Here is a 41,261-nt window from a genome sequence, read left to right as displayed (position 1 = left end):
GAAAATGATAGGCGACCGTGTTGTCGTCGATCTCGGAGATGCCGCCTTCCTGCGCGCGAATACAACCCGCGAAATAGCGGAAATGATCGACGGCGAGCGGCAGATCCGCAGCCATCGTTTCGCGCAGCGGCTTGCCGTTGTCGATCGTCTCGGCGACGGCGAGCAGCTTGAGATTCTTTTCCATCCGGTCGGCCGCTGCGAGCAGCAGATTCGCCCGCTCGGTCACGGACGTCTTGCCCCATTTGCGGCGTGCCGCATGGGCCGCGTCGATGGCGAGATCGATATCGGCACCGCGCGAGCGGGGCACGCTACAGAACGGCTGCCCGTTGATGGGCGACAGGTTCTCGAAATAGTCGCCGTCGAGCGGCGCCACCCATTTGCCGCCGATGTAATTTTCGTACTGCTTACGGTACGGATATTCGATATCAATGCCCAGTTGCTTCAAATCAAACGGGTTCATCGTGTGTCTCCTGCTCAATATAGGTGAGGTTGAAAGCGTGCTGAGGTGCTGATGGCACGCCACGCTATCTGCAAATCCCATGCCATTCGGAGATGGGGGTGCCGGCGCCCATTTACGCCATCGAATCCGGGCGCATGCGCATACGGTTGTTGCAATGCGGATCACTCGGTGTCACAGACTGCGATTCTGTTGCAGATCGGAACAAGGTGACCGATCTGCTGCCGTGCCCAGTTCAGCGCGGACGCGGTAGCGGATTTCGTCAAGACGGAGCCTGTGAGGTGCTTACTGGGCAAGGGTGCTCAACTGTTCGAGAATCCCGGGATTCTCGAGCGTTGAGGTATCTTGCGAAACAGCTTCACCTTTTGCGATCGAGCGCAGCAGCCGGCGCATGATCTTGCCCGAGCGTGTCTTCGGCAGGTTGTCGCCGAAACGAATCTCCTTGGGCTTGGCGATCGGCCCGATTTCCTTGCCGACCCAGTCGCGCAGTTCCCTGGCTATCCGCGCGGCCTCGTCGCCGACCGGGCACGCATGCTTGAGCATGACGAACGCAACCACGGCTTCGCCCGTCGTATCGTCAGGCCGCCCGACGACGGCGGCTTCGGCTACCAGTTCGTGAGCGACCAGTGCCGATTCGATCTCCATCGTGCCGAGCCGGTGGCCCGACACGTTCAGCACGTCGTCGATGCGCCCCATGATCGTGAAGTACGCACTGTCCTTGTCGCGCACCGCACCGTCGCCGGCCAGGTACAGCCTGCCGCCGAGTTCCTGCGGGAAATAGCTGGTACGGAAGCGTTCCGGATCGTCCCAGATCGTGCGCGCCATCGCCGGCCATGGCCGCTTGATGACCAGGATGCCGCCCTGCCCGTTCTCGACGTCCTGCCCCGTCTCGTCGACCACCGCGGCCAGAATGCCGGGCAGCGGCAGCGTGCACGACCCCGGTACGGCGGGAATCGCGCCGGGCAGCGGCGCGATCATGTGCCCGCCCGTCTCGGTCTGCCACCAGGTGTCGATGACTGGGCAGCGCTCGCCGCCGACATGCTTGCGGTACCACATCCACGCTTGCGGATTGATCGGCTCGCCAACGGTGCCGAGAATGCGCAGACTCGACAGATCGTAGCGGTCCGGATGGACCTCCGCGTTGGATTCGGCGGCCTTGATCAACGAGCGAATCGCGGTCGGCGCGGTATAGAACACGCTCACCCGATGGTCGGCAATCATCTTCCAGAAGCGGCCCGCGTCCGGATAAGTTGGCACGCCCTCGAACACCACCTGAGTCGCGCCAATCGCCAGTGGTCCGTAGGTGATATAGCTATGCCCTGTGACCCAGCCGATATCGGCTGTACACCAGAAGACATCCGACGGCTTCCAGTCGAAAGTCCACTTCATGGTTTGCGCGGCCCATAGCAGATAGCCGCCCGTGCTGTGCTGCACGCCCTTGGGCTTGCCGGTCGACCCCGACGTATAGAGGATGAACAGCGGATGCTCCGCACTGACCCATTCAGGCATGCAGTCAGACGCTTGCGTTTCAGCGATCTCGTGCATCCACCGATCGCGACCCGGATGCCAGTCGACCTTGCCGCCGGTGCGACGGTAGACGATCACGTCCGTGACCGCCTCGCAACCGCCCATGGCCAGAGCCTCGTCGGCGATCGACTTGAGCGGTAGCGCCCTGCCGCCGCGCATCTGTTCGTCGGCCGTAATCAGCGCACAGGCGCCGATGTCCACGAGACGCTCGTTCAGCGATTTCGACGAAAAACCGCCGAACACCACCGAATGCGTCGCACCGATACGTGCGCAGGCCTGCATCGCGACCACGCCCTCGATCGACATCGGCATATAGATCACGACGCGGTCGCCACGCTCAATGCCGAGTTTGCGCAGCGCATTCGCGAAACGGCCGACGCGTTGCAGCAGATCAGCATAGCTCACGTGCGTCACCTTGCCGTCGTCCGCCTCGAAGATGATCGCGGTACGTTCTCCATGCCCGGCTTCGACATGGCGATCGAGGCAGTTGTACGACGCGTTGAGTTCACCGTCGGCGAACCACGTGTAGAACGGCGCATTCGATTCGTCGAGCACCTTGGCGAATGGCGTGTGCCAAGTCAGATTCTCGCGTGCGAGACGTGCCCAGAAACCCTCGTAGTCGCGGTGCGCTTCAGCCACGAGTGCCTGATAACCGGACATGCCCGACACCGCAGCCGCAGCGGCCATGGATTCGGGCGGAGGAAATGTACGTTGTTCGTGCAGAACCGATTCGATCGCTGACATGGGTATCTCCATGATGAAGTGATGTATGCATCGACTTCATCTGCAATACACATGCCAGCTTGGCACTCCCTATTATTGGCCCGGTTTTCCGAGCGAACCTACGCACCTGTATGCCAACGCAACAGCGGCTGTTGACTTCTGCAACACTGCTTGCAATGCCGTTGGCACTCACAGCTTGCCGTAACTGTGCAAGCCGGACAGGAACATGTTGACGCCGAGAAATGCAAAGGTCGTGACCAGCAAGCCGGTCAACGCCCACCAGGCCGCCGCCGCGCCGCGCAGCCCGCGCACCAGCCGCAGATGCAACCAGGCTGCATAGTTTAGCCACACGATCAACGCCCAGCTCTCCTTCGGATCCCAGCTCCAGTAGCCACCCCATGCCTCGGCTGCCCACATTGCGCCGAGAACCGTTGCGATCGTGAAGAACGCAAAGCCCACCGCGATCGACTTGTACATCAGATCGTCGAGCACCTCGAAGTCCGGCAGGCGCCCGGCCAGAATGCCGTGCTCCTTGCACAGATAAGCCACAGCAACCATCGCCGACAACGCGAAGCTGCCGTAGCCGATAAAGTTTGCAGGCACGTGGATTTTCATCCACCAACTCTGCAGCGCTGGCACCAGCGGCTCGATCTGCTGCGCGTCGCGCGCTGCGCTATACCACGTCAGAAAACCGACTGCGGCGGTGATGATCAACAGGACGAAAGCGCCGAGTGCACGCGTTTCATAGTGGCGCTCGTAATAGAGATACAACAGTGCCGTGATCAGGCAAAACAGCACGAAAACCTCATAGAGGTTCGATACGGGAATATGGCCGATGTCGGCACCCATCAGCCAGGACTCATACCAGCGCACCATCAGGCCCACAAAACCCATCAACGCTGCAGCCCAGGTCATCCATGTACCGATCGCGCCTCCGGTATCACTGCGCGACAGCAGCCCGATCCAGTAAAACAGTGTGGCCAGCGCGAATAGCGCGCTCATCCACAGGATCGCCGACTGGCTCGACAGGCAATACTTGAGCAGGAAAACCGAATCGGCACGCGCGAGATCGCCGTGATAGACCGAAATTGCCGCCACGGACAGCGTCGCGATCAGCATCATCAGCAGGCGCCCCTGCTTCCAGCGCCACCCCAGCACAATCGATGCAGATGTCGCGCCAACCAGCACGGTTTCGTCGTAATAGTCCATGCGCGCCTGATAGCTCACGAGCGCATAGCCGGCACCGGTCGCGAAAGCCAGCGCGAACAACCAGTCGAGCGGCGAAAGGCGACGCCAGAACGGGCGGACATCAAGCCATGGAGCCGGCACCGCTGCAGTGGGTTGCTGCGCCGTGGATGCGGAGGATTGCGAAATCTGTGTGAGGTTCATGGTCGACGCCCTGGAGTGTGACTGTCACCCGATGGAACATAGGCTGCTAACTGTTCCCGATAGAATCGGTACGCGGGACAAACGCAATAATTGCGCCAGCTAGCCAGCGACCCTTTATTCTCCTGATGTTTAGTTACGCTGATTGTTCCGCCGATGCGACAACGCCATGACGATACCCAGCCATGACACGCCGACCCATCTGACCCAGGCGACCCCGACGAATGCGCCGGAAAGCATCAGCAGCCAGCCCGGCAGGATCGCGCATGCAGCGGCGTATTGGTGCGCACGCCGGGCCTCGCGCCACGTCAGCGACAGCACGACGATCGTCGCGCACAGAGTTGCAGTAAACCAGAGCGGGTTGTATCGCGTGGCCGCGAACCAGCTCGCGCCGAATAATCCCGCGTAGGTCGTCCAGCAGATCGCGCACTTCGGCGCCACGATCTGCAGTGCGAAAACCGTCAACCCAAGCCCGCGCGATACGACACGGGGCGCTGCGAGGCATTTGCCCATCGCGCCAGAACGGCACGCGCATCGAGTGTCATGGCCGCGCATGGGATAACCGGGCGATATTGAACATCGCGGCATCGTGCGGGCCGCCAGCGCGCAGCAGACGCGCCGAATTGGCGGTGACCGACAGCGAGCTTGCAACCATCAGCGCAGCGGCCATGGTGGGAGAGACATACCCCGTCAGCGCAAGCGGAATCGCCAGCAGGTTGTACGCGGCTGCGGCCACCAGGTTCTGTTTCATGGTGCGCGCGGTATGTCGTGCGATCAGCAGTGCCTGATCGAGCCGCGCAATCCCGGCGCCCGTGAGGACGATCGCAGCCGATGCCACAGACGATGCGGTAGCGCCCTCCACCGCCACGCCGAGATCGGCCGCGGCCAGCGCCGGTGCGTCGTTCAACCCATCGCCGACGAACATCACGCAGGCCCCTTTCGCCTGGGCAGCCAGAATGCGGCGCACCTTGTCTTCGGGCGATTGTTCGGCGTAGACATCGGCTTCCGGGATACGCACCTTGCGTGCAATGTCCTGGGCCACACCGACGGCGTCGCCGCTCAACATCGCGAGGGCGAGGCCCGACGCGCGCAGGCGCGTAACGGTATCCCTGACACCGTCTCTCGGCGTATCGGCAAACGCCAATGCACCCAGCCAGCGATCCCCGCGCGCCACGTGTGCCAGCGTATGCTGCACGGACTCGAACGGCACTGTGATGCCATTTCCGGCTAACCAGGCGGCCTGTCCCACACGCAGGCAAACGCCATTCGCGCCAAGCCACTCGACGCCGGCCCCGGGCACCGCCCGCGAGGTGCCGACGGTGCGGTCGAGCGCCTCGAGTCGCTCTGCCGGAACCAGCGAGCGAATCGAATTCGCCAGCGGATGCTCGCTGCCGCGTTCGGCCAGCGCCGCCGCTTCGATCAGCGCATCGCGCTCGATACCCGGTGCCAGGCGCAGGCTTACGAGCTTCGGCCGGCCCTCGGTCAGCGTCCCGGTCTTGTCGAGGTAAATCTGCGAGACCTGGCCCGCCTTTTCAAGCGCTTCGACGTCGCGAAAGAGGATGCCTTCGCGCGCAGCGCGCCCGGCCCCCGCCAACAATGCCAGCGGCACCGCCATGCCGAGGGCGCACGGGCACGTGATCACCAGTATCGCCACCGCACGCTCGAGCGCCATCGGCCACGCCATGCCGCGGTACAGATCCCATGCGCAGGCATCCACGGCGAGCAGGCAAATCGCGGGCACCAGATGGCGCGTGAAACGTTCGGCAAACGTCTGCGAGGCGGTCTTGCGGGCCAGCATGCGACGCACTTCGCGCGCGATCCGGTCGACCCGACGCGCCCCCCACGCACCCTGCACCCGCACGATCAGTTCGCCATCGCCGTTGAGCGTCCCCGCTTCCACCGCGTCGCCGCATCCGGCTTTCACGGGCCGTGTCTCGCCGGTCAGCAGCGAACGATCGAGCAGCGACGCGCCATGCATGACGATGCCGTCGAGTGGAACACGCTCGCCCGGCCGGATCCGGATGGTGCTACCCGGCGCGACCCGCTTGGCGAGCATTATGGCCTCCGATCCATCGGCATTGACGACGCAAACCTGCTCGGGCGGCAGATCGAGCAGGGCTCGCACGGCATCTGCTGAACGGGCTCGCACCGATATTTCGATCAACCGCCCTGCGAGCAGGAAGGTCACGATGGTGGCCGCCGAGTCGAAGTAGACCACAGGATCGCGCTGCGCGAGGCGCCAAAGCGACAAGACGAAGGATCCCAGCGCGCCGAGCGACACCAGCAGGTCCATGCCCGGCGCGCCGGCGCGCAGGGTACGCCAGCCCGCGCGAAGGAACGGCAGCGCACACCAGCCGATGATGGGCAGACACGTCACGCCCGCAAACAGCGCGAGGTCATATTGCGCAGCCCGCGACAGCGTGCCGTCGGGAGACAGATAGCGCGTCCATTGCGCGACCATCACCCACATGTCGAAGAACACTGCCACGGCCAGACGCAAGCCCAGATCCCGCTGGATCCGCGCAAAGTGCGCACGGCGGTCGTGGCCGGCGCCCTCGGCAGCGCACGAATAACCGATCTTTTCGACGGCCGCGACAATCGAATCGAGCGTAGTCGCATGCGGATCCCACTGCAGTTGGGCCGACTCGGAGGCGAAACTGACGGTGGCATCGAGCACGCCGCACTGACGCTTCATCACGCGCTCCACGGCGTTGGCACAACTCGTGCACCACATGCCGCGCACGTCGAGCGTGATGCTGTCGAGGGTCGATGCTGCGCTCATGGACATAGCACTATTGCGCCGGCTTCAACTCGGCATCGCCCTTCCACGGCGTGGAGCGATTGCCGAGGCGATCACGTTCGGCCTTGACGAGCGACGTGTCGAACTCAGGCGCATGATTGCCGAAACTTGAGCGCACATAGTTGCCGACCGCAGCCATTTCCGCGTCCGACAACGTCGCCCCAAACGTCGGCATCGTGCCGTTGAAGTTCTCCCCCTTGACCGACAGCGCGCCCTCGATACCGAGCAGCAGGATATCGGCAAGTTTGTGCGCGTCGCCATTCACCCACTCCGATCCCGCCAACGGCGGGAACATGCCCGGCAGACCACTGCCCGTTGCCTGGTGGCACGCGGCACATCGGCTCGCAAAAATCTGCGCACCGTCTGGCCCCGGCGCTACAGCCGCACGAGATTGCGCCACCGTGCTGACCCCGCCGCCCTGCGCGGGCAAATACATTTCCAGCCAGAAATAACTGGCGCCCCACACAGTCAGCGACAGGACCGTGATCCAGAAGAGCCAGGGAACGGGATTGGTATGCTCCTCAGGCTCCGCGTGCTCGTGCATGTCAATCGAGGGGTCGTGTTGGGGACGGCGGTTCATTGCAAGGCTCCAGCTTCGGAAGCGGAAATCAGATACGTGTGATTGAGCGAAATCAGGTAGGCCGCCAGGTCGAGCGCCTCCTGGGTGGCGACGATCTGGCCATGCGCCGGCGCATACTGCGGCGGCAGGCTGACCACCTTTTCGCCAGGCGCGGCCTGTGCGACATGCCGGAACAAAAACGGATACGACGGCATCACGCTGCCAGGCGACACTGCTCGCGGCTGATACAGGTGTGTGAGCTGCCAATCGACGCTCGGCTGGCGCGCGCCGACATTGAACAGATCGGGCCCGGTCCGCGCCACGCCCAACTGATGCGGATCGTCATAGGCGTAGTCCGCCGGCACCGAGGGCCGGCCCCACCCGCGCAGCCCATCCGGACCGAAGCTGTCTGCGCGCGGCTGCTGTGTATGGCAGTAGACGCAACCCATCGAAATATAGGTGCCGCGGCCGCGCAACTGGGCCACCGTGTACGGGGCAAGTGCCTCCGGTGCCTTCACGGCCCTGAGTTCCCGGTAGGGCAAGGCCACCAGCAGCAGTGTGGCAAGCGCAAGCGTGATCAGCGCGCCGATGAAAATGGTCAGCAGCCGGTTCATGCCTGTACCCCCAGCGCGCCCGCTCGCTCGATACCAGCGTGACCGGTCCCGTGCGCACGGCGCCCGAATACCATCGCCAGGAAATGACCGGCGAAGATCACATGACCAAGCGTCATCAGCGCGCCACCGACCGTGCGCGCCAACATCCAGGGTTCGAGCAGCGTCACCGACTCGATGAACGGGCGCGAGGCATCGAGCAATGCGATGCCCTGCAACACCCCGCCGATCGTCAATGCGACAAAATAGATCGCGAAGCCGACGCAGACGAGCCAGAAGTGTGCCGCGATCAGGCGTGGGTACGGCCACATACGTTCGAGAACGCGCGGCATGATGAAATAGATCGAACCGAACATGATCATGGAAAAGAAGCCATAGACCCCGAGGTGCGCATGCGCGACCTTGTACTGCGTGAAATGGACCAGCCGGTTGAAAAATGGCACGGCCTCGAGCGAACCTTGCAGGGACACCAGCGTATAGAGCATCGTGCCAAGCACCACGAAGCGCAGCGTCGGCGAATGGCGCAGCGCGGCGAAGCGCCCTACCATCGTCATATGCTGGTTCACGCCGACGGCCAGCACCGGCACGACCATCATCACGCTCTGCACCACCGACACGCTGACGAGCCAGCCTGGCACCGGGCCGCCGATGAGGTGATGGACGCCGGCCTGACTGTAGAACATGGCGAGCGCCCAGAAACCGACGAGCGACAGGCTGTACGAATAGATCGGACGCCCAAGCACCTTGGCGATGAAGTAGTAGGCCGAAGCCAGGCCGATCGGTGTGAGCCAGAGGCCGAGTACGTTGTGGGCATACCACCAGTTGACGATCGCCTGCTCGACGCCGGAATGGACGTGCGGAACCTTGGCGACCACATACAGGATCGGGAACCACAGCAGCGCCGCACTCGCATACCAGACCGACACGTACAGGTGATCGACGGTGCGCCGGCGCAGCGTGCATAACAACGGCACCGCGCAGAGCGCGCCGCCTGCTGCAAACAGGATGCCGATCTGCCAGGGAATCTCGAGCCATTGCTGACCATCGGTCCAGCCGCACAGGATCGCCGAGACGCCAACCGCCACCGCGCCATTCCAGACCAGTGCGCCGAGCGTCGCGAAGCGCGCGCCAACCAGCTCGGTGCAGAGCAAGCGCGGCAGCATCCACAGCACCACGCCGAGACCGGCCATCGAAGCCCAGCCATACGCGACCATGTTCAGGTGGGCCGTGCGAATGCGGCCGAATGTGAGCCAGGCGCTCTGCGCGAGGAAGTCGGGTGAGGTCAGCTTCTGTGAGGCGATCAGGCCGGCCAGCGAACCCAGTACGAGCCAGACGATCGAAGAGCTCAGAAAAGCGAAGGCTGGCGTGCGACTCGAACGGTCCTGCTTCAGACGCGCTTCACACGCATCTGGCCCGAGGGCGTGAAGCGCGCTGCCGTCGTGGGACCCGTGCTCCGCCGCACGCTCGACGGCCTGCAATGCCGCGAGCTGCTGCGCAGGAGCAGCGGGATCCTCGACGACACCGACCTCGTCCGCGGCAAAGATCACCTCTGCCGCTGCGGGGCCGGCGCGCATGAGCCCCTTCGTCTGCGCCCAGATAAACAGGAACAGGCCGAGCACAGAGATCAGGAATGAAAGCGCCAGAAGTGCGCCGATGGTTAGTGTCATGCTGCGAATGCCGGGGGTTAGGGACGGGAAGCGCCGGACGAGCCGGCACCATGCGCGCTCAGGCGCGCTTTGCGTAGACGTCAGTGCCGTGGCCCGGAAATGAGCGGGGTCGTCGACGCGCTCGCAATCGCCGCGCTCATAGACGTCTTGCCGCTGTCGTAGCCGTTGACATAAAGCAGATAAGCCATCAGGTCGGCGTATTCGCCATCCTTCATCTGGCCAGGCTTATCCGCCGGCATATTGCTGGCCATGTACTGGTAAATGCCGCCGACCGTAATGTGCGATTTCGCAGCGGGTGCAAAGGCCGGGCCGCTCAGCGCGGGGGCGACGTTGCCCTCGAGTTTGTCGCCGTGGCACTTGGCACAGGAGTCGGCATAGAGCGCCTTGCCGTGCGCGACCTGCTCACTGTCGAACGACGGCACACCATTGCCCGCAGTACTGTCCGACACCTTGATAACGCCGCTCTGCGCCGACGCGCAAAGCGGCAGCGATGCCAGGCCAACGGCCAGAGAAGCAGCCATGTAAAGAGAAATCAGTCGAGTATTCATGATGCGTTCAGATTGAAGTCAAGCGCCGCGCTCTGCCCCTGACAGGGCGCGGCGCGGACAGGAATCAGTCGTGGTTCAGGGCGAACACATAGAGCGTGCCGCCGCGCGGAACATCCTTAGCGACGTCGGCCATCGGGCCACCCCAGATCGGGTTGGCGCCGCCGTAGCCGGCCAGAACTGCCACGTATTCCTGACCATCCACCTCAAAGACCGAGGGCTGCGCGATGATGCCGCTTGCCAGTTGCGGGCTGGTCCAGAGCACCTTGCCGGTTGCGGTGTCGAACGCATAAAGGTGACCGTCGAGCGAACCGCTGAACGCCAGACCGCCTGACGTGGTGGCCACGCCGCCATTCCAGGGCATCTTGGTCCAGTGACTCCAGAGCTTTTTGCCGGTGTTCACATCAATCGCCTGGAGTTCACCGTACCCCTCGCTACCCGGCTCCGGCTTGATCTCGAAGCCTTCGCCGAGATACGGCAGGCCTTCCATGTAGCTCACCGACTTGCCCGACAGGCTCATACAGGCGTGCAGGGTCGGCACCACGGCGATATGACGGCTGGGGTCATACGACACCGACCACCAGTTCTTGCCACCCAGGAAGCTCGGACAGGTCTCGATGGTGGTACCAGCCTTCGGGTACTTGCTCGCGTCGGCGATCGGCTGGCCGTCCTTCGTGTAACCCGTGACGGATTCCGTCTTGACGAACGCCTTGGCATAGATCAGCTTGCCGGTCGTGCGATCAATCGCGTGGAAGAAGCCATTGCGGTCGGCGTGCACGATCGCGTCGTAGTTCTTGCCGTGGTAGGTGAGCTTGGCCAGGATCGGCGTATTCACGCCGTCGTAGTCCCACGTGTCGTTGCGCGTGAACTGGTAGTGCCACTTGATCGAGCCATTCGACGGGTTGAGCGCGAGCAACGAATCGGAGTACAGATTGTCGCCCGGACGCAGCGCAGCCAGCCACGGGCCGGGATTGCCCACACCCCAGTACAGGGTGTTCGACGAAACATCGTAGGTACCGGTCAACCAGGCTGCGCCGCCACCGTGATCCTGCATGCCGTCGGGCCACGTTTCACTGCCCTTGTCACCCTTTCCCGGGATGGTGTAGCGCTTCCACTGGATCGAACCATCCTCGGGATTCAACGCCGCGATATAGCCACGAATGCCGTATTCGCCACCCGACGTGCCGACCACGATGGAACCGTTCAGCGCGAGAGGCGCGAGCGAGAACGCATAACCGAGACCCGGATCGAACATCTGCTTCTGCCAGACCAGATTGCCGGTCTGCGCGTCGATGGCCGCCACTTCGCCGCTCAGCATCGCTACATAGACGTTTTTCCCATACAGCGCAACGCCACGGTTGATCACGTCGCAACAGGCCGTCTTGAATGATTCCGGCCCGAGCTTCGGCTCGAACTTCCAGAGCTGTTCGCCGGTCTTTGCGTTGAAAGCGTAAACGTTGTCCTTCGGCGTGCTGACGAAAAGATAGTCGCCGTTAACTATCGGGGTGGCTTCGAATCCCTGCTTCAGGTCGTCCGGAAATTTGTAAGCCCATGCTTGCTTCAGGTTCGCCACATTCGACGTATTGATCTGCGTAAGGGGCGAATGCGATTGGCCGTTATAGGTGCGGTAATAGGTCAACCAGCCCGGGTCGCTCTGCGCGTTCGCCAATCGGTCGAAAGTGACCACTGGATAATCGGCGGCCGCGTAGGCCATGCCGCCACTGAGCATCAAGGCTGCGGCCAGCCCAAGCCCCCGTGAGGTCATTCGGAATGCCGAAACTGCACGTTCTCTCATCATTGTCTCCATCTGTATTTGCGCGCACCGTTCGAAAGAAAAAAGAAGCAAGGACACACAGATGCCCGGATGGGCCGCGGTCCAGCGCCATCGCTATACGCAAACTCCATGCCATCGCGCAGAAGTCCATGCTGGATAGCGGCTTCCGCGATTTTTACGACGTCATGGAGCGGTCGGGCGCGTGCCGCAGTTGTCACGGTATGTGTTGCATTTCGTTGCAACCGGGCAACGGAGGTGTCACCAAACGGTACGGGTCCAGGCGGCGTCCATTGTTCTCCCGACGCGCTCCCTAGCGCTACGCACTATTATTTTTCTATAGGAATACGAAATTATCTTCTGAGCCGTATCGAAACGACGTAAAGGGGAATCCAGCGGCCACGGCCAGCGTGGTGAAGCACATTACCGACGCACTCGTCACTATGGAGATTTCGAAATTGAGTTTTACAAGACAATTCGAATGGACGAATCGTTTATAAACCCTTTTTCGCTGCATAATCTCAGAGGCGTGGCACACCGTGGGAAGCTCCGCTATTCAAGCGGCCCAGAACGTGCCGGGATTACTGCGCAAGTGCCCGATTCACTAACCAACCCGCAGAGCCCGCGGCTTACATGGAGCAAGCGCGGCGGGCACCAGGGCCTGTTCACATTCATAACGGGCTTGCGAACGTACCTTGCCGGCTGCAGTGCAAGGAGCAAGGAGCGCCGTTGTTTTGGCGTTGCCAGACAAGCGACGCGCGACGCCGCAATGCGGCCGGCAAGGTGCGTTCCCCAATTAACGAATTCCATTCCAGGGGCTGGCCGCCAGAAGGGCCCGTTATGAATGTGAACAGGCCCTTATCCCTGGCGTGATCCGCCGGGGCTTTTTCAGCATAAAGAGGGTATGCAGGTCAATGCCAGAGCGCGTCGATTTCCTTTTTTTATCATTATGGACGTACCGTGCGAGCCGTCGCTCATTCGCACAATAGCGGTGCGCTGCTTTAATCACAAATTGAAGCGTCGGCGGCCTCTTCGCAGAGAACCGTAGAACCGTCACTCTGGCGTGGCATCTGCTGGTTACGCGAAGAAACTTCATGGAAGTGAAATGCGCGCGGTGGTGCGGAAGCAATTAAACGCGGGTCAAAGTGTGAAGCTGCGAGATCGACAAATGCGCGGACCTTGCCTGGCAAGAGTTCGCGCCCTTGATAGACCAACTGTATGGCTACCGCATCATTCTCGATACGGTACTCGCCCAGCACCCTGGTTAGCGTTCCGATCCGCACGTCGTTCGCGATCGTGAATTCAGGCAAGAGTGCTATGCCCGCGCCCGCCAGCGCAATCTGCCTCTGCAGCAGTGCGCTATTGACCGAAAAGCATGCGTCGATGTGCACGCCGTGATTCGCTCCGCGCTCGTCGATCCACCGAAATGTCTTCCCACGAGCCGCATGCGTAATGATGCGATGCTCAGCGAGGTCTGCCGGCCGCTGCGGCATCTGCGTACTCATCAGGTACGCCGGAGACGCAACGGCGACCAGTGGCGACTTTATGAGTGTGCGCGACACCAGGGAGATGGAAGTGATCATTCTGTCCGCCACAATACCGACGTCGAAACCTCCGCCGAGTAGATCGACTTCTGATTCGGTTAGCGAAATGTGCAGCGAAACATCGGCATGGCGCTCCTGAAAATCGGCAAACAGCGCACCAAGTTCTGGTGACATGAGGCTGCCGAGCACGACAACATGCAGATCGCCCGAAATTCGACTCGATTGCACCATTGCGCCTGACTCGATTCTTTCAAGATCGGATAGAAGCGCACGGCATCCATCGGCATAGCGCGAGCCCACATCCGTCAACGCGATCCTGCGTGTGGAACGTTGCAGAAGCCGCACGCCGAGGTGTGATTCCAGCTCGCTGACATGGCGCGTCACTCGTGCGGGAGAGAGATGCAATTGCTCGGCTGCCCGCGCAAACCCGTTAACATCGACGACCTTCAGAAAGGTTCGCATTGCTGAGATAAGATGGTTCACAACGATACTCAAATCTGATTGATAAGCGGGACACACATTCTGAATGCACGTATCGCGTTGGTCTGCCCGCACAATCGACCAGGTTTGCGAGTCTTCCAGAAGATAGCGACGGAAGGTTTTCCCCATCCGTTTCCTTTAGGGGCTACGTTATCCCGCGCATCGAAACGATTAACTTCGAGGTCCAGAACTCCTAAACCGCGATATGAATCGAAGACAAGCGTCTATTCTTCATGACCGACGGTCGAATCATGAGGCAAACCAACAATCGTGTCCAAGCAGAATTTTGGATTTTTTCCATAAGGAAAAACGATTACACGCTTCTTTGGGGCGAAAGTCAGCGCTGGGACGAACGCTGGCAACGGCGCGCAGAACTGGGCTGATACAAGCGGACAACGCCTGCGGCGGGCCAGCATGGATGAGGACGCGCTCGCGCTCCATGGCACTGCTCGAGCTGGCACCCTGCGGCAATACACCGCGGCGCCGAGCCTTTTCTATCACGTCGTGATATAACTATTGGCGAGGCCATGATCCCAGGTTTTGTCGACGGCGGAGCCAGAGTTGTGCGTGACACAAGAACCTTCGAAATTTTCCGCTACGATCCAGACAGGGATGCTACCCCGTACATGCAAACGTACGAGGTAGAGGTGACTCCGAATGACAGGATGTTGCTTGATGTGCTTATCCGCCTGAAAGCACAGGACGAGACGCTCAGCTTCCGGCGCTCGTGCCGCGAGGGCGTGTGCGGCTCGGATGCGATGAACATCAATCGCAAGAATGGGCTCGCCTGCATCACCAACCTCAACGACATCCCCCGCCACACGGTCCTGCGGCCGCTGCCCGGGCTGCCAGTCGTCCGCGACCTGATCGTGGACATGACTGCGTTCTTCAAGCAGTACCACTCGATCAAGCCCTACCTGATCAACGATACGCCCCCACCCGAGCGGGAAAGGCGCCAGACGCCCGAGGAACGCGATCAACTCGACGGTCTCTACGAGTGCATTTTGTGCTCTTGCTGCTCTAGCGCGTGCCCCTCGTACTGGTGGAACCCGGATAAATATGTCGGACCTGCCGGCCTCCTGCAGGCCTATCGCTTTCTGGTTGATTCCCGCGATGAAGCCACGGGCGAGCGGCTTGACAATCTTGACGATCCGTACCGCCTCTTCCGTTGCCGGACGATACTGAACTGCACGGACGTCTGTCCCAAAGGCCTGAATCCGGCCAGAGCAATAGGCGAGATCCGCACCATGCTTGCGCGCCGGACAATTTGAGTGCTGCAAAACCACATAGCGAGGCTGTTATGGCGATGCCACGGGCGACACAGGCGAACTGTTCGACGTTCGCCCCCTCGGTGATGCACTGCAAGTGTCGAAATCTGTCACCCTCATGCGCTCGGAGCACTACGAGCGCTTTGTGCAATTGCACCGCGTGATCGCGACCGAAGCGGATTGCGGATGCCCGGAGGACGACGCGGATTCAAGAAGCGCGTTTCGATGCCTGCCGACGTTCTGACAAACGAGCCTCAGGCACGCAGCCCGTATGCCTGCTGGTGCGGTTGCCCCCGGAAGGGAGCAGGGGCAACGTCCGTCGCCAGCTCTCGCAAACCGTCAATATCAAGAATCCTGAGATCCTTGCCACACGCGTAAATCAACTGACGCCGCTGCAATTTCGTTACTGTCCGGCTGACTGTTTCGAGCTTCAGTCCGAGGTAGCAGCCGATTTCCTCGCGTGTCATCTTCAGCGTAAATACAGCAGCGGAGTAGCCGCGCGCCTGCCAGCGCCGCGACAGGTCGGCGAAAAAGAAGGCCACCCGCTGCTCCGCTGTCATGGTGCCGAGCAGCATCATGAGGGTGGACTCACGCACGATCTCGGCACCCAGCATCCGGTGCACATGGTGCTGAATTGCGCTCACTTCCCGGCACAGCACTTCGAGCAAATCGAACGGCATCACGCACACGGAGCTATCTTCCAGCGCGACCGCCTCGCAGCTATGCCTGCCATTGGCAATGCCATCGATGCCAAGTGTGTCTCCAATGATGCCAAAACCCGTGACCTGCTCGCGCCCTTCGCGATGCATGACCACGGTCTTGAACGACCCCGTGCGGATCGCATAGATGCTCCGGAACGCGTCGCCGGGTCGGTACAACGCGTGGCCGCGATGAACGGTGCGCACGCACTGGACGGCATCGTTGATCCGCTCACGGGTCGCGGTGTCAATGCGGCTATGGGTGCACAGTCCCGCCATTGCGCAGGTTTTGCAGCCGAAATTCATCATCCGCGCCCCCTGGTCGCCCGGCTGCGCAGGCAACGCGCGAAAAGGAACAGAAGTGGCGCTTCTCCCGGTAACGGTTGTGGTCAACATGCTTCCCTCTGCTCATGAATATCCAACTGAACGGATGCCCGGCTTTGGCCGACATTTCAATCCGGGGCCTTCACCGTAAAGTCGATCACGATGTTGCCCGGCTCGCGGGCAACATATCCGATGTCCACGCGTGGCCCGAAGTGCTGCTCGATCTGTGCGAGAAGCGGCAGCGGGTCATGGTCGTTGACAAAACGCATCACCTCGCCGGGCTCCAGTGCATTGAGCGCGCCGAAAATGGCCGCGTGACGGAAACGCCTGGCAACGCCGCGTGCGTCGAAGGCGTGCGGTTCGGAAAAAATCGGAAGGACGTCTGCTGGATTTTGCATGGCCGTTGCTCCTGAAAAGGCGGTTGGTTGTGGCCGTCACTGCGGCGTAATGGTGCTAGTGGTGCTAATGGTGCGACGGGCCACCATGGCCGCGCTTAGCCTCGCCAGTTGCTGTCGATCGAGGCATGCTTGAGCAAACGGGAAAATCTCACGTTCCTCAAGAGCGATGTGGCTGCGGTAAGCGCCGACAAAATCGGCCACCTGGACCGGTTCGAGCAGCCTTGTTCTCCCTTCGGCAATGTCGGCGAGTACCGTGCGCAAATGCGCCCACGACGTCTCCAGCACCCGATGCTCGTCAAGCAGGGAGGCAATTCGTTCACCCACTGGCGAGTGCAGGCGCTCACTGGCCTCGATCAACAGCGGAAAGAGATCCTGTTCCTCGTCGGCATGATGATGTGGCCCTGCGATGTCGAAATAACGCATGATGTTTCGGGCTGCCTGCTGCGCCTGCACGTCCGCGCCGTGCGAAGGCAAGTGTGCCGCAAGTTTCCCAAGCGTCGTGCATTGCGCAGCGATGCGTTCATGACACGCCTTCAGCATTTCAACGGGTTCGTCGAAAGAAGGTGCGGGTTTGATCAATAAGCTGTCGGACTTCATTTTGTGCTCGCATCCCGGCATGGCGAGCACACCGAACAGCGCGCCGCCGAGATAAATGGCTGGAAGCCGAGTCTCAGGACGGGCAACTCCAATGCCGGTGGCTCGAAAGAAAAACGATGCGGGAGAGGTGTTTTCATGACATGACTCCTGCCCGGTGCCTCGTGCCGCCGTGCGATCGCGACACCGCCACCGGTACCCGTTCGCGATCACCGGCCACGCCCAGAACAGAAGCCGCAACGGTGGGCGCAGCAATGGCCTCCCGCAACGTCATGGTGTCAAGTTCATGGAGAAAGGCATCGACCGCCCTGTACAACCTGCGCCTGAGATTGCAGGCGGGAAAAATCGCGCAGTCGTGCGCGACGCTCATGTCGTGGCAACGCACGACGGAGAAGTCCTTCTCGGCGACACGCACGATTTCTCCCACCGAAATCTCCCCGGGCGCGCGCGCCAGGCGGGCGCCACCGGCCCGGCCACGCGCCGTCTCGATGAGGCCGACCTGACTGAGTTCGTGGATTATTTTCGTCAGGTGATTACGCGAAATCCCGTAAGCCCCCGCAATCTCGTCGATCGTCGCGACGCCACCATCCGGATACTTCAGAGCAAGGTACATCATCACCCGGAGCGTGTAATCGGTGTAGACGGTGAGATGCATGGCAACTCCTTGCCTGAGGCGCTCTGGCTGGACCCGGTTGCGGGGCCGCTCAACGTGGACCAGCATTTAACATGCATTAAAAATACATCATTTATTCCGGATTCGCAATGGCGCCTGCAAATTTGGCTCGCCTGGCCAATCAACTTTGGTATCCGAAGAATCTCCAGCACAAGTCCGTGTCGCTTCATACCACCCGCTTCATGCCACCGACGGGCAGCGTTTCTCTTGGTGCGACCAATTGACCTGGATTAAATGCGCGGGTTTCGCCACGTGCTAAAACATGTACTGTAAATGCATTTTATCGGTCTGGCAGATGTGGTGCCGGACCGACTCCTCGACGGCCTCGAAAGGAGCATGTCATGTGTTTGACGACCCAGTCAGCCGTGCGGCGCTGCATCACCCTGGGCAGGCTACCCCGTCCCGGCCCGTAAGGGTGTTCACAACCGGTATTCACGACCGGGACTGACAACCGCTTCGCCTCCGCGAAGACACCTCATTCGTCGTGAGCTGGCACCGTCCTTCGTCGGCTCGATGAACGCAACTTTCCGCAGGTTGGAAAACAACCATGAATACAAAAACGCTCTCAGCGGGCAATAGTTGTCCGCAGGACCGCACCAGCCGGGTGCTGATCTGGATCCTTCTCGTTGTCACCGCGCTCTGCTGGGCAGGCATGGTGGTAGCCACGCGTGCCACCTATGAGCAGGCGGCGCCGTTACCGCAGCAGTTCGTCGCGGCGGATGGTGCCGTGGTGATGAGTTATGCCGACATCGTCGCCGGCAAGTCGGGTTTCCAGAAAGCCGACCTGATGGACTACGGCAGTCTGTACGGCATGGGTTCCTACTTTGGCGAGGACTTTACTGCCGAGTACCTTGTCCAGCTGGCGAAGGAAGTCCAGAACAACCTGGCGTTATCGCGCTACGGCAAATCATTCGATATCCTAACGTCCGATCAGCAGGCAGGCATCACACGTGCCATGCAGACGCAACTCCAGGGCATCGATCTGAGCCAGCAACATGTCGTGCTGCCCGGCGAGGTGGCACATGCGATCAAGACCCTGCAACAACGCATCAGCACGGCGCTGCTCAGTGACAATTTCGCGCAAGGGTACACGGGAGCGCGTGCGCTCGACACCTCCAGCGCGGCACAGACGGCGAATTTCCTGCTCTATTCTTCGCTCACGACCGTTGCACGGCGCCCCGGCAAGGACTACTCGTGGACCGTCAACTGGCCGGCCGAGCCACTGGTCGGCAATGCCCCCACCGCCGCGACCTTCGAATGGACCTGGGCGTCCTTCGTGCTGATTTTTTTCGCCATCGGCGCAATCCTGATGATCTTCCGCCTCTGGATCGAGCCGAAGGCCGGTAACGAAACGTTCGAGCCGGTGCTGCGGGGCTTCACGGAGCCCACGCCCAGTCAGCGCGCGCTGTGGAAGTATTTCCTCGTGGTGGCTGGCGTCCTGCTGGTGCAGATTCTCGCGGGTTCGATCATGGCGCACTACTACACCGATCGATCAAGCTTCTATGGCATCCAGGTCGACAGGTGGTTGCCGTTTGCAGCGTTGCGCAGTGTGCACCTGCAGGCGCCGATTGTCTGGATCGGCGTGAGCTGGATCGGTGCCGGCCTCTTCCTGGCGCCGCTGATCGGCAAGCGTGAGCCGGCAGGACAGCGGACCCTGGTCAACGTGATTTTCTGGGTACTGGTGGTGATCGTGGCGGGCGCCCTGCTCGGCGACTATCTCGGAGTAATGGGCCTGATCCGCGCGCACTGGTTCTGGTTCGGCAACCAGGGACTGTCTTACCTCGAGCTCGGCCGCTTCTGGCAAATCCTCTTCTTCGTCGGTTTGATCGTCTGGTGCCTGGTGTTGCTGCGCGCATTCTGGCCGACGCTCAGGACGCTGTTCAGGCAAAGTGGCGGGTCGCTCTACGGCCTGTTCCGGATCGAGCACCTGCTGTGGGTCAGCACGCTGAGCGTTACGGTGCTCTATGTGTTCGGCATGATTCCGCTCGGCACACCCAATCCGTCGTTTTCGATTACCGACTTCTGGCGCTGGTGGGTGGTGCACCTCTGGGTGGAACTGGCCTTCGAGTTGTTCACGGCAGCGGTGACCGGCTACTTCCTGATGGCGCTGGGGCTCGTGTCACGGCAGATGGTCGAACGTGCCGTGTTGTTCGAGTGGATCCTGATTCTGATCGGTGGGGTACTGGGCACGGGCCATCATATGTACTGGGCGGGAGAACCCGGACTCTGGGTGGGCGTGGGCAGCATGTTCTCGTTCATCGAGGTCCTGCCGCTCTTCCTGCTGGTGCTGGAAGCCATCGAGCAGCAGCGTCACATCCGGCATGAAAGCGAGTTTCCGTACCGGCTTGCCTATCTTTACATCCTCGGCTCGGCATTCTGGAACTTCGTGGGCGCAGGGGTGTTCGGCGGCGGCACGCTCAACGCGCCACTGGTCAATTACTACGAGCACGGCACCTTCCTCACGCTGAATCATGCACATACGTCGCTCTTTGGAGCTTTCGGCCTGCTCGCAATCGGCCTGCTCTACATGGTGCTGCGCTATCTCAACGGCAATCGCCCCTGGAGCGACCGGTGCGGGGTGTGGGCATTCTGGCTCTACAACGCCGGTCTTGTGATGTGGATCGTGATGAACTTCTACCCGGTAGGCTGGCCGCAGTTGCTCGCCGTCTACACGCACGGCTATGCCTATGCTCGAAGTCTCGCCTTCTACAACACCACTATCTTCTGGCAGTGGATGCGCATGCCGGGCGACATCGTGTTCGCCGCAGGCGCCCTCTTGATGGCCTGGGACTTCATGACCAAGCTCCTCGCCCAGCACAGGGCAGCCCGCGCCGTCGAGCCGTCGTCTACCGTCACGCCTGCGAGGCCGTTATGAGCGTCACATTGACCGCCCGCCATGATGAGTGACACCGCTCGTGGGTTGCTTCACTGGCCTGCGCCTTGATGTTTGTTGCTCGTCCCATTGTGTTTGTCGTTTCGTTCTGGAGTACGAACATGTCTACCATGGCAATCCCCGCCGCCGTGATCGTCGTCGACGTTGGCACTGCTGATCCACTCGAGCGCCACTCCATGGTGTTCGACACGTTTGCGGGACTGGCCCCCGGTCAGGCGCTCGAACTCGTGTCGGACCACAACCCCGAACCGTTGCTCGAAGAGTTTGTTGCCGAGCTGCCGGACAGGTTCTGGTGGCGCGGCGAAAAGGACGCCATGAACCTGTGGCACGTGCTGATTGGCAAGCCGGAGACGGCGGTCGACTGACTGAAAGGCGCCCCGCCCTTCGCGCGCGAACCTTGCCTTCAGGCTGCTCACGCGCGAAGCCCGGAACGCGCCATGCGGCGTTTTGACACTCCAGTTCGAAGCCGCAACGTCCGCTAAGCCGTCACGATTGACCGCGTACCGACCCTGGCCGCCCCGCCGCACAGCGGTCGCGCACGCACGCATGAAGGTCCACCGCCTCAGGTTCGAGCATGATTCATACGAGCAGCTACGCCATCCCCATCTCCCGTCTGATCACGCGCCCCATGCTGACGTGCGCTCCAAGGACCACGGTTCGCGAGGTCGCACAGCGAATTTTTGCCGAACGCTGCAGCTACGTCGTCGTGATGGAAGATGGGGCTGCCATCGGCATCTGGACCGAACAGGACGCGTTAGCCTTGAGCGGCGATGCCGAAGAACTCGCTCGCCCGATCAGCGTTGTCATGAGCGCGCCGCTGCTCACGCTGGACGCCAGCACATCGCTCGGCGAAGCGGCCGTCCGCTTCAAGCAGTCGGGCATCCGCCATTTCGGCGTAGTCCGCGATGGCGCATGCATCGGCGTTCTGACGCAGACCGACGTGGTCGTCAACCAGGGCGCCGAGTTCTTCCTGCGCCTGAAGCCGATCGAAGCGATTCACGTGCGGCCGCTTGTCGTCGTACCGGCGCATCGACCCTTGCGCAACGCAATCGCACTCATGCGGGCTCGCCGGCTCGATGCGATCGTCGTGGAATACGGTTGCGGCGAGCATGGCATCCTGACCGAACGCGACGTAGTCCGGCTGATTGCCAACGCGGCGCTGAGCGGCGCAGCCGGTGATCACGCAAGCCGCCCGCTGCAAACGCTCCCTGCCACCCACAGCCTGTATGCCGCGCAGCACCATATGGTGCGTCAGCATATCCGCCATATCGGCGTGCGCGACGCCAGCGGTTTGCTCGCCGGCCTGCTGAGTTTCGCGGACATCCTGCAGAACATCGAAGGCGAGTACGTGAGCGAACTGCAAGGCGCGCTACGCGAGCGCGACGAGGCGCTCGGCCGGGCGCGGTTCAGTCTGCGCATGGCCGAGCGCGTGTTCGAGTCTGCGCTCGAAGGCATCATGGTCACTGACCGCAACGCAAAAATCGAGCGCGTGAACCAGGCGTTCACGCGCCTCACCGGCTACACCGAAGAGGATGTCGTCGGGCGCGATCCGAGTCTGTTGAATTCGGGCCACCAGAGCGCCGCTTTCTACGAGAACCTGTGGCACGCTCTCGAGGCCCACGGTCACTGGCAAGGGGAAATATGGAACCGCCGCAAGAGCGGCGAGCTGTATCTCGAATATTTGACCATCACGAGCATTCGCGACGACGAAGGCGACATCTCGCACTACGCCGGCATCTTTTCCGATATCACGCAGCGCCGCCAGACCGAGGAGCGCCTGCGCTACCTCGCGACGCACGACGTACTGACCGGCCTCGCGAACCGCGTGCTGTTCGAAGAGCGGCTCGAACGGGCAATCATCCACGCGCAACCCAGCGAGCGCAAGTTCGCCGTCATGTACCTGGACCTCGACCGGTTCAAGCTGGTCAACGACACATTGGGCCACAACACAGGCGACGCAGTACTCAAGGTGGTTGCCACGCGGCTGCGCGAGCGGCTGCGCGCAAGCGACACTGTCGCGCGGCTAGGCGGCGACGAATTCGCACTTTTGCTGGAGGACTTCAACGACATCCGCGACGTGGGCCGTCTTGCGCGTTCGATCCTCGATTCCGTGGGCGACGCGATCCACGTGGACGGCCGCGAGGTCTTCACGACGCCGAGCATCGGGATCAGCATCTACCCGGACGACGGCACGGAGGCCGCGCAATTGATGATGCGCGCAGACCAGGCGATGTACGGCGCGAAGCACCGGGGCCGCAATGCATTTCAGTTTTTCGAAAGCGGCATGACGTCGTCGGCAATGGCGCAACTAGAGATATTGGGCGAGTTGCATCGCGCGCTGGAGCAGGACGAATTCTGCCTGTTTTACCAGCCCCAGTACGATCTCGCGACGGGCTGCATCGTCGGTATCGAAGCCTTGCTGCGCTGGCGTCATCCGCAGCGCGGGATCGTGTCGCCAGGCGAATTCATTTCCGTCGCCGAGCAGTCCTCCCTGATCGTGCCGCTCGGTCGCTGGGTGCTGCGCGAGGCCTGCCGGCAGGCGCGCGCCTGGCTCGATGCCGGCCTCGAGTTCGGGCGCATCGCGGTCAATCTCTCGGCACGTCAGTGCGTCACCGACACGTTTCTGAGCGATCTGAGCACGATTCTCAGCGAGACCGCGCTGCCGGCGGAACGGCTCCAGCTCGAACTGCTCGAAAGCATGGCAATGAATACCCGCGACGAAATCGGCTCGCTGCTGCGGGAACTGGTGGCGCGCAAAGTCGGCCTCGCCATCGACGACTTCGGCACGGGATACTCGTCCCTCGCCTATCTGCGGGACCTACCCGTCGATACATTGAAGATCGACCGCTCGTTTCTGGCTAGCAGCGACGCACACCGGTCGGATCGCGCGATCATACGCGCGGCCGTTGCGATGGGCCGCGCGCTCGGGCTCAACGTGGTCATGGAAGGCGTCGAGACGCCTGAGCAGTTGGACTTCCTCAGGCAAGTGGGTTGCCATCAAGCGCAAGGCTATCTCCTTGCACGGCCGCAACCGGCGGAGCTGCTGAGCGCATACCTGGCGCGCGGTTACCCCGCATCCTTCGCCCTTCCCTGAGCGCGACCTGACGGTCGCCCAAGTCAGGATGCGGTGCTCGCGACGTCGCTCAATGCGAATACATAGTACTTTCGCACCCGCTCCACGACTTCCCACGTCCCCTTGAATCCCGGTTCAATGACAAAGACATCCCCAGCAGAAAGATGAATGGGATCTCCTCCCTCGGGCGTCAGGACGCAACGCCCCTCGAGAAAGTGGCAGTACTCCCAATCGCTGTACTCGACGCTCCAGAGTCCGGGGGACGATTCCCAGATGCCCATAAGCATCTTTTTATCGGGCGACTCATACCCGTTCAAGGTGACGGTATGGAGATTGCCGCTGAGTGGACTTCCCGGCCACGGCGCGTCAATGACGACTTCCGCATTAGCGTTGCGATGCAGAAAAATGTGCTTGGATTGACTCATAAGTACTCCAGTTTAAAAGTTTGCTCGGTAAGCGCGACGCTCAAAACGCGGATCGAGTCGACTCCAGCGAATCCGAACGTGGAGTCACGCCCCTACGGGTGAGGTTTTTGAACGCTGCTTGCGCATGGAAACGCGGGCCGCTTTTGCGGCGCCGGGCGCGCGGCCGAAGCTTTCAGTAATACGGTCCAGAATGATCGCGAGCAGCACCACCGACAGACCGCTTTCGAAACCCAGGCCAATATCCAGGCGCTGAATGCTCGCCAGCACGTCGTTACCGAGGCCGCCAGCGCCGACCATCGACGCGATGATCACCATCGAGAGCGCCATCATGATCGTCTGGTTAACGCCTTGCATGATTGATGGCAGCGCATTCGGGAACTGAACCTTGTACAGCAATTGCCACGGCGTGCAGCCGAATGCCTGACCCGCTTCCACGATCTCCATGTTCACCTGCCGGATGCCAAGGCTCGTCAGGCGCACGGCAGGCGGCATGGCAAAGATCACCGTCGACAGAATGCCCGGCACGCGGCCGAGACCGAACAGCATGGCCGCCGGAATCAGGTAGACGAATGCGGGCATCGTCTGCATCAGGTCGAGGATCGGGCGAACGGTCGTCGTGATCACTCGGCTCTTCGCGGCCCAGATGCCAAGCGGAATGCCAAGCACGAGACTGATGATCGTCGAAGACAGTGTGAGACCGAGCGTGACCACGGTTTGATCCCAGAAACCGGTCGCAAAAATCAGTAGCAGCGACGCGGTCGTGAAGAGCGCAAAACGCCAGCCGACGCGCCACAGTCCGACGCCGATGAAAATCGCCATCATGAGCCACATGGGAATCGCCTGCAGCCCATGCTCAACGAGCCCGGCGAGACCATCGATTGAACGGCCGACCGCGTCGAACGCATTTGCATCGTGATCGAGCAGGTAGTGAACAGACTGGTCAACCCAGGCGCCAAGTGGAATGAGTTCAGACATGAGCGCCTCGCGAGCGGGTAATGGCTTTAAGGACAATGGCGCGGTCGACCGAGCCACAGTAGGACCCGCTGTCATCGACGACGGGGAGTGCATTCGGGCTCGCGACGACACGCGTGATGACGTGTTCGAGCGGCGCGTCGTGCCGGATGCTTTCGACGGGTTGCATAGCCGGCATGTCGCGCCTGACGACGCCACAGATCTTGCGGCTGCCGTCGAACACGAACGCATAGTCGGCATTTCCATTGAATTGCGATCTGCCGTTCGTCGTGTCGGCCTTCGAGACCAATGGCACGGCATCGGTCTGCATCAGATCCCGGGCCGTCAAGTAGCGGCTCGTGTCAACGCCGTGGAAGAATGCGCGCACATAGTCGTCCGCTGGATTGGCGATGATCTCCTGCGGCGTACCCACCTGGACCAGACGGCCGCCTTCCATGATCGCAATGCGACTGCCAATACGCAGCGCCTCCTCAAGATCATGCGAGACGAACATGATCGTGCGCCGGTGCTCCCTTTGCAGTTCCAGCAGCACATCCTGCATTTCCTTGCGCTTGAGCGGATCGAGCGCGGAAAATGCCTCGTCCATGATCAGCAGCGATGGATTCACGGCGAGCGCGCGGGCAAGGCCCACGCGCTGTTGCATCCCGCCTGAGAGCTCGCTTGGCAATTTCTGCGCGAACGGCGCGAGGCCGACCTGCTCGAGCACTTCCATCGCCCGGCGCTCGCGCTCTTTCCTGCTCATACCGGCGACTTCGAGACCGAATGCAGCGTTCGACAGCACAGTGCGCTGTGGCATCAGCGCGAACGACTGAAACACCATGCTCATATTCTTGCGGCGCAGCGCCGTAAGCTCCGAGCGTCGCGCCGTTACCACGTCGCGGCCATCAATCAGCACCTGGCCCGCAGACGGCTCGACGAGCCGGTTCACGAGCCGGATGAGTGTGGACTTGCCCGAGCCCGAAAGGCCCATTAGCACGAATATTTCGCCCTCGTTCACGTCGAACGAGACATTGTGAACGCCGACGACCTGGCCCGTGCGCTTGAGCACATCATCCTTCGTAGCCCCAGCAGCAAGCATGCGAAGCGCCTGCGGTGGATTGTTTCCAAATACCTTGCAAAGACCTTTGACTATGACCTTTGGGGAATGCATCGGCTCCGTCTCCTCGTGCACTGATATTTACGTGATTCAGTTCGTTCTCGACATGTTCACCCAACAAAAACCATGAGTTATCGGTCAATTGCGACCGCCTATTGTGTTATTGCGACACGACGTTTCACGCGGTCTGGATGTGAGGCGATCCACGCGTCGGCGGCTGCATCGGGCTTTGTGCCGTTCTGGATCGCAAGCATCACGCTGTCGATTTCGCCCGGCTTCCATTCAAACTTCTTCAGGAATGCGAAAACCGGTTTTGCTTTCGTCTCGAGGCCAAGGTTCACCACGGCCAAACCGCCGTACGCGCGAGACGTTCCGACCCACCTGTGCTTCACGCCCCCCGCACATTGAACAGTGACAGATCTCCCTCGAGATGAAGTTACGCGTGAATTCGTGTTAGCGTCGCTTGCAGGCAGATTCGTGGCGCGAAATTGGCAGCGCGATTTCGGGCAGCGCAATAGACTTAACTGAAATAGCATCGCCTGGTGTCACGCGACTGGCTTCTCAAGTCGTCCGCCTTCGCAACACTATGTCGGCTCAAAGCATTCACCAGCGCCATCAAGACCGAGTAGCGCGCGTGATCAATGCACGACCGCCCACCGCCATTCTTCAGGAATCGGGTAATTACCCCCGTTGTGACGGTAGCCGGAGCCGGGCTAGTGCGGCATCCCGGCTATCTGATGCATCCCGCAATAAGGAGACACGCATGACCTCATTAGAAAAGGAAGCTGCAGTTTCAGCAGCAGCTTTTGGGGATAAAACATCCTCCGCGTTCAAACGACGCTTCATGATAAGAATGATCATTGTTCTTACCGGCGGCACGTTCCTGGACGGCTATATCCTTGGCATCGTTGGCCCGGTGTCCAGCAAGATGACCGCCGAACTCGGCATATCGACGGTCTGGGAGGGTCTGATCGCGGCTGGCGCGCTGTTCGGCATCCTCATCGGATCGCCGCTGGGCGGGTGGGCTGGCGACAAGTTCGGCCGCAAACCGCTTTTCATTCTCGACATGGGGCTGTTCGTAATCGCGTCGGTCATGCAGTTCTTCGTCGGATCCACGCAGTTATTCATCTCCTTACCGCTGCAACTGTTCGTGGTGCGACTGCTTATGGGCATCGCGATCGGCGCAGAATACTCGGTTGGTTGGCCGCTGCTATCGGAATTCTCTCCAGCCCGTATCCGCGGACGACTCATGGGGTTGACCCTCATCGCCTGGTATGCCGGCTTCATGTTCGCTTTCGTCGTGGGCTACCTTCTGGACCGGTACACGGACCTCGGCTGGCGCAACATCCTCGGCACCAGCACCTTTATCGCTATGGCGTTGTTCCTCGGCCGGATTGGCATGCCCGAGTCGCCTCGCTGGCTGTGGAGCAAGAATCGTGTCAACCAGGCCCGCTCCATCGCTCATCGGTATATGGAAAGCGCCTCCGACATGGCCGACATGGAGCGCGAAGTCGCCCACTCGGGTGGCGGCTTCCGGATGCTGTTCTCCCGTCAGTATTGGCGGGTCACGCTGTTCGTGTCGCTGTTCTTTTTCTGCGTGGTCACGCCGTACTTCGCGATCGCCACATTCGCCGACAGTGTGCTGCAGAAGTTCGGCCTTGGTGGCGGGCTCGCCGGCGGGGTCGGGCTGTCTGCGGTTGCGTTGGCCGGAAGTGTCGCCACGGTTTTGCTGATCGACAAGGCCGGCCGCCGCGTGCTGACCGTACCGCCGCAGTGGATCATCACCGTGATTCTGGTGATTCTCGGCGTGTGGACGGATGCGCCTGGGGCAGTCGTGCTGGGCCTGTTCCTCGCATTTTCGTTCTTCAACGCAGGCTGCGGCACGCTGACCTGCATCTACCCGGGCGAGGTATTCCCGACCGAGATCCGCGGGATCGGGACGGGCTTCGCCGCCGCCTTCAGCCGGATCGGCGCGGGCCTCGGTACGTTCCTGATGCCCTGGTCCATCACCAATCTCGGCCCCTCGGTGACCATACTCATCGCCGCCGGCATTGCCGCTGTCGGTGCTGGCGTGTCGCAATGGCTGGCCCCCGAAACCAAGGGCAAGAGCCTCAGCGAAACGGCCTCCGGGTTTTCACACTAGCCGCAGCGGGAGGTCCCGGCAACGCCTGGTTCCGTGAGCAGGGAATTTTCCGGAAAGTCACCTGCTGCACGCCACGTGCGAGTTCACCGACTTGCGCCCGCGCCTTGTTAGGCCCCCGCGCAAGTCGGCCAAACACGATCCACTTTCTAGAGCTTGAAGAAGCCCACCGTGGCGTTTAGATCGCGGCCTTGCGTGCCAAGCGATTCTGACGCGGCCGCGAGTTGTTCGACCAGCGCCGCATTCTGCTGGGTCGACTGATCCATCAACGAAACCGCCTGGTTAACTTCGCCAATCGCGCGACTTTGCTCGCGTGCGCAATGGGCTATTTCGCCTGTAATGATCGCGACATTGGAAATGGCCTCCGTAAGCTCAGAAATTGTTTCGCCGGCCAGGTTGACCTGCTCGGCGCCCGCCTGGACATTTAGAACAGAAGCTTCCAGCAGCGACTTGATCTCCTTGGCCGCGCCGGTCGACCGCTGCGCAAGGTTGCGGACCTCAGCGGCGACGACGGAAAATCCTCGGCCACTTTCGCCCGCCCGCGCCGATTCGACAGCGGCATTCAACGCAAGGATGTTGGTCTGAAATGCGATTCCTTCGATCATGGCGACGATGCCGACAATGCGTGCTGATTGTTCGACTGCGACGTTCATCGTTTTCGCCGCGCTCGCCACCGCGTCGTTGCCGCGCCGTGCGGCCTCGACAGCGCTGGCAGCGACCGCATTGGCGTTCATCGCCCGATCGGCCGTGCCGCGCACCGTCCCGGCGAGTTCTCCCATGCTCGCGGCCGTTTGCTCGATTGACGCGGCCTGCTGCTCGGTTCTGGACGACAGGTCGAGATTGCCGGCTGACACTTCACTAGCGGCCAGTTCGAGGTGGCTGCTGCTGGCCATGACCTTCAGCAGCACACCATGCAGCTTGTCGACGAAGGCGTTGAACTGATTCGCCAGTTGTCCGACTTCGTCGCGGCTCGTGAGAGGAAGGCGCCGCGTCATGTCGCCGTCGCCTTCGGCAATCTCATGCATCGACTCGATGAAGCGCGCAGTCACTTTTCAACGCACAGGTTTCATCGCTATCGGCTGGCGAGCGCCCCGGATTCGCCAGGTTGCCAGCCGCCACCCAGCGCCTTGAACGCGGCAACCGCCGCGCGTGCCGATTCGGTTTGCGCCTGGACTCGCTCATCCGACATGCGCAGCAAGTTTTCATCGGCCTGCAGGACCTCGATCAGACTGACGGCGCCTGTCTGGTATGCCGCAAACGACGCAGCGCGTGCTCTGCCGAGCGAGTTCACTCCGCTTGCAAGGGCGGTAGCCTGCTCCTCGCGCTTGACGAGGGCCGAGAACGCGTTTTCGACGTCCTCGGTAGCATGCAGCGCGGCGAGCCGGTACGCCGCCAGCATTTCGGCATCCTGACCTTTGGCCTCATTGATCTGCGCATTGATGCGACCGAAATCGAACAGACGCCAGCGCACGCCCAGCACGCCGGCAGCCTGACTGGCGCCGGTACTGAACAGGTTGCCGCTGGCCACCGAGGTGGCACTGCCGATCAATCCGCTGAGCGACACCTTTGGGTAATACTCTGCGATCGCCGCGCCGATGCGCGCGTTCGATGCAGCAAGGCGACGCTCGGCCACGATCAGGTCGGGCCGACGCCTGAGCAACTCGCCCGGCGATCCGGTACCTGCGATTCGCGGGGCGGTCGGGATGACACCGCCCTCGAGCAATTCCGCCCGATGCGTGCCGGGCTGTGAACCCAGCATCACATCCAGCGAGTTCAACGCCGCGTCCAGCCCTGCTTCCAGGACCGGGATGGATGCCTGCACCTGGGCCAGCGCGCCTTCAGCCTGGCTCACCTGAAGGTCCGCCGCCAGTCCTTTGCCGTAGAGAAGGTTGATGGTCGAAAGCAGCTCCTGCTGCGTCTGCAACTGCTTGCGGGCCACCTGCAGACGAGCCTGCAATCCACGAATGGTGATGTAGATGTCGGCGGTCTGTGCTGCCACAGCCAGGCGCGTCGCCACCTCGCCGGCCTCTGAAGCCTGATAGTCGGCAAGTGCCGCTTCCCGCCCGCGACGCAGGCCGCCAAACACGTCCAGTTCCCAGCTCGCGCTGAAATTGGCCTCGTAGTCGTTACCGTAGCGATCGAAACCGGGCGTTGAATTCAGGACGCGTCCCAGCGGCGTTTCAACCGACTGGTAGACCCGGGCCGCCTGGCCGCTGACATTGCCGGACGGCAGCAGAGCGGCATTCGCCGCCCCGAGTCCTGCGCGCGCCTGTGAGACGCGCGCGGCGGCCTGCGCGAGGTCCAGGTTCTGTTCCTGGGCGAGCATGACGAATCGTGTGAGTTGCGGATCGCCGAAACCCGTCCACCACGTGACCAGGTCGGCACTCGCCGCCGCGTGCCGGTGGTCTACCGCGGCCTGGCCCTGGAAATGGTCCGGCATGGCGACATCGGGCCGGACATAGTCGGGGCCCACAGCGCAGCCCGCCGAGAGGCTTGCGGCAATGACCGCGGCAAGGAGGTGTTTAGGTAGCATGGGTGTCTTCGCGAGTTCCTGTTGTGACTAATATACCAAATAGTCACTGGTTGTCCATTGCTGTATGCTACGCCCATGAAAAACACCACTACTCCTTCCGTTTCCGCGCGCGGCCCGGCTGATCACGAAGTGCGGGACCAGATCGTTGCGGCGGCCACCGAGCACTTCAGCCGGTATGGATACGATAAAACCACGGTCTCGGACCTCGCCAAGGCGATCGGGTTTTCCAAGGCCTACATCTACAAGTTCTTCGAATCCAAGCAGGCCATTGGGGAGATGATCTGCGCGAACTGCCTGCGCGAGATCGAAAGCGAGGTCAGGACCGCCGTCGCGGAGACCGACCTGCCGCAGGAGAAGTTGCGACGGATGTTCAAGGTCTTTACCGACGCAAGCCTTCGGCTCTTTTTCCGGGACCGCAAGCTTTACGACATCGCAGCATCGGCCGCCACGGAAAACTGGCAGGCCGTGCAAGCCTATGAAGCACGTGTTCAGAAGCTGCTCCAGGAGGTTTTGCAGGCAGGCCGGCAAAGCGGTGACTTCGAGCGCAAGACGCCACTGGACGAAACCGCGACGGCGATCTATCTGGTGCTGCGCCCCTACCTCAACCCGTTGCTGCTTCAGTACAACCGCGATACCACCGACGTCGCGCCTGCGCAGCTATCCAGCCTGGTACTGCGTAGCCTGTCGCCCTGACCGGGGTCGCGATTGTGACTATTGACTATATTGGTCACAAGAACAATAATGAAAGCCATCATCACTCACCGATGGGGCTTTCATGTTCTCGCGTCGCCTTGCCACCTCCGCACTCGCCTGTGCGTTGCCGCTTGCGCTAGCGGCCTGCGGCGAAAAAGCACCGTCCGATCCGCGCACCGAGGCCCCACTGGTGCGCACAGCCATCGTTCAGGCGGCTATTCCCGCGTCCCGTTCATTTACGGGGACGGTCGCAGCCCGCGTGCAGAGCGAGCTGGGTTTCCGTGTCTCCGGCAAGGTGCTGGAACGGCTTGTGGATGCCGGCCAGACCGTCAAACGCGGCCAGCCGCTGATGCGCCTCGATCCCATCGATCTCAAACTTGCCGCACAGGCCCGGCAGGAGGCGGTCACCGCCGCGCGGGCGCGCGCGCAGCAGAGCGCGCAGGATGAGGCACGCTATCGCGACCTGCGCGGCACGGGTGCCATTTCGGCCTCGGCCTACGACCAGGCCAAGGCGGCCGCCGATGCCGCCAAGGCGCAGCTGAGTGCGGCTGAGGCAGACGCCGACATCGCGCGAAATGCGACGGGCTATGCCGAGCTGGTGGCGGACGGCGATGGCGTTGTGATGGAAACGCTGGCCGAACCCGGCCAGGTCGTCAGCGCCGGACAGCCCGTGGTGCGCCTGGCCCACGCCGGGCGCCGCGAGGCTCTGATCCAGTTACCGGAAACCCTGCGCCCGGCGATGGGTTCGGTCGCCCAGGCCACCCTGTTCGGTAACAGCGGCGTGAGCGAGCCAGCCACGCTGCGCCAACTCTCGGATACGGCGGATCCACGTACTCGCACTTTCGAAGCGCGTTATGTGCTGCAGGGTGCGCTGGACGACGCGCCGTTAGGCGCAACCGTCACGGTTCAGATTCCGGACGCGCGTGTGGCGTTCCAGGGCGGTTTGGAGGTGCCGATCGGTGCGCTGCTCGACACGGGCAAGGGCCCGGGCGTGTGGACGATCAACGGCGAGCCGGCCAAGGTTGCATGGCGGCCCGTTACCGTCGTACATCTGGACGACGACAGCGCCCGCGTATCCGGTGGACTGAGGCAAGGCGACCGGGTCGTCGCGCTCGGCGCCCAATTGCTGCGCGAAGGCGAGCCGGTCCGCGTGTCCGGCCAGGCCGTCGCGATGGCGAGCGAAGGAGTACGTCCGTGAGCGAAGGTCGATTCAACCTGTCGGCGCTCGCCGTGCGCGAGCGCGCGATCACGCTGTTCCTGATCTGCCTGATCTCGCTGGCCGGGCTCGTGTCGTTCTTCAAGCTGGGTCGCGCCGAAGATCCCGCCTTCACGGTCAAGGTGATGACGATTATCACCGCGTGGCCCGGCGCCACCGCGCAGGAAATGCACGACCAGGTCGCCGAGAAAATCGAAAAGCGCATGCAGGAGCTGCGCTGGTACGACCGGACCGAGACCTACACGCGACCTGGGCTGGCCTTCACGACGTTGACGCTGCTCGACAGCACACCGCCTTCGGAGGTGCAGGAGCAGTTCTACCAGGCGCGGAAAAAGATCGGCGACGAGGCCGCCAACCTGCCCGCCGGCGTGATCGGGCCGATGGTCAATGACGAATATGCCGACGTCACCTTTGCACTCTTCGCGCTGAAGGCCAGGGGCGAACCGCAGCGCCTGCTCGTGCGCGATGCGGAGACGCAGCGTCAACGGCTGCTGCATGTGCCGGGCGTGAAGAAGGTCAATATCATCGGCGAGCAGGCCGAGCGCATCTACGTGCAGTTTTCGCATGACCGGCTGGCGACGCTCGGCGTCAGCCCGCAGGACGTGTTCGCCGCGCTCAATGGCCAGAATGCCCTCACGCCGGCCGGCTCCGTCGAAACGAAGGGACCGGAGGTATTCATTCGCCTGGACGGCGCCTTCGACAACCTGCAGAAGATCCGCGACACGCCGGTCGTCGTGCAGGGCCGCACGCTGAAGCTGTCGGACATTGCCACGGTCGAGCGCGGTTATGAAGATCCGGCGACGTTCATGATTCGCAACAACGGCGAGCCCGCGCTGCTGCTGGGCATCGTCATGCGCGACGGCTGGAACGGGCTCGAGCTCGGCAAGGCGCTGGACAGCGAGGTCGGCGCAATCAACGCCGGGTTGCCGCTGGGCATGAGCCTGACCAAGGTCACCGATCAGGCCGTCAACATTCATTCGGCGGTCGACGAGTTCATGCTCAAGTTTTTCGCCGCCCTGCTGGTCGTCATGCTCGTGAGTTTCGCGAGCATGGGCTGGCGTGCGGGCCTGGTGGTTGCCGCCGCCGTGCCGTTGACGCTGGCCATCGTGTTCGTGGCGATGGCCGCGAGCGGCAAGAATTTCGACCGCATCACCCTGGGATCCCTGATCCTGGCGCTCGGCCTGCTGGTGGACGACGCGATCATCGCCATTGAAATGATGGTGGTGAAAATGGAGGAAGGCTACAGCCGCGTGGCTGCCTCCGCCTACGCGTGGAGCCATACCGCCGCGCCCATGCTGTCGGGCACGCTCGTGACGGCGGTTGGCTTCATGCCCAACGGCTTCGCCCGATCCACCGCAGGCGAATACACCAGCAACATGTTCTGGATCGTTGGCATCGCGCTGATCGCATCGTGGGTCGTCGCCGTGATCTTCACGCCGTACCTCGGCGTGAAGATGCTGCCCGACTTCAAAAAGATCGAAGGGGGTCACGACGCAATCTACGACACACCGCGCTACAACCGCTTCCGGCAGTTGCTCACGCGCGTCATCGCGCGCAAATGGCTCGTCGCCGGCTCGGTCGTCGGCCTGTTCGTGCTCGCGATTCTCGGCATGGCGATCGTCAAGAAACAGTTCTTCCCCATCTCCGACCGTCCCGAAGTACTGGTCGAGGTGCAGATGCCCTATGGCACGTCGATTTCCCAAACCAGCGCTGCCACGGCGAAAGTCGAAGCGTGGCTTGCGACGCAAAAGGAAGCGAGCATCGTCACGGCGTACGTCGGGCAGGGTGCGCCGCGTTTCTATCTGGCGATGGGACCGGAACTACCCGATCCGTCGTTCGCGAAGATCGTGGTCCGCACGGACAGCCAGGAAGAGCGCGATGCACTGAAGCAGCGGCTGCGGCAGGCCATTGCAGGCGGTCTCGCCCCGCAAGCGCGTGTGCGGGTCACACAACTCGTGTTCGGGCCATATTCGCCGTTCCCGGTGGCCTGGCGCGTCACCGGCCCCGACCCCGACACGCTGCGTGCTATCGCTGCGCAAGTTCAGCGGGTGATGGACGGCAGTCCGATGATGCGCACGGTCAACGCCGACTGGGGCACGCGCTCGCCCACGCTGCACTTCTCGTTACAGCAGGACCGTCTGCAAGCGGTAGGGCTGACGTCCAGCGCCGTCGCGCAACAACTGCAGTTCCTGCTCACCGGCGTGCCTGTGACCGCCGTGCGTGAGGATATTCGAACCGTGCAGGTCATCGCGCGCTCGGCCGGCGAGGCGCGGCTCGACCCCGCACGGCTCGGCGACTTCACGCTGGCCGGCGCCAACGGGCAGCGCATCCCGCTGTCGCAGGTCGGCAAGGTCGATGTGCGGATGGAGGAGCCGATCATGCGCTGGCGCGACCGCATGCCGACGATCACGGTGCGGGGCGACATTGCGGACAACCTCCAGCCGCCGGACGTATCAACGGCGATCACCAGGCAGCTTCAACCCATCATCGCCAGGCTGCCGACGGGCTACCGCATTGAGCAGGCGGGTTCCATCGAGGAGTCGGCCAAAGCGACGACAGCCATGCTGCCGCTATTCCCGATCATGCTGGCAATCACGCTAATCATCATCATCTTCCAGGTTCGCTCGATCTCCGCGATGGTGATGGTTTTCATGACGAGTCCGCTCGGCCTGATCGGCGTGGTGCCGACGTTGATCCTGTTCCGGCAGCCGTTTGGTATCAACGCGCTGGTCGGCCTGATTGCGCTGTCGGGGATCCTGATGCGCAACACGCTGATCCTGATCGGGCAGATCCACCAGAACAAGCAGGCGGGACTTGACCCGTTCCACGCAGTCGTCGAAGCCACTGTGCAGCGTGCGCGTCCGGTGATCCTGACTGCGATGGCAGCGATCCTCGCGTTCATTCCGCTGACCCATTCGGTGTTCTGGGGCACGCTCGCTTATACGCTGATCGGCGGGACGCTCGCCGGGACGGTACTGACGCTGGTGTTCTTGCCGGCCATGTATTCGATCTGGTTCAGGATTCGGCCAGGCAACCCCGCGAGTTTGCACAAGAGCCGGGATCACCAGTCATCGCATTCAGGACAGCTGACGCAGGACGCGTTCGACGCGCGTACGGAGTATGAGAAGTAGAACAAAGACGGGTGGCAGTATCAGCCCAGATATGTCTGCTTTCGCACGGACGCGAGGCAATTTTGATGGAATGCTGCCGCTGACCGATAGACCGATGTTCGCCTGCCTAATAGCGTGTCGTATCGATAAGCGACACAAACCCTGCTTCAGCCCGGAAATTGCTGGGAGACGTGGACGGTCGCGCTAACTACGAGTGCTTTCGGGCGCGCGTTATAAGTCGCTGTGCGAGAGGAGGAGGTCCGTGAATCACATCCACATCGTCACCACCGTTCCGCGATTGGTGCTTCTGGGACTCACGCTTCAATCGGGCATTGCGTTGAGCCAACAGCCACTGGACCAGCAACTGGCCGGCGCATGGACGTACGTCTCGGTCGACACTGTCCGCCCGGATGGCAGCCGCACACCAATGTACGGCCCCAATCCCCACGGCCTCGTGATCTTTGACGGCCATGGCCACTACGCGCTAGTGAATTCGCGCGGCGACTTGCCCAAGTATGTAACCAACGATCGAATGAAGGGCAGTGCGGAGGAATATCGCGCCGTGGTGCAAGGTTCTATCGCCCATTTTGGTACCTACGTCGTAAATGAAGCAGACAAAACTATCACCTTTCGCATAGATACGAGCACATTTCCGAACTGGAACGGGGTCGAGCAACGCAGACCGTTTGTCCTCTCGGGAGATGAGCTCAGGTGGACCACGCCTGCAGCCTCCGGGGGCGGCTCGGGAGAGGTCGTGCTAAAGCGAGCCAAATGACTTCGGGCACAAGCTGAGTGCGTTGGAGGCGTGACATCAAGCGTTGGGTCACGCTCTCCCTGATTCAGGCGGCTCACTGACGTCCATATCGAGAAGCGCAGTGCTCATCGACTTGCCGTGCGCATCGAGCGCCAGCGAGCGGGTGACGCCTCCCCCGAGTGCGTGGCCGAGCACGAAATTGAATGCGCCCAGAAGCGGCAGTTCGTAACGTACAACATCGCCTTTCACCACATCGGCGAGGTGAGCTTTGACACGCTCGGGGGTCAGGACATTGCGCAGCCAGGAATAATGCTTTGCGTCGAAGCAGATCACCGAGACGTTGAGCGTGTTGCCCTTGTCGCCGGTGCGGCCATGCGCCAGTTCACGCAGTTTCATTGCTTGCCTCCACAAATTCGAAGACCGGATTCACATGCTCGCGCGGCAGCAGCACCGACTGTACGGCGATCACCTCGCGCGTCGCCTTCGTCACGCCGCCGCCGCCCGCCGGTCCGTTGGTGTAGAGCGTTTCGACCTCGTTGCCGATGCGCGCCGCGTCTGTCGCATTCGAGGTGCGGCCCGCCACGCGCACGCGGACTTCGTGCGGCTCGTCGTGGTGCGTGGCGAGTGCATCGCCATACAGGGAATTCACGCCGATTAAATCCAAGCGCAGTTCGCTCGTATCGACACCGATGATCGCAAGACGCTCGCGCACGATATCGAGCGCAAGCCGCGCCCGCGCGAGCGCGCCGGGTCCACCATACGAGATCTGCCCTTCGCCGATGTAGCCATCGACATAAGCGACCGACGTTTTCAGCGTGCCGGTGCGCGCGTGGCCGCGCCCGCCTGTCACTCGCACGCGGTCTTGCGCTTCCTGAGCGACACAAACCTGCGTGAAGTCCGCAACGACATCGGGTTGAAAGTAGCGGCCCGGATCGTGGATCTCGTACAGCAGTTGTTCCTTGCAGGTGGCCTCGGTCACGCGGCCGCCCGCATGCGCCACCTTCGTCACGACGACGGCGCCGTCCGCGCTGACCTCGCCGATCGGAAAGCCGAGGCGCGCCAGATTGCCAACGTCCTTGTAGCCGGGATCGGCGAAATAGCCGCCTGTCACCTGCCCCGCGCATTCGAGCAGATGACCGACGACGGTCGCCTGCCCGAGCGTATTCCAGTCATCCATGCGCCAGCCGAATTCGTGGATGAGCGGCGCCGTGAACAACGACGGATCTGCGACACGCCCCGTCAGTACGATATCGGCGCCCGCCGCAAGCGCATCGACGATCGGCGATGCGCCGAGATACGCATTCGCCGACACGATACGATCGGCATAAGTGCTGACGTCTTCGCCGGTTTCCTCGAAGCGCAGATTCGATCGCAGCACCGCATCGAGCACATCGTCGCCGGCCACTGCGGCAATCTTCAGGCCATGCAAACCCAGCTCGCGCGCGAGCTGCGCGGTCTTCGTAGCCGCGGCGCGGGGATTGGCGGCGCCCATGTTCGAAATGATGCGCACGCGGTTCTTCACGGCGGACGGCAGCACGGCGCGCATGCGTGCTTCAAGCAACGGGTCGTAGCCGAGTTCGGGATCGTTGCGACGCGCCTGCTGCGCGATCGCGATCGTGCGTTCCGCGAGGCACTCGAATACGAGGTAGTCGAGCGCGCCGTGCTCTGCGAGTTCGACTGCGGGTTCGATGCGGTCGCCGGAATAACCAGCTCCCGCGCCGATCCTCACGCGCTTTGATGATTCTGTCTGGTTCATGTACGTCAACTATTCCAGGTTACAACGGAAACACGCCTAGCACGACGCATGCGATCGTCATGATGATCGAAGCGCCGAACAGCAACGGGAACGTAAACTTCTGATGGTCCGCGAGATCGATGCCGCACAGACCGACGACGAGGAACGTCGCGGGCGTGAGCGGGCTCACGGGAAAGCCGGTCGTCATCTGCCCGAGCAGCGCGGCCTGGCCGACATGTACCGCCGGCACGCCGAGTTGCGACGCCACTTCGGCAATCACCGGTAGCACACCGAAATAGAAAGAATCGGGATCGAAGAGCATCGACAGCGGCATGGAGGCAATCCCGAGCACGACCGGAATGTGCCCTGCCATCGCCGGCGGTACGAAAGCAATGGCCGTCTGCGCCATCGCCTTCAGCATGCCGCTGCCCTGCATGACGCCCGTGAACACGCCCGCTGCGAGCAGGATGCCAGCCATCAGCAACGCGGCGCGCGCGTGCGCATCGATGCGCTTTCGCTGCATCTCGACGTTCGGGTAGTTCACCATCAGCGCGATGCACAGGCCCACCATGAACATGATCGCGGGCGGAATCTTCTCGCCCATCGTGACCATCGTGCCGAGCACGACGATCGTCAGAACAATGTTGAACCAGAAGTTCTTCGGGCGGCGCAACGCCTGTTCCTCGGGCGTGAGTTCGCGCTTCGGAAGCGCAACGGCGCCGTTCACACCCAAATAGCCGAGGCGCTTTTCCTCCCGGCGGCCGAGCCACCAGGCCATGCCAAACACGAACGCCATGCCGATCACCTGCACTGGAATCAGCGGATTGAACAGCGCTGAAATGGGCAGATGCAGCGACGCGGATGCACGGATCATCGGCCCGGTCCACGGCAGGAAATTGATGCCCGCAGCCATGGAAACGGCGGCCGCCAACACGCGTTTGTCCATGTTCAGGCGTTCGTAGAGCGGCAGCATCGCGGGGATCGTGACGAGGAAGCACACCGCGCCGGAGCCGTCGAGATGGACGAGCAGGGCGAGCAGCGTCGTGCCCATGACAATGCGCGGCGGCTTCGTGCCGACTGCGCGCAGGATGCGGTCGATGATCGGATCGAGCGTGCCCGCGTCCGTGATCGTGCCGAAGTAGAGAATCGCGAACACGAACATGCCGACGACGGGCGCCAGGCCCTTCAGTCCGTCGACGACGAACTTGCTCGTCGACAGACCGAAGCCGCCGATCAGCGACGCCGTGATCGGTACGATGATGAGCGCGACGAGCGGCGACATGCGCTTCGAAAGAATCGCCCCGAGCAGGACGACGATGGTGGCGAGCCCCAATAGAGCCGGCATGAGTTGTCTCCAAATCTTGTCTTTTGATGATGCCTAGCGTATGGTCGAGGCGGCAATAACACAATTGAAATGATTTGATCGCAGTAATCACCGTTCGTAATGGATCTCAATCTTCGCGATATCCGGGCGCTCGTCGCGGTAGCCGAGGCGGGCAATTTCACGCGCGCGGCGGAGCGGTTGCATCTGTCGCAGCCTGCGTTGACTGTGCAGATACGCAGGCTGGAGGAAACGATCGGCACGAGGCTCTTCGATCGCAACAGCCGCAACGTTGCGCTGACGCCGGCGGGGCGCGAATTACTGCCGCTGATGCGCAAGTCGCTCCACGACATGGAAAACGTGCTGCGCGATGCGCGTGCTTTAGGCGATGGGGAACGCGGGACGATCCGCCTCGCGTGCCTGCCGACGTTCGCGGCAAGTGTGCTGCCAGAGCTTGTGATCGGCATGAAGCGCGAGGTGCCGCGCGTCGCGTTCGAGATTCGCGACGTGGTGGCGAGCACCGTGAATGCGCTCGTACGCAACGAGGATGCCGATGTCGGCCTGACCGGTGGAGAAGTGTCCGATCCGATGCTCGAAGTGCTGCACACAGGCGTAGACCGGCTCGTTGCCGTCTGTCCGCGCGCGCACCCGCTTGCGAAGAAGCGCCGCATCACGCTCGACGATCTCGTGCGCTCGCCACTGGTACTCACGGCGCCGGGCACGAGCGTGCGCGCCGTCGTCGATGCGGCGCTCAGCGAAACGCGCGAGGCACCCGATATCTCGTGCGAGCCGACCTATATGATGACCGCCGTCGCAATGGTGCGCGCGGGACTGGGCATCACGATCCTGCCTGAGACCGCTCGCGAGGTGCGCGCGGAACCGGGACTTATCGTGAAGCCGATCGACCATCCGGCGTTCGTCCGGCCGATCGCAATCGTAAAGAAAAGAGGCAGGACGTTACCTGTGGTAACCGACAGGTTCGTGAAGCTGATGCAGCATGCCGTGGTGACGGCGTGAGACAGTCGTTTCTCTGTCTTCGAATATGCCGGTCAGTGACAGGCGCTATTCAAAGCGCGTGATGGCCGATGGACACGATCGTCGCCTCAAACGCCAGAACCCCGGTGCTCTTTCGGAGCGACCGGGGTTCTGGACGTACTGCATAGGGAGCCTGACGATTACCTACTTTCACACGGGCAATCCGCACTATCATCGGCGTGGAGCTGTTTCACGGTCCTGTTCGGGATGGGAAGGGGTGGGACCAGCTCGCTATGGTCA

31 protein-coding genes, 1 rRNA gene and 3 pseudogenes are annotated in these 41,261 nt (G+C 62.0%); 10 read left to right on the top strand and 25 right to left on the bottom strand.

Translation table 11 applies throughout. The features are described from left to right. From L5014_RS33315 to L5014_RS33265, 11 genes and pseudogenes are all read right to left on the bottom strand, one after another. Positions 1-460 (bottom strand): aldehyde dehydrogenase family protein (locus L5014_RS33315; RefSeq protein WP_238468085.1); only part of this gene is annotated, 460 nt, incomplete at its 3' end. A gap of 282 nt (positions 461-742) precedes the next feature. Beyond that, a complete protein-coding gene (gene acs, locus L5014_RS33310; protein WP_238468083.1) occupies positions 743-2,728 on the bottom strand; it encodes an acetate--CoA ligase in 1,986 nt (661 codons plus the stop codon). A gap of 168 nt (positions 2,729-2,896) precedes the next feature. Further along, entirely contained in the window at positions 2,897-4,096 is a 1,200-nt protein-coding gene (ccsB, locus tag L5014_RS33305) for a c-type cytochrome biogenesis protein CcsB (protein WP_238468081.1), read from the bottom strand. 129 nt (positions 4,097-4,225) lie between these two features. Further along, positions 4,226-4,558: a hypothetical protein gene (locus L5014_RS33300; RefSeq protein WP_238468079.1), complete on the bottom strand. Its 333-nt coding sequence runs from the start codon at positions 4,556-4,558 to the stop codon at positions 4,226-4,228. A 76-nt stretch (positions 4,559-4,634) separates the two neighbouring features. After that, positions 4,635-6,875, bottom strand: a complete 2,241-nt coding sequence (locus L5014_RS33295) for a heavy metal translocating P-type ATPase (protein WP_238468077.1) — start codon at positions 6,873-6,875, stop codon at positions 4,635-4,637. A 10-nt stretch (positions 6,876-6,885) separates the two neighbouring features. After that, positions 6,886-7,473 (bottom strand): c-type cytochrome, encoded by a 588-nt coding sequence (locus L5014_RS33290; protein ID WP_238468075.1) that lies wholly within the window; start codon positions 7,471-7,473, stop codon positions 6,886-6,888. Then, entirely contained in the window at positions 7,470-8,066 is a 597-nt protein-coding gene (locus L5014_RS33285; protein WP_238468073.1) for a cbb3-type cytochrome c oxidase subunit II, read from the bottom strand. Before L5014_RS33285 ends, L5014_RS33290 begins: the two co-directional genes overlap by 4 nt. Further along, positions 8,063-9,730 carry a cbb3-type cytochrome c oxidase subunit I gene (locus tag L5014_RS33280; RefSeq protein WP_238468071.1) on the bottom strand — a complete coding sequence of 556 codons (1,668 nt, stop codon included), beginning with the start codon at positions 9,728-9,730 and terminating at the stop codon, positions 8,063-8,065. Before L5014_RS33280 ends, L5014_RS33285 begins: the two co-directional genes overlap by 4 nt. An 80-nt stretch (positions 9,731-9,810) precedes the next feature. Continuing rightward, positions 9,811-10,191 (bottom strand): annotated as a pseudogene (locus tag L5014_RS33275) (c-type cytochrome); the annotation flags it as partial. Positions 10,192-10,342: 151 nt separating this feature from the next. Continuing rightward, complete coding sequence (locus L5014_RS33270; RefSeq protein WP_238468089.1) at positions 10,343-12,070, bottom strand: methanol/ethanol family PQQ-dependent dehydrogenase; 1,728 nt, start codon at positions 12,068-12,070, stop codon at positions 10,343-10,345. A gap of 977 nt (positions 12,071-13,047) precedes the next feature. Then, entirely contained in the window at positions 13,048-14,199 is a 1,152-nt protein-coding gene (locus tag L5014_RS33265; protein WP_420800178.1) for a LysR family transcriptional regulator, read from the bottom strand. A gap of 434 nt (positions 14,200-14,633) precedes the next feature. On the opposite strand from L5014_RS33265, the gene L5014_RS33260 reads away from it, so the two are divergent. After that, entirely contained in the window at positions 14,634-15,341 is a 708-nt protein-coding gene (locus L5014_RS33260) for a succinate dehydrogenase/fumarate reductase iron-sulfur subunit (protein WP_338019372.1), read from the top strand. Positions 15,342-15,592: 251 nt separating this feature from the next. Here the strand turns inward: L5014_RS33260 and L5014_RS33255 are convergent, their stop codons facing one another. From L5014_RS33255 to L5014_RS33240, 4 genes are all read right to left on the bottom strand, one after another. Beyond that, complete coding sequence (locus tag L5014_RS33255) at positions 15,593-16,432, bottom strand: helix-turn-helix domain-containing protein (protein WP_238468067.1); 840 nt, start codon at positions 16,430-16,432, stop codon at positions 15,593-15,595. Positions 16,433-16,488: 56 nt separating this feature from the next. Next, on the bottom strand, positions 16,489-16,758 hold the full coding sequence (locus L5014_RS33250) for a DUF2249 domain-containing protein (protein ID WP_238468065.1): 270 nt from the start codon (positions 16,756-16,758) through the stop codon (positions 16,489-16,491). Positions 16,759-16,794: 36 nt separating this feature from the next. Beyond that, positions 16,795-17,355, bottom strand: coding sequence for a hemerythrin domain-containing protein (locus L5014_RS33245; protein WP_238468063.1), 561 nt, complete (start codon positions 17,353-17,355; stop codon positions 16,795-16,797). Positions 17,356-17,488: 133 nt separating this feature from the next. Then, positions 17,489-18,007: an Rrf2 family transcriptional regulator gene (locus tag L5014_RS33240; protein ID WP_238468061.1), complete on the bottom strand. Its 519-nt coding sequence runs from the start codon at positions 18,005-18,007 to the stop codon at positions 17,489-17,491. A 565-nt stretch (positions 18,008-18,572) separates the two neighbouring features. On the opposite strand from L5014_RS33240, the gene L5014_RS33235 reads away from it, so the two are divergent. From L5014_RS33235 to L5014_RS33225, 3 genes are all read left to right on the top strand, one after another. Next, the gene (locus L5014_RS33235) at positions 18,573-20,900 is read left to right on the top strand and encodes a nitric-oxide reductase large subunit (RefSeq protein ID WP_238468059.1); all 2,328 of its coding nucleotides are present in this window, start codon (positions 18,573-18,575) and stop codon (positions 20,898-20,900) included. A gap of 119 nt (positions 20,901-21,019) precedes the next feature. Next, positions 21,020-21,283: a DUF2249 domain-containing protein gene (locus tag L5014_RS33230; RefSeq protein WP_238468057.1), complete on the top strand. Its 264-nt coding sequence runs from the start codon at positions 21,020-21,022 to the stop codon at positions 21,281-21,283. A gap of 209 nt (positions 21,284-21,492) precedes the next feature. After that, positions 21,493-24,012 carry an EAL domain-containing protein gene (locus tag L5014_RS33225; RefSeq protein WP_238468055.1) on the top strand — a complete coding sequence of 840 codons (2,520 nt, stop codon included), beginning with the start codon at positions 21,493-21,495 and terminating at the stop codon, positions 24,010-24,012. A 23-nt stretch (positions 24,013-24,035) separates the two neighbouring features. On the opposite strand, the gene L5014_RS33220 is transcribed toward L5014_RS33225, so the two are convergent. The 4 genes and pseudogenes from L5014_RS33220 to L5014_RS33205 all read right to left on the bottom strand — a co-directional run. Next, on the bottom strand, positions 24,036-24,416 hold the full coding sequence (locus tag L5014_RS33220) for a cupin domain-containing protein (RefSeq protein WP_338019371.1): 381 nt from the start codon (positions 24,414-24,416) through the stop codon (positions 24,036-24,038). Between the two features lie 84 nt (positions 24,417-24,500). Continuing rightward, positions 24,501-25,391 carry a choline ABC transporter permease subunit gene (gene choW, locus L5014_RS33215; protein ID WP_238468053.1) on the bottom strand — a complete coding sequence of 297 codons (891 nt, stop codon included), beginning with the start codon at positions 25,389-25,391 and terminating at the stop codon, positions 24,501-24,503. Then, positions 25,384-26,538, bottom strand: coding sequence for a quaternary amine ABC transporter ATP-binding protein (locus L5014_RS33210; protein WP_238468051.1), 1,155 nt, complete (start codon positions 26,536-26,538; stop codon positions 25,384-25,386). Before L5014_RS33210 ends, choW begins: the two co-directional genes overlap by 8 nt. Positions 26,539-26,636: 98 nt before the next feature. Continuing rightward, positions 26,637-26,828: pseudogene (locus L5014_RS33205) on the bottom strand (glycine betaine ABC transporter substrate-binding protein); the annotation flags it as partial. Positions 26,829-27,247: 419 nt separating this feature from the next. On the opposite strand from L5014_RS33205, the gene L5014_RS33200 reads away from it, so the two are divergent. Next, the gene (locus tag L5014_RS33200; RefSeq protein WP_238468049.1) at positions 27,248-28,627 is read left to right on the top strand and encodes an MFS transporter; all 1,380 of its coding nucleotides are present in this window, start codon (positions 27,248-27,250) and stop codon (positions 28,625-28,627) included. 146 nt (positions 28,628-28,773) lie between these two features. On the opposite strand, the pseudogene L5014_RS33195 reads toward L5014_RS33200, so the two are convergent. Then, positions 28,774-29,652, bottom strand: a pseudogene (locus tag L5014_RS33195) (methyl-accepting chemotaxis protein); the annotation flags it as partial. A 44-nt stretch (positions 29,653-29,696) separates the two neighbouring features. After that, a complete protein-coding gene (locus L5014_RS33190) occupies positions 29,697-31,157 on the bottom strand; it encodes an efflux transporter outer membrane subunit (RefSeq protein WP_238468047.1) in 1,461 nt (486 codons plus the stop codon). 75 nt (positions 31,158-31,232) lie between these two features. Here L5014_RS33190 and L5014_RS33185 point away from each other — a divergent pair, with 75 nt between their 5' ends. From L5014_RS33185 to L5014_RS33170, 4 genes are all read left to right on the top strand, one after another. Next, positions 31,233-31,850, top strand: coding sequence for a TetR/AcrR family transcriptional regulator (locus L5014_RS33185; RefSeq protein ID WP_238468045.1), 618 nt, complete (start codon positions 31,233-31,235; stop codon positions 31,848-31,850). An 82-nt stretch (positions 31,851-31,932) separates the two neighbouring features. After that, complete coding sequence (locus tag L5014_RS33180) at positions 31,933-33,048, top strand: efflux RND transporter periplasmic adaptor subunit (RefSeq protein ID WP_238468043.1); 1,116 nt, start codon at positions 31,933-31,935, stop codon at positions 33,046-33,048. Then, entirely contained in the window at positions 33,045-36,197 is a 3,153-nt protein-coding gene (locus tag L5014_RS33175; RefSeq protein WP_238468041.1) for an efflux RND transporter permease subunit, read from the top strand. The genes L5014_RS33180 and L5014_RS33175 overlap by 4 nt, the downstream gene beginning before the upstream one ends. Before the next feature lie 241 nt (positions 36,198-36,438). Beyond that, on the top strand, positions 36,439-36,951 hold the full coding sequence (locus tag L5014_RS33170) for a lipocalin-like domain-containing protein (RefSeq protein ID WP_238468039.1): 513 nt from the start codon (positions 36,439-36,441) through the stop codon (positions 36,949-36,951). A gap of 48 nt (positions 36,952-36,999) precedes the next feature. Here L5014_RS33170 and L5014_RS33165 read toward each other — a convergent pair whose 3' ends face one another. From L5014_RS33165 to L5014_RS33155, 3 genes are read right to left on the bottom strand one after another with little or no spacing between them, the layout of a single operon-like run. Next, positions 37,000-37,326 carry an AtuA-related protein gene (locus L5014_RS33165; RefSeq protein WP_238468037.1) on the bottom strand — a complete coding sequence of 109 codons (327 nt, stop codon included), beginning with the start codon at positions 37,324-37,326 and terminating at the stop codon, positions 37,000-37,002. Beyond that, positions 37,313-38,686 carry an acyclic terpene utilization AtuA family protein gene (locus tag L5014_RS33160; protein WP_238468035.1) on the bottom strand — a complete coding sequence of 458 codons (1,374 nt, stop codon included), beginning with the start codon at positions 38,684-38,686 and terminating at the stop codon, positions 37,313-37,315. Before L5014_RS33160 ends, L5014_RS33165 begins: the two co-directional genes overlap by 14 nt. A gap of 19 nt (positions 38,687-38,705) precedes the next feature. Further along, positions 38,706-40,010, bottom strand: coding sequence for a CitMHS family transporter (locus L5014_RS33155; RefSeq protein ID WP_238468033.1), 1,305 nt, complete (start codon positions 40,008-40,010; stop codon positions 38,706-38,708). Positions 40,011-40,109: 99 nt separating this feature from the next. On the opposite strand from L5014_RS33155, the gene L5014_RS33150 reads away from it, so the two are divergent. Further along, complete coding sequence (locus tag L5014_RS33150; RefSeq protein WP_238468031.1) at positions 40,110-41,003, top strand: LysR family transcriptional regulator; 894 nt, start codon at positions 40,110-40,112, stop codon at positions 41,001-41,003. A 149-nt stretch (positions 41,004-41,152) separates the two neighbouring features. On the opposite strand, the gene rrf is transcribed toward L5014_RS33150, so the two are convergent. Beyond that, a 5S ribosomal RNA gene (gene rrf / locus L5014_RS33145) occupies positions 41,153-41,261 on the bottom strand; the annotation flags it as partial.

The sequence above is a fragment of the Paraburkholderia tagetis genome, from assembly GCF_022213065.1.
Taxonomy (GTDB): domain Bacteria; phylum Pseudomonadota; class Gammaproteobacteria; order Burkholderiales; family Burkholderiaceae; genus Paraburkholderia; species Paraburkholderia tagetis.
This window is presented reverse-complemented; position numbering and strand designations above follow the sequence as displayed.

What these genes read in the sequence shown, in the direction of transcription:
- L5014_RS33245 (WP_238468063.1), bottom strand. Translation starts at nt 17,355, where the DNA reads ATGAAGTCCGACAGCTTATTGATCAAACCCGCACCTTCTTTCGACGAA.
- L5014_RS33255 (WP_238468067.1), bottom strand. Translation starts at nt 16,432, where the DNA reads ATGTTGACCACAACCGTTACCGGGAGAAGCGCCACTTCTGTTCCTTTT.
- L5014_RS33280 (WP_238468071.1), bottom strand. Translation starts at nt 9,730, where the DNA reads ATGACACTAACCATCGGCGCACTTCTGGCGCTTTCATTCCTGATCTCT.
- L5014_RS33180 (WP_238468043.1), top strand. Translation starts at nt 31,933, where the DNA reads ATGTTCTCGCGTCGCCTTGCCACCTCCGCACTCGCCTGTGCGTTGCCG.
- L5014_RS33210 (WP_238468051.1), bottom strand. Translation starts at nt 26,538, where the DNA reads ATGCATTCCCCAAAGGTCATAGTCAAAGGTCTTTGCAAGGTATTTGGA.
- acs (WP_238468083.1), bottom strand. Translation starts at nt 2,728, where the DNA reads ATGTCAGCGATCGAATCGGTTCTGCACGAACAACGTACATTTCCTCCG.
- L5014_RS33285 (WP_238468073.1), bottom strand. Translation starts at nt 8,066, where the DNA reads ATGAACCGGCTGCTGACCATTTTCATCGGCGCGCTGATCACGCTTGCG.
- L5014_RS33220 (WP_338019371.1), bottom strand. Translation starts at nt 24,416, where the DNA reads ATGAGTCAATCCAAGCACATTTTTCTGCATCGCAACGCTAATGCGGAA.
- L5014_RS33270 (WP_238468089.1), bottom strand. Translation starts at nt 12,070, where the DNA reads ATGAGAGAACGTGCAGTTTCGGCATTCCGAATGACCTCACGGGGGCTT.
- L5014_RS33290 (WP_238468075.1), bottom strand. Translation starts at nt 7,473, where the DNA reads ATGAACCGCCGTCCCCAACACGACCCCTCGATTGACATGCACGAGCAC.
- L5014_RS33265 (WP_420800178.1), bottom strand. Translation starts at nt 14,199, where the DNA reads ATGGGGAAAACCTTCCGTCGCTATCTTCTGGAAGACTCGCAAACCTGG.
- L5014_RS33155 (WP_238468033.1), bottom strand. Translation starts at nt 40,010, where the DNA reads ATGCCGGCTCTATTGGGGCTCGCCACCATCGTCGTCCTGCTCGGGGCG.
- L5014_RS33250 (WP_238468065.1), bottom strand. Translation starts at nt 16,758, where the DNA reads ATGCAAAATCCAGCAGACGTCCTTCCGATTTTTTCCGAACCGCACGCC.
- L5014_RS33235 (WP_238468059.1), top strand. Translation starts at nt 18,573, where the DNA reads ATGAATACAAAAACGCTCTCAGCGGGCAATAGTTGTCCGCAGGACCGC.
- L5014_RS33165 (WP_238468037.1), bottom strand. Translation starts at nt 37,326, where the DNA reads ATGAAACTGCGTGAACTGGCGCATGGCCGCACCGGCGACAAGGGCAAC.
- L5014_RS33185 (WP_238468045.1), top strand. Translation starts at nt 31,233, where the DNA reads ATGAAAAACACCACTACTCCTTCCGTTTCCGCGCGCGGCCCGGCTGAT.
- L5014_RS33150 (WP_238468031.1), top strand. Translation starts at nt 40,110, where the DNA reads ATGGATCTCAATCTTCGCGATATCCGGGCGCTCGTCGCGGTAGCCGAG.
- L5014_RS33200 (WP_238468049.1), top strand. Translation starts at nt 27,248, where the DNA reads ATGACCTCATTAGAAAAGGAAGCTGCAGTTTCAGCAGCAGCTTTTGGG.
- choW (WP_238468053.1), bottom strand. Translation starts at nt 25,391, where the DNA reads ATGTCTGAACTCATTCCACTTGGCGCCTGGGTTGACCAGTCTGTTCAC.
- L5014_RS33190 (WP_238468047.1), bottom strand. Translation starts at nt 31,157, where the DNA reads ATGCTACCTAAACACCTCCTTGCCGCGGTCATTGCCGCAAGCCTCTCG.
- L5014_RS33225 (WP_238468055.1), top strand. Translation starts at nt 21,493, where the DNA reads ATGATTCATACGAGCAGCTACGCCATCCCCATCTCCCGTCTGATCACG.
- L5014_RS33295 (WP_238468077.1), bottom strand. Translation starts at nt 6,875, where the DNA reads ATGAGCGCAGCATCGACCCTCGACAGCATCACGCTCGACGTGCGCGGC.
- L5014_RS33160 (WP_238468035.1), bottom strand. Translation starts at nt 38,686, where the DNA reads ATGAACCAGACAGAATCATCAAAGCGCGTGAGGATCGGCGCGGGAGCT.
- L5014_RS33240 (WP_238468061.1), bottom strand. Translation starts at nt 18,007, where the DNA reads ATGCATCTCACCGTCTACACCGATTACACGCTCCGGGTGATGATGTAC.
- L5014_RS33230 (WP_238468057.1), top strand. Translation starts at nt 21,020, where the DNA reads ATGTCTACCATGGCAATCCCCGCCGCCGTGATCGTCGTCGACGTTGGC.
- ccsB (WP_238468081.1), bottom strand. Translation starts at nt 4,096, where the DNA reads ATGAACCTCACACAGATTTCGCAATCCTCCGCATCCACGGCGCAGCAA.